Origin of the sequence: Paenibacillus sp. UMB7766-LJ446, assembly GCF_030226665.1 — a bacterium.
Taxonomy (GTDB): Bacteria; Bacillota; Bacilli; order Paenibacillales; family Paenibacillaceae; genus Paenibacillus; species Paenibacillus vandeheii.
Map to the genome: position 1 here is coordinate 345365 of NZ_JASOYM010000001.1, position 56569 is coordinate 401933.

Annotated in this window: 71 protein-coding genes (2 of these 71 cut by a window edge); 9 read left to right on the forward strand and 62 right to left on the reverse strand. The window is 42.5% G+C overall.

The genetic code is table 11. The features are described 5' to 3' along the window. The 15 genes from QP794_RS01585 to QP794_RS01655 all read right to left on the reverse strand — a co-directional run. Positions 1 to 141: the beginning of a phage tail domain-containing protein gene (locus QP794_RS01585; protein WP_285074619.1), read on the reverse strand. The gene continues 417 nt to the left of window position 1, outside the view; 141 of the gene's 558 nt are visible here — the first part of the coding sequence; its start codon is at positions 139 to 141; its stop codon lies beyond the left edge, outside the window. After that, positions 141 to 7055: an NlpC/P60 family protein gene (locus tag QP794_RS01590; protein ID WP_285074620.1), complete on the reverse strand. Its 6915-nt coding sequence runs from the start codon at positions 7053 to 7055 to the stop codon at positions 141 to 143. The genes QP794_RS01585 and QP794_RS01590 overlap by 1 nt, the downstream gene beginning before the upstream one ends. Before the next feature lie 12 nt (positions 7056 to 7067). Then, the gene (locus QP794_RS01595; RefSeq protein WP_285074621.1) at positions 7068 to 7376 is read right to left on the reverse strand and encodes a hypothetical protein; all 309 of its coding nucleotides are present in this window, start codon (positions 7374 to 7376) and stop codon (positions 7068 to 7070) included. After that, a complete protein-coding gene (locus QP794_RS01600) occupies positions 7348 to 7728 on the reverse strand; it encodes a hypothetical protein (protein ID WP_285074622.1) in 381 nt (126 codons plus the stop codon). The genes QP794_RS01595 and QP794_RS01600 overlap by 29 nt, the downstream gene beginning before the upstream one ends. An 81-nt stretch (positions 7729 to 7809) precedes the next feature. After that, a complete protein-coding gene (locus QP794_RS01605) occupies positions 7810 to 8595 on the reverse strand; it encodes a hypothetical protein (protein WP_285074623.1) in 786 nt (261 codons plus the stop codon). A gap of 29 nt (positions 8596 to 8624) precedes the next feature. Continuing rightward, positions 8625 to 8831, reverse strand: a complete 207-nt coding sequence (locus QP794_RS01610) for a hypothetical protein (RefSeq protein ID WP_285074624.1) — start codon at positions 8829 to 8831, stop codon at positions 8625 to 8627. 9 nt (positions 8832 to 8840) lie between these two features. Beyond that, complete coding sequence (locus tag QP794_RS01615; protein ID WP_285074625.1) at positions 8841 to 9275, reverse strand: hypothetical protein; 435 nt, start codon at positions 9273 to 9275, stop codon at positions 8841 to 8843. Continuing rightward, positions 9272 to 9850 carry a hypothetical protein gene (locus QP794_RS01620; RefSeq protein WP_285074626.1) on the reverse strand — a complete coding sequence of 193 codons (579 nt, stop codon included), beginning with the start codon at positions 9848 to 9850 and terminating at the stop codon, positions 9272 to 9274. Before QP794_RS01620 ends, QP794_RS01615 begins: the two co-directional genes overlap by 4 nt. Continuing rightward, complete coding sequence (locus QP794_RS01625; RefSeq protein ID WP_285074627.1) at positions 9847 to 10422, reverse strand: hypothetical protein; 576 nt, start codon at positions 10420 to 10422, stop codon at positions 9847 to 9849. The genes QP794_RS01620 and QP794_RS01625 overlap by 4 nt, the downstream gene beginning before the upstream one ends. Continuing rightward, positions 10422 to 10880, reverse strand: a complete 459-nt coding sequence (locus QP794_RS01630) for a hypothetical protein (protein WP_285074628.1) — start codon at positions 10878 to 10880, stop codon at positions 10422 to 10424. The genes QP794_RS01625 and QP794_RS01630 overlap by 1 nt, the downstream gene beginning before the upstream one ends. After that, positions 10846 to 11256: a hypothetical protein gene (locus QP794_RS01635; protein ID WP_285074629.1), complete on the reverse strand. Its 411-nt coding sequence runs from the start codon at positions 11254 to 11256 to the stop codon at positions 10846 to 10848. The genes QP794_RS01630 and QP794_RS01635 overlap by 35 nt, the downstream gene beginning before the upstream one ends. Positions 11257 to 11270: 14 nt before the next feature. Continuing rightward, complete coding sequence (locus tag QP794_RS01640) at positions 11271 to 12284, reverse strand: major capsid protein (protein ID WP_285074630.1); 1014 nt, start codon at positions 12282 to 12284, stop codon at positions 11271 to 11273. A gap of 15 nt (positions 12285 to 12299) precedes the next feature. Beyond that, a complete protein-coding gene (locus tag QP794_RS01645) occupies positions 12300 to 12668 on the reverse strand; it encodes a head decoration protein (protein WP_285074631.1) in 369 nt (122 codons plus the stop codon). A 1-nt stretch (position 12669) separates the two neighbouring features. Beyond that, on the reverse strand, positions 12670 to 13959 hold the full coding sequence (locus QP794_RS01650) for an HK97 family phage prohead protease (RefSeq protein WP_285074632.1): 1290 nt from the start codon (positions 13957 to 13959) through the stop codon (positions 12670 to 12672). Between the two features lie 38 nt (positions 13960 to 13997). Then, positions 13998 to 15455: a hypothetical protein gene (locus QP794_RS01655; RefSeq protein ID WP_285074633.1), complete on the reverse strand. Its 1458-nt coding sequence runs from the start codon at positions 15453 to 15455 to the stop codon at positions 13998 to 14000. 215 nt (positions 15456 to 15670) lie between these two features. Between QP794_RS01655 and QP794_RS01660 the strand changes: the two genes are divergently transcribed. Continuing rightward, positions 15671 to 16273 (forward strand): hypothetical protein, encoded by a 603-nt coding sequence (locus QP794_RS01660; protein WP_285074634.1) that lies wholly within the window; start codon positions 15671 to 15673, stop codon positions 16271 to 16273. Positions 16274 to 16543: 270 nt separating this feature from the next. Here the strand turns inward: QP794_RS01660 and QP794_RS01665 are convergent, their stop codons facing one another. From QP794_RS01665 to QP794_RS01710, 10 genes are all read right to left on the reverse strand, one after another. Beyond that, positions 16544 to 16933, reverse strand: coding sequence for a hypothetical protein (locus tag QP794_RS01665; protein WP_285074635.1), 390 nt, complete (start codon positions 16931 to 16933; stop codon positions 16544 to 16546). 78 nt (positions 16934 to 17011) lie between these two features. After that, complete coding sequence (locus QP794_RS01670; protein ID WP_285074636.1) at positions 17012 to 17341, reverse strand: hypothetical protein; 330 nt, start codon at positions 17339 to 17341, stop codon at positions 17012 to 17014. Between the two features lie 444 nt (positions 17342 to 17785). Then, on the reverse strand, positions 17786 to 18220 hold the full coding sequence (locus QP794_RS01675; RefSeq protein WP_285074637.1) for a hypothetical protein: 435 nt from the start codon (positions 18218 to 18220) through the stop codon (positions 17786 to 17788). Between the two features lie 595 nt (positions 18221 to 18815). After that, positions 18816 to 19475 carry a hypothetical protein gene (locus tag QP794_RS01680; RefSeq protein ID WP_285074638.1) on the reverse strand — a complete coding sequence of 220 codons (660 nt, stop codon included), beginning with the start codon at positions 19473 to 19475 and terminating at the stop codon, positions 18816 to 18818. Between the two features lie 529 nt (positions 19476 to 20004). Then, positions 20005 to 20265 (reverse strand): hypothetical protein, encoded by a 261-nt coding sequence (locus QP794_RS01685; protein ID WP_285074639.1) that lies wholly within the window; start codon positions 20263 to 20265, stop codon positions 20005 to 20007. Between the two features lie 189 nt (positions 20266 to 20454). Further along, positions 20455 to 21348 carry a putative phage abortive infection protein gene (locus QP794_RS01690; RefSeq protein WP_285074640.1) on the reverse strand — a complete coding sequence of 298 codons (894 nt, stop codon included), beginning with the start codon at positions 21346 to 21348 and terminating at the stop codon, positions 20455 to 20457. Positions 21349 to 21414: 66 nt separating this feature from the next. Next, positions 21415 to 21609: a hypothetical protein gene (locus tag QP794_RS01695; protein ID WP_285074641.1), complete on the reverse strand. Its 195-nt coding sequence runs from the start codon at positions 21607 to 21609 to the stop codon at positions 21415 to 21417. Positions 21610 to 21802: 193 nt separating this feature from the next. Continuing rightward, a complete protein-coding gene (locus tag QP794_RS01700; RefSeq protein WP_285075189.1) occupies positions 21803 to 23260 on the reverse strand; it encodes a DEAD/DEAH box helicase family protein in 1458 nt (485 codons plus the stop codon). Next, complete coding sequence (gene terS, locus QP794_RS01705) at positions 23250 to 23978, reverse strand: phage terminase small subunit (protein WP_285074642.1); 729 nt, start codon at positions 23976 to 23978, stop codon at positions 23250 to 23252. Before terS ends, QP794_RS01700 begins: the two co-directional genes overlap by 11 nt. 258 nt (positions 23979 to 24236) lie before the next feature. Continuing rightward, positions 24237 to 24791, reverse strand: a complete 555-nt coding sequence (locus tag QP794_RS01710) for a tyrosine-type recombinase/integrase (protein ID WP_285074643.1) — start codon at positions 24789 to 24791, stop codon at positions 24237 to 24239. Between the two features lie 445 nt (positions 24792 to 25236). On the opposite strand from QP794_RS01710, the gene QP794_RS01715 reads away from it, so the two are divergent. Continuing rightward, positions 25237 to 26010: a hypothetical protein gene (locus QP794_RS01715; RefSeq protein WP_285074644.1), complete on the forward strand. Its 774-nt coding sequence runs from the start codon at positions 25237 to 25239 to the stop codon at positions 26008 to 26010. 81 nt (positions 26011 to 26091) lie between these two features. Further along, positions 26092 to 26433: a hypothetical protein gene (locus QP794_RS01720; protein ID WP_285074645.1), complete on the forward strand. Its 342-nt coding sequence runs from the start codon at positions 26092 to 26094 to the stop codon at positions 26431 to 26433. Positions 26434 to 26484: 51 nt separating this feature from the next. Here QP794_RS01720 and QP794_RS01725 read toward each other — a convergent pair whose 3' ends face one another. From QP794_RS01725 to QP794_RS01810, 18 genes are all read right to left on the reverse strand, one after another. Next, complete coding sequence (locus QP794_RS01725; protein ID WP_285074646.1) at positions 26485 to 27132, reverse strand: hypothetical protein; 648 nt, start codon at positions 27130 to 27132, stop codon at positions 26485 to 26487. Next, the gene (locus QP794_RS01730; protein ID WP_285074647.1) at positions 27129 to 27437 is read right to left on the reverse strand and encodes a hypothetical protein; all 309 of its coding nucleotides are present in this window, start codon (positions 27435 to 27437) and stop codon (positions 27129 to 27131) included. The genes QP794_RS01725 and QP794_RS01730 overlap by 4 nt, the downstream gene beginning before the upstream one ends. Next, entirely contained in the window at positions 27430 to 27813 is a 384-nt protein-coding gene (locus QP794_RS01735; protein ID WP_285074648.1) for a YopX family protein, read from the reverse strand. Before QP794_RS01735 ends, QP794_RS01730 begins: the two co-directional genes overlap by 8 nt. Beyond that, positions 27800 to 28012, reverse strand: coding sequence for a hypothetical protein (locus tag QP794_RS01740; protein ID WP_285074649.1), 213 nt, complete (start codon positions 28010 to 28012; stop codon positions 27800 to 27802). Before QP794_RS01740 ends, QP794_RS01735 begins: the two co-directional genes overlap by 14 nt. Beyond that, positions 28009 to 28323: a hypothetical protein gene (locus QP794_RS01745; protein ID WP_285074650.1), complete on the reverse strand. Its 315-nt coding sequence runs from the start codon at positions 28321 to 28323 to the stop codon at positions 28009 to 28011. Before QP794_RS01745 ends, QP794_RS01740 begins: the two co-directional genes overlap by 4 nt. An 18-nt stretch (positions 28324 to 28341) precedes the next feature. After that, entirely contained in the window at positions 28342 to 28725 is a 384-nt protein-coding gene (locus QP794_RS01750; protein WP_285074651.1) for a hypothetical protein, read from the reverse strand. A gap of 106 nt (positions 28726 to 28831) precedes the next feature. Beyond that, a complete protein-coding gene (locus QP794_RS01755) occupies positions 28832 to 29380 on the reverse strand; it encodes a hypothetical protein (protein WP_285074652.1) in 549 nt (182 codons plus the stop codon). A 5-nt stretch (positions 29381 to 29385) separates the two neighbouring features. Then, a complete protein-coding gene (locus QP794_RS01760; RefSeq protein WP_285074653.1) occupies positions 29386 to 29664 on the reverse strand; it encodes a hypothetical protein in 279 nt (92 codons plus the stop codon). A gap of 44 nt (positions 29665 to 29708) precedes the next feature. After that, positions 29709 to 30074: a hypothetical protein gene (locus QP794_RS01765; protein WP_285074654.1), complete on the reverse strand. Its 366-nt coding sequence runs from the start codon at positions 30072 to 30074 to the stop codon at positions 29709 to 29711. Next, positions 30075 to 30287 carry a hypothetical protein gene (locus tag QP794_RS01770; RefSeq protein ID WP_285074655.1) on the reverse strand — a complete coding sequence of 71 codons (213 nt, stop codon included), beginning with the start codon at positions 30285 to 30287 and terminating at the stop codon, positions 30075 to 30077. Positions 30288 to 30343: 56 nt separating this feature from the next. Further along, positions 30344 to 30682 (reverse strand): hypothetical protein, encoded by a 339-nt coding sequence (locus tag QP794_RS01775; RefSeq protein WP_285074656.1) that lies wholly within the window; start codon positions 30680 to 30682, stop codon positions 30344 to 30346. Then, positions 30651 to 31040 (reverse strand): hypothetical protein, encoded by a 390-nt coding sequence (locus QP794_RS01780; protein ID WP_285074657.1) that lies wholly within the window; start codon positions 31038 to 31040, stop codon positions 30651 to 30653. The genes QP794_RS01775 and QP794_RS01780 overlap by 32 nt, the downstream gene beginning before the upstream one ends. A gap of 221 nt (positions 31041 to 31261) precedes the next feature. Beyond that, on the reverse strand, positions 31262 to 31552 hold the full coding sequence (locus tag QP794_RS01785) for a hypothetical protein (RefSeq protein WP_285074658.1): 291 nt from the start codon (positions 31550 to 31552) through the stop codon (positions 31262 to 31264). A 23-nt stretch (positions 31553 to 31575) separates the two neighbouring features. Continuing rightward, complete coding sequence (locus QP794_RS01790; RefSeq protein ID WP_285074659.1) at positions 31576 to 32178, reverse strand: hypothetical protein; 603 nt, start codon at positions 32176 to 32178, stop codon at positions 31576 to 31578. 35 nt (positions 32179 to 32213) lie between these two features. Continuing rightward, the gene (locus tag QP794_RS01795) at positions 32214 to 32384 is read right to left on the reverse strand and encodes a hypothetical protein (RefSeq protein WP_285074660.1); all 171 of its coding nucleotides are present in this window, start codon (positions 32382 to 32384) and stop codon (positions 32214 to 32216) included. 111 nt (positions 32385 to 32495) lie between these two features. Continuing rightward, positions 32496 to 33161 carry an HNH endonuclease gene (locus QP794_RS01800; protein ID WP_285074661.1) on the reverse strand — a complete coding sequence of 222 codons (666 nt, stop codon included), beginning with the start codon at positions 33159 to 33161 and terminating at the stop codon, positions 32496 to 32498. Between the two features lie 61 nt (positions 33162 to 33222). Then, positions 33223 to 33405 carry a hypothetical protein gene (locus QP794_RS01805; RefSeq protein WP_285074662.1) on the reverse strand — a complete coding sequence of 61 codons (183 nt, stop codon included), beginning with the start codon at positions 33403 to 33405 and terminating at the stop codon, positions 33223 to 33225. 13 nt (positions 33406 to 33418) lie between these two features. Further along, entirely contained in the window at positions 33419 to 33598 is a 180-nt protein-coding gene (locus QP794_RS01810; RefSeq protein ID WP_285074663.1) for a hypothetical protein, read from the reverse strand. 226 nt (positions 33599 to 33824) lie between these two features. Between QP794_RS01810 and QP794_RS01815 the strand changes: the two genes are divergently transcribed. Beyond that, entirely contained in the window at positions 33825 to 34037 is a 213-nt protein-coding gene (locus tag QP794_RS01815) for a helix-turn-helix domain-containing protein (protein ID WP_285074664.1), read from the forward strand. A gap of 31 nt (positions 34038 to 34068) precedes the next feature. Here QP794_RS01815 and QP794_RS01820 read toward each other — a convergent pair whose 3' ends face one another. The 9 genes from QP794_RS01820 to QP794_RS01860 all read right to left on the reverse strand — a co-directional run bounded on the left by QP794_RS01820 (position 34069) and on the right by QP794_RS01860 (position 40460). Continuing rightward, on the reverse strand, positions 34069 to 34362 hold the full coding sequence (locus QP794_RS01820; RefSeq protein ID WP_285074665.1) for a hypothetical protein: 294 nt from the start codon (positions 34360 to 34362) through the stop codon (positions 34069 to 34071). Then, on the reverse strand, positions 34322 to 34834 hold the full coding sequence (locus QP794_RS01825) for a DUF1064 domain-containing protein (RefSeq protein ID WP_285074666.1): 513 nt from the start codon (positions 34832 to 34834) through the stop codon (positions 34322 to 34324). The genes QP794_RS01820 and QP794_RS01825 overlap by 41 nt, the downstream gene beginning before the upstream one ends. After that, positions 34834 to 35964 carry a DNA polymerase III subunit beta gene (dnaN, locus tag QP794_RS01830; RefSeq protein WP_285074667.1) on the reverse strand — a complete coding sequence of 377 codons (1131 nt, stop codon included), beginning with the start codon at positions 35962 to 35964 and terminating at the stop codon, positions 34834 to 34836. The genes QP794_RS01825 and dnaN overlap by 1 nt, the downstream gene beginning before the upstream one ends. 128 nt (positions 35965 to 36092) lie before the next feature. After that, positions 36093 to 36761, reverse strand: a complete 669-nt coding sequence (locus tag QP794_RS01835) for an ATP-binding protein (protein WP_285074668.1) — start codon at positions 36759 to 36761, stop codon at positions 36093 to 36095. 292 nt (positions 36762 to 37053) lie between these two features. Beyond that, complete coding sequence (locus tag QP794_RS01840) at positions 37054 to 38079, reverse strand: replication protein (RefSeq protein ID WP_285074669.1); 1026 nt, start codon at positions 38077 to 38079, stop codon at positions 37054 to 37056. Positions 38080 to 38420: 341 nt separating this feature from the next. Beyond that, positions 38421 to 38849, reverse strand: coding sequence for an ORF6C domain-containing protein (locus QP794_RS01845; RefSeq protein WP_285074670.1), 429 nt, complete (start codon positions 38847 to 38849; stop codon positions 38421 to 38423). Next, positions 38830 to 39969, reverse strand: coding sequence for a ParB N-terminal domain-containing protein (locus QP794_RS01850; protein ID WP_285074671.1), 1140 nt, complete (start codon positions 39967 to 39969; stop codon positions 38830 to 38832). Before QP794_RS01850 ends, QP794_RS01845 begins: the two co-directional genes overlap by 20 nt. Continuing rightward, positions 39970 to 40248: a group-specific protein gene (locus QP794_RS01855; RefSeq protein ID WP_285075190.1), complete on the reverse strand. Its 279-nt coding sequence runs from the start codon at positions 40246 to 40248 to the stop codon at positions 39970 to 39972. 14 nt (positions 40249 to 40262) lie between these two features. Further along, complete coding sequence (locus tag QP794_RS01860; protein WP_285074672.1) at positions 40263 to 40460, reverse strand: helix-turn-helix domain-containing protein; 198 nt, start codon at positions 40458 to 40460, stop codon at positions 40263 to 40265. 230 nt (positions 40461 to 40690) lie between these two features. Here QP794_RS01860 and QP794_RS01865 point away from each other — a divergent pair, with 230 nt between their 5' ends. From QP794_RS01865 to QP794_RS01875, 3 genes are all read left to right on the forward strand, one after another. Next, positions 40691 to 41131 (forward strand): helix-turn-helix domain-containing protein, encoded by a 441-nt coding sequence (locus tag QP794_RS01865; RefSeq protein ID WP_285074673.1) that lies wholly within the window; start codon positions 40691 to 40693, stop codon positions 41129 to 41131. A 10-nt stretch (positions 41132 to 41141) separates the two neighbouring features. Next, entirely contained in the window at positions 41142 to 41555 is a 414-nt protein-coding gene (locus tag QP794_RS01870; protein ID WP_285074674.1) for an ImmA/IrrE family metallo-endopeptidase, read from the forward strand. A gap of 79 nt (positions 41556 to 41634) precedes the next feature. Further along, the gene (locus tag QP794_RS01875) at positions 41635 to 42792 is read left to right on the forward strand and encodes a tyrosine-type recombinase/integrase (protein ID WP_285074675.1); all 1158 of its coding nucleotides are present in this window, start codon (positions 41635 to 41637) and stop codon (positions 42790 to 42792) included. 88 nt (positions 42793 to 42880) lie between these two features. On the opposite strand, the gene sufB is transcribed toward QP794_RS01875, so the two are convergent. The 7 genes from sufB to QP794_RS01910 form a co-directional block, all read right to left on the reverse strand. After that, a complete protein-coding gene (gene sufB, locus QP794_RS01880; protein ID WP_285074676.1) occupies positions 42881 to 44278 on the reverse strand; it encodes a Fe-S cluster assembly protein SufB in 1398 nt (465 codons plus the stop codon). A gap of 20 nt (positions 44279 to 44298) precedes the next feature. Then, a complete protein-coding gene (sufU, locus tag QP794_RS01885; protein WP_024629096.1) occupies positions 44299 to 44730 on the reverse strand; it encodes a Fe-S cluster assembly sulfur transfer protein SufU in 432 nt (143 codons plus the stop codon). Beyond that, positions 44720 to 45940 (reverse strand): cysteine desulfurase, encoded by a 1221-nt coding sequence (locus QP794_RS01890; protein WP_024629095.1) that lies wholly within the window; start codon positions 45938 to 45940, stop codon positions 44720 to 44722. Before QP794_RS01890 ends, sufU begins: the two co-directional genes overlap by 11 nt. Further along, the gene (sufD, locus tag QP794_RS01895) at positions 45937 to 47241 is read right to left on the reverse strand and encodes a Fe-S cluster assembly protein SufD (protein ID WP_285074677.1); all 1305 of its coding nucleotides are present in this window, start codon (positions 47239 to 47241) and stop codon (positions 45937 to 45939) included. Before sufD ends, QP794_RS01890 begins: the two co-directional genes overlap by 4 nt. Before the next feature lie 24 nt (positions 47242 to 47265). Beyond that, positions 47266 to 48048 (reverse strand): Fe-S cluster assembly ATPase SufC, encoded by a 783-nt coding sequence (gene sufC, locus QP794_RS01900; protein ID WP_024629093.1) that lies wholly within the window; start codon positions 48046 to 48048, stop codon positions 47266 to 47268. A 371-nt stretch (positions 48049 to 48419) separates the two neighbouring features. Continuing rightward, positions 48420 to 48995, reverse strand: a complete 576-nt coding sequence (locus QP794_RS01905; protein WP_285074678.1) for a DUF1802 family protein — start codon at positions 48993 to 48995, stop codon at positions 48420 to 48422. Between the two features lie 127 nt (positions 48996 to 49122). Beyond that, positions 49123 to 49584, reverse strand: coding sequence for a Dps family protein (locus QP794_RS01910; RefSeq protein ID WP_017689542.1), 462 nt, complete (start codon positions 49582 to 49584; stop codon positions 49123 to 49125). A gap of 301 nt (positions 49585 to 49885) precedes the next feature. Between QP794_RS01910 and mtnK the strand changes: the two genes are divergently transcribed. Further along, positions 49886 to 51103: an S-methyl-5-thioribose kinase gene (mtnK, locus tag QP794_RS01915; RefSeq protein WP_285074679.1), complete on the forward strand. Its 1218-nt coding sequence runs from the start codon at positions 49886 to 49888 to the stop codon at positions 51101 to 51103. A gap of 46 nt (positions 51104 to 51149) precedes the next feature. Beyond that, complete coding sequence (gene mtnA, locus QP794_RS01920) at positions 51150 to 52223, forward strand: S-methyl-5-thioribose-1-phosphate isomerase (protein WP_285074681.1); 1074 nt, start codon at positions 51150 to 51152, stop codon at positions 52221 to 52223. 110 nt (positions 52224 to 52333) lie between these two features. On the opposite strand, the gene QP794_RS01925 is transcribed toward mtnA, so the two are convergent. The 3 genes from QP794_RS01925 to QP794_RS01935 form a co-directional block, all read right to left on the reverse strand. Further along, a complete protein-coding gene (locus tag QP794_RS01925) occupies positions 52334 to 52636 on the reverse strand; it encodes a YunC family protein (protein ID WP_285075191.1) in 303 nt (100 codons plus the stop codon). 198 nt (positions 52637 to 52834) lie between these two features. Then, positions 52835 to 54670: a DNRLRE domain-containing protein gene (locus QP794_RS01930; protein WP_285074682.1), complete on the reverse strand. Its 1836-nt coding sequence runs from the start codon at positions 54668 to 54670 to the stop codon at positions 52835 to 52837. Positions 54671 to 54681: 11 nt separating this feature from the next. Next, on the reverse strand, positions 54682 to 56569 hold the 3' portion of the coding sequence (locus QP794_RS01935; RefSeq protein ID WP_285074683.1) for a hypothetical protein. The gene runs 203 nt beyond the window's last position; the window shows 1888 of its 2091 coding nt (coding positions 204–2091); its start codon lies beyond the right edge, outside the window — the gene reads right to left on this strand; it ends in the stop codon at positions 54682 to 54684.

Consider the following 56569-nt stretch of genomic DNA (forward strand, 5'->3'; position numbering starts at 1 on the left):
GCTGCCAAAATCGATCTCTCCATCCCGTCCTGCAATTTCGAGACTGTAGTCCCTCGTCGGTGGCAACACCGGGATGTTGTGCTTCTTCAGGCCAAGCCCAAGCTCTCTAAAGGGCTTTCCGTCAGCAGTAGCATTGATCATTATCCCTTACCTCCCCTTGCCTGCATCCTGCGCATCAAATTATCGCGTTCACTCCAGAAGACCTTCGCAGCCGATTCGTCCGCGATATAAGTATCTCCTGATTTAATTACGAATTGATTACTGGTTCTCTCCGGATTTACTCCGTTTGAACCTTGAGGGACTGAAAACTCAGGCATTGTAAAGTCTAGTCTGTGCATTCGTAGGTTTAGGAGATTAAACAACGAATCCTGTTGTCGGTCATTAAGGATAGCTTCTCCAGCGTGCGCAATAACTGGAACAGCAGCACCGCGAGGACCTTTGACTACTCCCCCTTCACTAAAATGCTGGAGTTTTCCTGTATCTTTATCGATTCCATATTTCTTACGAATCGCATCGTTTTGTTCTTGAAGGAGTCGCATCGTCTCTGCATCACCACGAGCTTTAGCTGCATCCCAGGCATCCTTGTTGGCGTTATATGTGTACAGATCAATTTCCTTCTGATATGAAGAGTCCTTCGATGCAGTTCCAGGAGCCAAAGCCCCACCAACGACATCAGTCCCTCCAATTGCAGCACTTGTCGCAGCAATCTGATCAAGGCGACTCTGATACTCCAAAACAAAAGCATCAAGCATTCCAAGGATCGTTTGATTTTTCTCATTTTCCTTTAGTATCTGAATGTTTTTCAGGTTTTCAGCAGACAATTCAGTGTTTGAAGAGAATTCATCAAATGCTACTGAAAGATCATCATAATGCGATTTAGCATCTTGGATCTTATCGTCAAAATCTTTTTCGCGAGTTGTTTTCTCCTCTTGTAACGCCGTTTTCTGATCCTCAAGCGCTTGTTTGGCTAGCTTGCGACCATGTTCACGATCCAGGTCCTCAATGTCTTTTTGGACTTGTTTGCGCTCAGCAACACCTTCAGGACCAACAGCAGACTGGAGCTTTTCAAGACGAGCAACTTTCTCTGCACGCTGTCTCTCATAGTCATCCTGATCATTAGTTCGCTCCATAGATTGGATCAGATCATCAATTGCTTTGATTTTGGCTTCTTGAGCTGAGGTGAAAGCGTCCTTTTCTGACTGGATACGTTTGATCTCCTCATCCCGAGCGCTGTCCAGCAACTTCTTCTGCTTAGTTACCGATTCAGATACTGCCTTGGTCATTTCGTCCATAAGTTTTTTCTTTAGATCGTAGACCTTTTCATCCGCATCCATTCGTTGATCGCTTCCTACCAGATAAGCAGCCTGAAGCTTCATATACTCAGTAAGTTCTTGCTCAGTAGTCATTTCACCGATGGCCTTCAAGTGATTAATTCGTTTCTCAGCAGAGGAATAGTATTCTTTGTCCAAATCATTTCGCTGCTTATATATTTTCTGTTCGAGATCCCATTGTTGTTCAGCTGATAAGGTTTTATCAGCCTGCATTTTTAGGTACTCTTGCAGTTCCCATTTCATGATGTCTACTTTTTGACTGCCGGCCATTTCCATCTTTAAAGCTTCTTTGGTCATCCACTTCTCTGAAAATTCATAACGAGACTGAATTAATTTCTTCGAAGTATCCTGGTACATTTTTTCTGCTTCTGCTCTTTGTTCTGCCTTTAATGTCGTATCATTTCGCATACGATTGTATGCTTCAGCCTGCATCTGATATATTTCAACCTCAGACTTCCCTTGTCGCTCCATCTGATCCGTCTGTTTCTCAATCCAACTGGTTGAATTTTTGAATTTCAAATCCGTTACTTTGTTTGTCAGGTCATATACTTGTTTAGCCGATTCAACACGTTGTTCCTCAGTGAGGGCCGTATTCTTGAGTTGCCCCTGATAAAACTGAAGTTGTGTCTTGGTCATTTCCATTTCAGAACGACCTTGCTGACGCATACGCTCAACACGGGCTTCCATATTCGCCTGTGCTGTATCAAATTGGTCACTGGCATACTGATCCTTCATGTCTTCTTTTTCGGACTGCACATCCCCGATTTTCTCAGTCAGGCTCCGGCGCTTGTTAGTCAATTCATCCGATTTCAACCCGGATTGTTCGATCATCTGACGCTGCTCCTGCATCAGTTTCTGAATTTCTGTTTTGAGTTTCAACTGAAGCTCATATTCGGATTTGTACTCTTGGGAGTCTTTCTTCATGTTTTTCTGCCGCGCTTCAGATTGTTTTAAAGACAACTCTTTGTCGGAAATTTTCATATCTTTAATGCCGAGTTTACTTTCCAGTTCCGAGACATCAATGTTGTAAAGCTCATCACTAATCCGTAGCAATTCACTATCCGCTGTGTTTTTAGCATCCGTTAATTGTTTCTGTGTAGGTGTAGTGGTTTTTTGTGGTGAATAATCAGCCAGGATTTTATCTACATACCCAACATCGCCGTATACCTTGCTGTTATAGACTTTTTTGTACTTGTCAGAATAAGCTTGCATATCAGCTTTGTTGTACCCGCCTGATTTTTGGAACCAATCAATGATACCAGCACCCATGTTGTAGCCACCAAGAGCCATGGCGACATCTCCACCGGATTTTTTAAGCAACTCGGAGAGCATCTTAGTGCCTGCATCAATACTCTGTTTTACTGTCGCATTGTTCATGCCATTAACTTGCATGACGTTTGTTACCCCATTGGCTCCAAAAGTTGATTCGCGTTGGATCACAGCAGCGACAAGATACGGGTCAACGTTAAATTGACTTGCAGCAGCGTTAATTTCAGAAGCGTATTTCCCGGCATACTTAACATTGCTGTTGCTCGCTTGAGTAACGTTTAATGATGTAGAAGATGCATTGTCATTGGATAACCCAGGAATACGAGTTGCACCATTATACATGGGCCCCCAATAGCTATTGTTTAAATCCGAAACTTTTAGTCCAGACTCCCCCATTTGTATAAACTTGCTGTCACCCATATAAATACCAACATGTGAGTTATCCTTGCCATTGGTATTGAAAAAAACAAGGTCTCCAACTTGTAGGTTTTTCTTTGAAACCGCAGTTCCTGCTTTGGCTTGTTGAGCTGCGGTACGCGGTACCTGTACGCCAATTGTTTTAAACATCTCCTGCACAAACTGTGAACAATCCGAATAGGCCCGTTCTTTAAACTCACTGAACGAACCATTAAGCTCACCTGGTATTTGTTTATACTTCATCACGCCTGAGTTTGCCAAGTCAACAGCAGTGGATAACATTTTGGCGATATCTGTCGATGGTGCTCCGCCTGTTGTTATCTCCACCTGAGAGGAAACGAGCTGCGACGGATCATTGTATCCTTGTTCATAAAGCTTTTGTTCTTCCAGTAAGGCTGTACGCTTCTGTGCGAGAATATCAAGGTACTCTTTGGACGATTTCGCTACACGCTTCTGCTGGGAGTCCAATTTTTCAAGTGATTTGTTATACCCCTCGATTGCTTTCTGCAAATCAGTCATGATGTCTACAGTCTCTTTACGGGCTTTGTTTGAATCTTTTGTAGAGTCTGTATTGTCGTCAATTCCAAAAGTATTGTCATTCAGAAGTTTAGTCATCGCCTCAATCTGATCATTGCTTAGTTGCAACTGCCCAGCGTATTGCTTTATAACATCATTTAATTCTTGAACACGCTGTTTTTTTACAGAAAGCTGATCATCTGACATCTTATTAAGCATATCGCTCTGGCTTTTTAAAGCATCAGCAAGGCCGCTCGGGAGCGAGGAGGGCAAATTAGCGAAAGGAGGATTTGCAGCATTCTTTTTCTGCTGCTCTGAGATTTCTGATTCAATGTCGGCAATCTTTTGTTTGGCTTCTGCAAAGGTTGTGATAGCCTCAAATTCTTTCCCGTAGAACTGGATTCGTTTTAAGCTTTCCAATGCTACCGTTCGAGTTGAATCTCTTTCTGCTTTCAAATCATCTATCGCTTTCTTGATTTTCGCCTGTCTAAGTTTTTCGAGCACTTGTCCCTCAAACATCCAACCGTCAGTGGTTTTTCTGATCTGTGAAGCCAGTTCTGGATATTTGAGAATTAAATCTGCTACTGCTTGAGCGCTGAGAGATTGCCCGTCAGCCAGTGTTTCAGCTACTTGATTGAGTTCAGAAACAGATGCAATATTTGCCTGAACCGATTCCCTTAATGCTTTTGTTTGTTCCACTAAATTTTCAGTCAGTTCTTCAATGGTCTCGGAGACTTTTCCGTTTATACCTGCTAAAGAATCCATCTCTTTTTGTGCGTCCAAGGCTTCTAATGTCATTTGACCCATCTGAACATCAGCATCGCTTAATGCGGCTTGCAATTCACGGTTCTTCGCTTCAAGAGATGCCAGTTCATTCTCCAGGGTCTTAAGCTGCTCTGTCCTGTTTATATTTGATCCGAAAGACGCAATGCTTTTATTTACAGCATCAATTTTAGACTTCGCTTCTTCAATGGCAGAAACGTTTGCAGTTAACTGATTTCCCAGTGAGTTCTTTTGATCTTCCAGAACGTTTTTTCTAGCCTCTCTCTGCTTCTCGATCAACTGATTAAGATTATCTATCTGTTGCTTAGTCGCTGTGTCTGTGAAGCCTGCCGCTTCGAGCTGAGCCAACCCCTCTTGACCAATTGTCATCGCAAGAGCTTTAGAAACTTCCTCAAGTTGTCTCTTAGCCTGCTCTTGTTTACTTGAGGAGAGAGTTCCACTGTCGATCATTTTTTTCAGTGAGTTGTGCGCATTAACCATTTTTGGCAATAAATCAATCTGCCGTTGATATTGACTGATCATCTGCTGACTCGCAGAATCGTTATCTTTCAGACTTTGTAATCTATCGCGCTCGGCTTTGTCTGCTTCTCCGCTTTTAAAAGCGAAAATGGCAATAGCACCTACCAGCAGTGATAACCCTGCGGTTGCTGCTGCCATAGTAACGGTTGAGACTGCTTGCGCTTTGCTCAGTGAACTAGTCGCCACTGTAGCCGCACCTGTCGCTACTGTTTGGGCTTCTCTAGCAGCAGTCTGTTGCACTGTAGAGACAATCACACCTTCACTGGAAACGATATTTACTGTGTTTGCAGCACTGTTTGCTGCGGTTGCTGCTGTCCCCGCAACAGTTGTAGCCGCTTCTTTAGCTTTAGCTGCATTTAATACTTCAATCGCTGCGACTACAGCCATTACAGGCCCTCGTAATGCTTTGTATGCTAAAAGCAAACCGGTTAACCCGGCAGTTGCTGCATAGACACCCGTAGGAATTTTCGTTAATCCGATCAGGAGTTGATCTATACCGTCCAGCACGTCTTTGATCATCTGGCGAAGGCCGTCTTCTCCAGCCGTGTTAAAAATCTCAAGGAGAGAGGTTTTGGTCTGTGCAGCCTTCCGCTGAATTGTATCCATCTGAACGGTTAGGTACTGCATTGTTGATCCGGTGGAACCCACTGAAGCAGCAGTACCGAGAAGTATATCCCCAACGTTTAGAGACGCTGCCAATTTGGCATATTGATAAACCCCGCGTGAAATATCCGCATAGGATTGTGTGAGGTCATAGTTCTTGTCTGTCACCTGGATGGACAAATCCAATAGAATATCTTCAGCTTTACGCCATTGTTCGACACCATCGACTACCTCTTTAGTTTTAACGCCAAGACGCTCGATTTCGTCCACCGCTTTATCCGTTCGAATCGTACCGAGGACCGTTTTCCACATGTTACCCAAGTTCTCCCCGGATAAGGCAGTGTTCCGCACACCAGAGGAGATCAGACCGTTCATCACGTCGAACGATACGCCTGTCTCCGCAGCAATTTTACCGGTTCTCTGAAAAGCAGCTCCCAAGTCACGAGCAGGAGCCATCGTATCATGCGCAACTTTAGACCAGGAGTCCAAAACCCGGTTACCAATTACCATGGCATCATTCGCATTACTGATGTGTACACCATACTGAGACATTACGGATTCCATGGATTTGGTTGCGTCTTCGAGCTCTACCATATCGACCGTGGACAACTTTGTAGACTGACGGACAAGCTCCTGGACTACGTTTACATCTTTGTACATACGGCCCCAGAGACGAGCTGACTCCGTTACATCCAGAATGTTCGAACCAAGCTCATGAGCAGTATGGATGAATTGTTGAGTTTCCTTATTCAACCTTTGGGTGTCCATAATCATTTTGTTGGTGCCATCTTCGAAATGTACAAAATAATGCTCATTGGTCTGCACGTAACCGGCCATGTTTGATTCGATGTCAACCAAGCCTTCTTTCATGGCCTGGGTGACTTCGTGCATCGCTTTGTACACGCTGTGGAATATAACGGCATGTGTAGCCATGTCTCCTAATCTGCCAATCCAACTTTTAGAGACAGCATCCATTGTGGACCCCATCCGTTTGGTTTGCTGTTCAGTTTGAGACAAAGCATGTCGAATCCTTTGTTCCTCTTGCAACACTTTTTCTCGGAGAGCTTCTTCTTTCCTCTGTCGCTCGGTAAGAGCAACACGTATCTTCTGTTCTTCTTGCAAAACACGCTCTCTGGTGCGCTCATCTGTACCCGCACCCGTTGCCCTTGCAGCCTCCTGCCCGGATTTAACAGAACGATTTTGAAGAATCTGCATCTTTTGTTGATGCTCACGTTCAGATTGCTCAATCTGTTGATTTCGTCTATTGATCAGTGCTTGTTGTGCCTGCATTTTTGCATCGATTAAACGGTTGGTTTGCTCCATCTGTTGAGCCTTGGCACCAAGCAAAGCAGTTTGAGCAATCTTTTGCTTTTGTTGAGCTTCGTATTCAGCTACAATCTTTTGACGCCGTTGCTCTGAAGTTAAAGCCATCTTATCCATAGCTGAAGATATATTCTTGTATGACTTCTCCGCTGTTGATAACTCAGCATTCAGTGCCTTGAAAGCGTCTGCGTTCCCTCGCGCTCCAGTGTCAATGTTTTTGAAAGACTGGAGGACTTTACCTGTATCTAAATTAATCCGCGCAGCAACGACATCTCTATTTGTACCGTCTGCCATAGTAACTCCTCTCTATCTTGGCTGGATGAAACCTAGATCGGATAAGTATTTTGCCTTCTTCGGCTTTTTGTTTTCAACTTTACCCCCATGCAACACAATCTCGAACTCACGAGAACGTTGTTTCTCATTCATCAAAGCCCGGATTTTAGGGATGGTCATATTAGGCCACTCTGTATCTGATATCCCGTTGCTGATACAAAGTGCCCATAGACCAAGCCAATCGGTTCCCGGATGATCTGATTCTTCCTCGTCGTCTGAATCGTTGTCATCCGGGTCTTGTGGGAATGATTCCTTATAGAAATCGATCCAGGACATCATCAAGTGACTTAATGCCCTCCATGTCTACCTGTTCATACTCTTCATCCGTTAAACCCTCGACAAAAATCATATCAAACGCTTTTTTATATGCCTGCTCAATAGCTGGGCAGTCAATAGCAGGAATGTCCTGTTCTCCCACTTGCGTTGCTTCTATCGCATCACGACCAATGACATAACTAAAACGAATACCTTTAAGGTTCTTTGCTTGTTGTCGCACTTCACGGATTAATTTGATCGTACCTACTTTAATTGTCTTCTTGATTCCTTCAGCCAGCCTCACTGTGCTGCCAATATTTAAAGTCTGATCCAACGTTTTTTCTTCTTGCCCTTCGACTACTTGTTCAACTTCACTCATGTTCATTCTCCTTTGAATTGAAATATGGTTTTTACCAAAAAAAGAACCCCACCGATTACCGGCAGGGTTGTATTTGATAGATTAAATTCCGAACTTGATTGTCATAGCGTGTCCTTCTGGATTATCTGCCGACCGTCCAGGTTCCATTACTTGAAGGTCAATTGTTGTCGTGTTAGCCTTTTTACGCTCCTGCGACACATCCAATGTACCGCCACCTAGAGCTTTGAAGATCGTTACTTGCACCGGAACAGGCTTTCCATCCTTATCATCAATTAACTCAAAACGGTGCGTAAGTTTGAAGGGTGCTGGACGGCGTGTTCCATTGAACGCAGTTTCTGTACCCTCTCTTGTCCATTTGTAAATGACCAGTATCTCCTTGCCTTTATTCGTATCCGAAGATGCGATTTTGCCCGTTGTATCGATTACATATTGTTCGTCCGTTGGTGTAGAGGCCACTCTGGTGAGAAGAGTACGTTCATCGGTATCAGCATCAACAAGATATACCGCATCGCTCGCTTCAATAAATGTACCTGCGTACTTCGATGGAGCCTTGATTATATATCCGTCAACTCCCAGGATGCCTTGTTCAGTCTCGTCAAACTCCATGGTAGTACTGCGCTTTGTTGTAGCGCCTTGAGACATATCTGCGATAACTGGAGAATAACGAGGTACTTCAATGCTCACCTTATCCTGCAAGTCTCCCGCAGTGTAATGGAAAGCATAACCGCTGTCACCACCCATGACCCCTTGCCAGTCGAATTGAAGTTGCAAGGTAAGTTTGGATACCTTGTCCTCCACATACTTCACTTTCCCATCCAAATCTGTTGCTACAACTGTACCAACGCCGTCAAAAACTAATGGTCTCATAGTTATATTTCCTCCTTTTATTATGACGCTTATACAAGCTCCCAGAGCCGCGCATCAATATCTTCAATTCGTTTGTAATCTTTAGTCTCTTTGTATCCTGCGATAGGTTGCTGACCATCCATTAATCCGAGTTTTTGAGCAAGACGAATCTTTTCTCGGATCAGCTTCTCCAGCTCAGGAAATTCTTCCTTATGTTCCTGTTTGGTATCTGTTGCTTCCATCTGTTTTTCAGACATATCCTCACCTCAATTCATTCGGAGATAGTCCACGTCAAAAATGGCCTTGTATCCTTTGACTCCTTGTATTCCAGTTGCAAAATCAGCATCGTATGTCAGTCCACAAAGGTATGTCGCCCAACCTGGCATCGTAATCCTTTTATCGTGCAGCACGCTGAACGCTCTTTCAAATAGCTGCTTCGCCGCATAACCTGTACCGGCATAAAAATCTAAGCAAAACTTCCCCTCGAACACTAATTGATTTGGAGAAAATCGTCCTGGCATCACATATTGGCAGATATGAGGAACAGTCTCATGACTTACAGTGATTTCCGGCTCCATTCCCTTAGTCAATCTCTTTACTACCTCTTCGGATGGTGAAGATGCATCAAGTTCAAGCAGTTCCATTAGCTCCGAATCACTTTTAAGCACATGTTGAACTGCATCCAACAATTGCAAACTCAACCCTTCACCTCCCTGAAGTAGCGATGATATGGGAAATCAGTAATAACGCGACTGATTCCGTTCAAAATCCGTTCCCGGTTCGATTCGATAGCAATACGCATGAAATAAGTAGGAGGAGTGGCTTTGAACGAAGGATCAAGATCTCCCCGTTCTGCCAACTCCTCCAAATCAACGCCTGCATATCCGCCTTTGGACTCCTTAATCGTTCCGTCAATAGCTCGGTACTTTCCTCTACCCCGGCCTACAACAACTCGGCTCCCCTTTGGCCTCAGCCGGTTCCATGCTTCACTGTTCATATAACTCACCAGACCCGGGTTTTGACTCGGGCCAGCCATAAGTGAACCCTTACCAAACTGCTCCAGCCACGCTTGCCAGTAATCAGCAGTGATGTCTCCTGATATCATCTGGTTCGCCAGAACAGTCATTTGCATTTCCAAGCTTTCTCGGACAGCCGGGTAGTATCTGATGCCAGTCTTGGCAGTAAGCATAACAATTTTCGTTAGACCTGTGATTTCAACCGCCAACTTGTTCTCCAAGTCCCTCGCTGCACGTTCTGCATCGTACCCCGTAATCATCGCCGGTCCTCACACAATTGGATGTATAGTAGATTAGGATATTTGATCCGATCTACTACGTCCACTTGATATTTCTTTCCGGATATCAAAATGCGATCTGGACTCATAAGCGCCGGATCACTCGGTTCTCTGACATCGACATCGGTTTGCAAAAGAAGTATCAGCGATGTGGTTGGTAGAAGACCAGGTTCTTCTTGTTTAAGTTGAGCAGAGACACGTTGAGCAAATCCGACAATTTCAGCAGCAACAGGTGTAAACTCAGGCTTCCCTTTGGGATTGTCATTCGCATCATACTCCTGCATGTACCGTTGTACTTCGACAGTAACATTGGTTTTGATTAAGGAACAGTATTTGTCTTTGGTTGCAGTAAAGCGAAGGGTTTGGACCAAGAATGTCATATCTTTCTGCACAACATTCCCAGGTAATACAGGTGACTTAGTAGCAAAAAGACCATTGTACATGTACTCCTTACCAAGGACAGTAGTCGCCTTTGTTTCTCTCGACAGAATGACTTTATCGGGTTCCCCATTCACGTTGCAGGGAGACTGTCTGTGAATGAAATCTTTGAACATTAGAAGCGCCGCCTTTCCTTCTCCCTAGTGGGACCAGACAATCCTAACAATGGCACTCCCAAACTTTCTTGAACGGTGGAAATCAATTCAATGAACTCATTGGCCTCATCAACTAATTGTGATGCGCGTTTCTCCCAATTGACTGCCTGATTTTCAAAAGAAAAATCGAAGTCTTTCATTGTTTTTTTGATTCTCGCAGCCATTGATGGAGCCAGTATAGCAGCAACCATACAAATGGCTGCTGCATATACATAGGCTTGATCATCTCCAGTCAAATAAGCGTAGTCAGGAACTGCCTTTACAACCCTTGCTTCACCGATTGGCAAAACAGAAAGAGCGTCTATATCGGAGTCAGATATTACATCCTCACCAACGCCTAGACGCCCTCTTATTTCTTCGTGATATGTTTCTTTCGTAAGTATCTTATTCGCCACCAGCGTCACCGCCAGTTGCGGCAATGGCCTCTTTCAACTCTTCGATGCCCATTTTTGTGTAACCATGAATTTTCATCTCTTTCGCAACAAATTTCAATTCCTTCAGTTCATCGTCCAAATCACCACTTTTAATATCAGATTGCAGTTCAGCAATTTGAGCCAAAAGTTCTGCTTCGCGCTTCTTCGATTCGTCCAACTCTCCCTGAAGCATTTGTTCACGTTCTGATGGAGTGTCCGTAGAAGCTAAATCGCCCTCAATGATCTCAGCTAACAACTCTCCGGTTGCTGCATTACGTACTTGCTTTTTAGCAATCTCAACAAGTCCATCAGGGGCATCTTTTACGATGTCCCCTGCGTTGTATTCCCCAACAGCATCAACCAAAACTCTCACGATCGTCATAGGTCGTTCCTCCCTCACGCCACTGTAGCAAAGATATGCCAATTGACGTATTTCATACGCGGCAGCACAGTTGCCCCGTTGATTACTTGCCATTGGTCAGGGTCGCCTTTAATCAGTTTAGCCAGCGCGAATTTTCCAGTGTGACCAGTGAAGATGTCTTCGTAGTTGTTCGGGCTGGTCACCAGATCCATGATAGAACCTGTCATGCCTTGACCAATGATGATTACAGCGTTGTCAGGAATGAATGGGTAGAATGTTCCTGTATCGTCAATGTATCCGCCATCATACACTTCGTATTGAAGACCATTCAGGTTTTGGCTGACGATTTCTGAAAGCGAACCATCCGTTACAATATCTTTGCCGTAGGTGAATTTGATCAAATCGCGGATTTTTTCGTTTTGCTTCAAGTAACTGTCCACTTTTTTATTAGCTACAACTTTAACACCTCTTGCGCCACTCCCCCTGAATCTCAGAAGCCATTCATCCAGGTTTTTTAACGGATCGGCAGTTGCGGTATTATTCCAAAGGACATCAGCCGTAGGCTTGTTATTTGCCGGAACGCCGTAGTCGATTGTCCGAGAAGGTTTATTCTCTGTTGCTGGAACAACCAGGCTACCTGTAAGTGCCTGCCAACGCATCCACTCGAATCGTGTTTCAAGGCGTTGGTTGAGATTCACCATTTTATCAATCATATATTCTTCGCCCCAAGTTTGCTCAAGGCTTGTGCCCGGCTTACGAAGAGTGGCAATCTTTTCTCTGTCTATGATTGCCTTCTCACGCCATTCTTGGTTGGTGAATTCCATTTGTTTCACAACAGGAGCGGCATGGATCGGAGAAGGATCATTGAGTCCAGTAGGTGGAGTCATTCCGGTATCGTCGTAGGTAACGTCATATTTAATCGTCAGCCCGAGTTCTGGTTTAAAATCCACACCATTTGTCAGGATTTGAGCACCTCGAAAACTGTTAATATCTGTCCGAATGTTCTGAACGACTTCCGTCAGGAAGTACGGGTCAAGTACGTTTGCCATTTATTTTGTTCCCCCTTATACAAAGTAGCAAAGCTTAAGCGCCGTTTTAGCCGCTGCATCAATGCCTGTAATTTTAGATTCAGTGAAAATTCCAGCAATCCACGCTGAAGCGCCGATATCGGTAAGTGTAGTATCGTGATCATTGTCCAAAATGCAAACAGCGACTTGCGAACCGTCAGAAGCTGAGGAGAGATAAGGAACAAATTTTTTGGAAGCAGTAACCCTTCCGAGAATAGTCCCCTTCTTAATCACTCCGTTTCCTTGTGCAAGCAATACGCCCCCAGGAATCCTCGCTTGCAAGTCCGTGGAAGCAAGAACTTCAACAAATTCCTGCGTGTTAATCTGACCAGGTCCCGGTGCGCCGTTGTATTGAGATCCAATCATATTACTTATCCTCCTTCAGCAGATTGCTTCTGCCGGTATTTTTGAGCGCAGAGATGGCATCAGCTCTAGCCGCTTCCTTTGCCTCTGTTTGGAGTTGTTCTGGTGTCTTTTGACCAGCCCCTTGAGCATTAGTCGGTGCTGTTCCGTTTGCCGCTCCTGCAGGAAGGTCTGGTTTATCCCCCTCGGTATGACGACCACCGCCACCCAACACAGCTTGAGCCTGGGCTTCGTAAGTCGCGCCAATTTTCTCAATCTCAGATACCGGCAAGTGGGATAGCATAACTTTTATAGTTTCGGTGTTAAACGCTTCCCCTAATGCACGGACACCAGCTCCACAGGCTTGCTCCGTAACTTTCGTCTTGTAGACTAGGCCATCCGCAGCTTGAGCGCTCAGTGTAGCCAACTTAGCGGCAATGTCCGCATCATTTTCAACTCCCAGTGCAGCCCGGACTTGTCCGAGTACACCATTTGCTGACGCCAATGCATTAGCTTGAGTTTGTGCTGCTGCCAAAGCAGCTTTTTGTTCTTCGTTCACAGTGTCATCTCCTTTGGCCTGTGTTTCGGCCTCATTGTTTTTTTCTTGCTTGATCACAAATCCATCTAGACCTGATTTGCCGCTAAAAGAATAAAAGACGCGCCCGCCACTTGGTAGTGACTTCGCATCTTCAGATAAAGCCTCCCATTTTACAGTTGATTGTGTTTCAGCAGCACTACTCATACCCACTACTCCAGCACCCGGATAAGCTCCGTCAAAAACGAGTGAGTTTTCCATAAGATCACCGTCATTAATATCAACCGTGCAGAGTTTTGTATCATACTCTCTGCCGCGTATGTGAGGGCAATTCCCACCGAAATATTCCTGCCCACAAATGGAACACGTTTGGCTGCTTACCGTGAAGCCGATGGAAGTGTCAAAGATCGTTCCGGCATCAATACCTTCCGCTATTTGATCTATCTTGATGTCTCCGACCTCTTGACCCAACTTCATATAATGATCTGCATACAATGCCAGTTCATCGCCATCCATCTGCAACCGACTGTCAAAAGTTCTTCCAAGTGGAATTGTCATAATGCCTAAGTTTGACCATGAGTGATCTAACAGCAGCGATACACCTTCTCTGGCTTGGACAGCCATCTTTCGAAGGAAGTTAGGTGTTAGTCGGTAAAAACGGCGTGGAATGATTTGATCACCCACAAGTTTGGCAGGAAATACATAAGTTTCATCCTCGGTGAGAGGAACGCGAGCAAGTTGATTTATTCTCGCCAGTTGTTCTGGACTTGGCTTTGCCACTTACTTTTTCACCTCCTTGATATAGTAAAATTGCAAACTCACTCATTCTGCGAAGTGACAGAAGGCTGCGTTTGTGTCGGAGAGTGTTTATTCTCCAGTTCTGAAATTAATTCAAGCGGAATATTAGGATCAAGTCCCATTATCCACCGTGCTTCAACAGCCGCCTCTTTAGGCGTGATGTAACGTTCTTTTTCAGCAAGTACATAATTGTTCAGCTTCGCCCTTAAATCTCGTTCTCGTTCCATTTCAGAACGCAAATCAATCGGAGCGTAATCTGCTTCTACATGCGTTTGAACACCACGTACTCTTGCAGCCATAGAAAAAGCCCGCTTCCAAAAACGCTTGGTTACGTTTCGAGCGGACTCTACTGACTTGATATATATTTGTGTATCCACGGAGCTGTATGTCTCAGTGGAACCTTGATGCCTAGATAGTAATGTAAGCAAAGTCTTCAATCCGGTTGCCATCTGAGTATCGATAATATCAATCAATTTCTTGATATCGATCATCGGCCCTGAATTGCCACCCTTGAGATATTCAACTTTCACACTATCCCAATGAATCATAGCGTCATCTGGATTAAGCGAATTAAAATGTCCCATAATTTCACTCATACGTTCAGTCAACCACTTTTGCTGACCAGCAGGATTATTCTTATATTGATTAGGCGTGTTTTTTAATAAAACTTCCTCAACCACGGAAATATCCAGTCTTGGGTATCCCTGATTGTGAACAACTGCCTTCAAGTCCTGCAAAACCTGTAAATGAAAAAACACCGCTTGAAGAACAGGTAATATCGGTGTTCGACCATACGGATCATCTATCATCGGATCGAACTCTTCATAAATGAATGTCGGCGTATCGATCTTCTTATACTGACCAAACCATTCTTCGCCAGCACGAGGACGTGGGTTCTTGATATATTGCCAAGGAATAAGTCGATTTGTCCCTTCTTCTCTCCTGAACCAAATTGTCGCAGGGTCAACAGGTATGATATCAATCACATCATTACAGCGCTCGTTTAGAACTACTTCACCAGCACAAGCCCCACGTACCATAATCATCATCCGCTGAATTGTATCAAGCTTATCTAACGACCTTCCATGCTGATAACCAGGTGAAGGAAGTGGAGAATCCAGTAAGTTCTTGATTGCATCCAAAGCCCTCTGCCCATTCTTATCGTCACTACCATTCTGCTTCTTTGCTGTAAATGTAAGTGGTGTGTCACCCATGCGCAGAAAGTTGTAGAGCGCATGCGAAATATCAGGATGAACAGATACAAGAATCTCAAGTAGTTCCTCTGCTGTGTGATTCTGTAGTTTGGTCAGATCAATATTATGAGCACTCTGGTACTTTTTCGGGAGCCAATTGAATATATCCCATCCGTTTGACGATCTTGGTGAGGTCATCCTGCCAAAACCCATCATCTGACGCTTTACCGCAGCCGGAAGCACCGAATTCGCAAATGAATAAACTGCTTTATGATACCATTTCAATGTTTCACCTCCAGACATAAAAATAGAAGGCAGGAAAAGTTTCCTTGCCTTCTAAAGTTCTTCATACTTCTATGGATTTATAATATCATTCGTTTTGTACGAAGTTACTACGGATTTAATCTTTGTTTCCATACATTCATCTCCATCACCATATAAAAAAATTCCACTTACATTCCGATAGTATTAATATCAGCAAAAACGGAAGGTTGATTAGGATGAATTCGTATATTGTAATTGCTCTGTTCGCTATCTTTACAGTTTCTTATGTAATAATAAGCTACCATCTATTTATCAAAAAAATAAACTCCCCCTTTTCTAATATTAAACTAAAAGAAAGCTTTAACTTCTTAAACAAAGAACTTATCTCTCCTTTAATGAGTATAGAGAAATTGTATGAAAAGTATAGAAGCCTCCCACCCAGAAAATTTATTTTCTCCAAGATGGAGATTGATAATGGAAAACTTAAACATGATGATTCATTTATAAATAGTGTTATAGAGTTAGCAAGTAAACTAATAATCACGGTTGGTATTGCTGTAATTACTCTTACTGCTTCTATCCAAGTTGCAGTGCTTAGCTTCGCTCAAAATAATACTTCTTTAAAAGAAATAGATCAATTAGGATGGTTAACAAACATAACGAATAGCCACAAAGGATTGATCTATACATTAAATTCATCAAACTCTTTTATTACTGTATGTGGAATATTATTTATTTTTTCCATGCTAATTCTACTTTTAACTAATTTAAAAAAGGATGAATTTAATAGACACTCCTTAGTAATTCAAGAGATAGAAAAAGAAAAGAATAAAAATTAATTATTGTCTCTTTTTTACAACACAATACTATCCCTTTATTAATCAGTCAATAACTATGAAGAAGTTCCAATCCTATATACAGGGTTGGAGCATCTTTATAGTTTTTCTGCTGATTAGATGTTTTATGTTACTTCTAACGGGTGTAATTGGTCTCCACCTTTACATATCCATCATATGCATGCGAAGGTTATCAATAAAATAGTCAAGATACAGCTTTCTTTCTGTTACATGAGACTAAAAGAAAAAGCACCACGATGGGTGTTAGTGATACTAAATCGTATTATTGATCCACTGTTGAATGAACGCATCAGTTGACTTCCATGCTTCAATTAAACTGTCATGCGTGCTGCTTAACCAAGATGTGTTTGTATCCTTGTCAGTAATGACTTGTTTTAACTCAAAGATATAACTTTCATAAGCTTTAAAATAACTTTCTATTTCTCCACGATCCAGTTCATTTTCCCGATAGATTCGTAATAACTCTATATGATTTTGTTGAGACATGGACAAGTAACCTTGAGCAATGATATAAATTGTCGTTTCATCATGCTTCTCCAGTGTACTATAAGCCTCACAAGCATCAGAATAAGAAAAATGCAATATCCGCTTGAAATGATATAGAGTGTTAATCAATTGGTTTTTCTCTTGAGTTGGATTCATATAATCACTCTCCTTCGACATCATATTTCGACGTCAGGAAGGTTTTTCCTTCAAAAGAAAAATCACCCCAATAGGTGACTACTCTTTTTTATTGATCTTGTATATTTCATCAAGTTGTTCCTTTAGCTCGTTAAGTTGTCCAACAGTCGTGTATTTCTCCTCTGTGCCAAATAAATTATCAATCCAATCATACTGTGTTATATCTTCACTTACTTCTCCCTTGCCGTCAACAAGCGTTTTCTCAAATTTCACTTTTTGACCTTTGATAATCGCAGCTTTCATTTCATTGAATATCTGCTGAATTGTCTGGCAATGTTCTCTATCATTCATCTTATACGCATCACCTAAATCACCTATGTTAACCACAAGATTGTTACCGTCATTGCGCTTGCGGATGATAACACTCATAGCAGTACCTCCCTTAAAAAGGTTAATTAATTTAATACTTCTTTAGTACAGACTAGCCTACCATCTTTCCTATCCCCAACTTTGACTGCGGAATGACCTCGGCTGGAGCTTAAATACTCACATGCAAACTTTGGCGCTTTATTTTTTTCCCAAATTCACTTGTAAACTGGGCATATTCGAATTCTTCTCCACAACATGGGTAACCAGTTTGGAACTCCACACACCATGATCTCCCTGATCCTCAGTATACACGCATCAAAGTTGGAATATCTCAATATCGCCGACAGTTACATCAGGTTCACCTCATCATAGGAAAAGGGATGTGTCCACGCCTTGTTGCCGCATTAATCTGATCGATTGGCACGATTTTGATGTTCATATTGGAAACCCTTTTAGTGAAATAAAAAACGACTGTAGCAGATAAGCCACAGTCGTTTATAGAATTCATTTACTGATTCTCATGATTACATGTTTCATAAGAGAAAATGCTGAAACCAGCGATGATACAAAACAAATATTTGACACAACAAACATATTCCTTATATCTATTGATTCCAGAGAATTATTAGAGTAGCTCAACATTAACTGAATTGAATTTAGTAAAATGAACAGAAAATACGCTGTAATACCAACCGTTAAAGATCTTTTCACCTTCTCATTAGAGAGTTCTTTATTATTTAATGCTACAACAGCGACCAGTATAGCAGCTAAGCCTAATGCCAATGTAATGTTAGTACTAGACATCATTCTATACAAATCTCTTTTTTCTTCTAGCGACTGCTCCCCTGTAGAGTAAATTGTTTCAAAGGTAACATAAAGATAGACTGCTATCGCCAGACTAAGCAATGCCCAATCTGAATGTCTCATTAATTTGTTCAAGTTACACATCCTCTCAATTCTTTCTGACACAATAAATTCCAGTATTATACAAAAGGCGAAGGCGGTCAAGAGCAAACTTCGGATTAGTCAGTGTATTAATAACCACAAAAAAAGCCACCTCGTTAGCGAGATGACCTATTGTTTTTGGATGCTGTCCCTAGGTTTAAAGCTATAACCAAGCAACCATTCTCTCCCGCAAGCCACCAGGGACAGCGTTAATACGGTATATCTCATCTGCAACATTCCTTTCACTTTCAGGGAATTGAACCAGTCACACATTGCAGCACCTATTAAACCTGAAATCAAGCTTGCAAGGTACCAGTTTGATGTGAGATGAGTTAGAAGTAGGGAGAGGCAAGGAATCGAACCTACGCTGGTGGCATACGCCTTTAGAAATTTATAATAACACATATCCGCTTAAATTTTCCAATAGCATTTGTGTTGAGTTGTTTTCAACGTTTGGGTGACCATCATATGCTTGCGTAGGCACACTCAGCGCCTGTTTTCCGCTCTTCATTGGACTGATCCCTGCAAAACGGACGTTCTCATATCAGAACGGCTCAGGGCAAAAGAAAAAGCACCATAATGGGTGCCTCTAAGAACCGATATAAACATAGTTATCCTTGTATTTAGAAACAAGGTTCTTATCCATTAGCGAATCAAGTGACAATGTTACATAAGATGGATTTAAACCAGTGTCTTGTATTATATGTTTTCTAGCTAGTCCATTATCAGATCTTCTAATTACGGAAAGTACGATCTTTTCTACTTGTTCAGAGACCAATGCATAAGACATACTTCTTCGAATTGTTGAAGGTCTTCCATGACTATCCGATTCATTGTTCATTTTTGCAATTTCAATCTTCTCTAAAGCTTCATCCAATTTATCTTTTAATTCTTTAATTTTTTCATCAGTAGAGTTCTCTGTGGTTGTTTTTGTTAGTTCTTTCATTTGTTCTAATAAAGTAGTAGTTTCATTAAGTTCTGTATCTATATCTTTACGTTTTTTCCATAAACCGATGAAGTGATTTTCGTCTGTGAAATCACTCGGAGCATAGAGAACTTCATGCTTTAACACCAATACTAAAAAAAATGTAAAAACAAGTCCAACTGGAAAACCCATTACAAACCAAACAAAGACTCTTTGTATTTCTATCGGTAGTCCAAGCAAAACTGTTGTACCAGCTAATTCCGCAATACCCGCAAATATCGCTATTATCGTAAGTGGATTCTGAACCTTGCTTTTACTGTTCATAATTCTCAACTCCCCTGAACAATAATAACCGGATTCTCAAAATGATACAATATGTGACAATAAACTACGTTTTAGTACAAACGGGTCTACTACAAAACTGTTTAACTCCATCCTATATACCCCCTACACAACCTTTGCACTTCTCTGGCTACTTGTTGGGGCGAATGCGTATCTTCTTCCGTCTTCTCCTGATCACTTCAATTCCTCCAATAAAAAAAGCCGATCCAGTGAAGGAACGACTTTGGCTGTTATATGTACAATAATGGCTAATCAACATACGTTTATGGTGTATAAAATGACGCTTTTGTCAAATCGTGTGACGCTTTTAAAAGATTGGCGTCCGTACCGTCCGCAGCAAATGCGCTGCGCTCTTTCCTTTAAATGCATACGTACTATGTAACTATAGAGTAAGAACAAGATCATTTTACTGATGATTCCAAAGCAAGGTCAAATTTTGAAATCCTAACTCACCATGCTAATTCTTCTCGTTCTCTTCTCTATTCTCTGTTCTCTGTTTAACTCACTAATTTCAGTTAAAAGGAAAAACAAATAACTGAGCAATTGCCAGTAATCCAAAGCCGATGCTCAAAAGCTTAAATCCAAGCCGAGAGAACTTCTGACGATTACTGAAATCTTTAATAATTTCTCCTGATTCTTCTCTGGTATATGGGAAAGAATAGTTACCTTCAAATCCAATTGTATCTCTCGGTGCTCCCTTGTATGCATACCAGGAACCTATCCCAGATATCACTATTCCCACCATATTAATTATCCAACTCACCAGCATCATGTGACCATCTCCTTTCTATTAAAAATAGCTTAAACCGGAAGAAGGTTAAATAGAAAAGGCGAGAAGAGGAACGCCCCAGTCATATGCCGCTATTGCAGCTGTGCGTTTCATTCTCGCTCCATTTCCACAATACAAATATATCACGTCTAAAGTCCAACGAGCGACAAGAAAGTGGTCATTTTCCAGTCATTAAGCGGTCAAGTTATTCTGACTAATCTCCTTATACATTTCTAGATGGTTTTTCTCAACTAACTGCTCATATATTAAATTATCAAACAAATTATACTTTTCAGTATAAACCGTAAAATTCTCACCTTTTCCTTGAAAACAATTGTAGAACAGCAACAACAATTCATAAGCTGACAATTGAGAACGAATAATTCTTGAATACTTTCTTTTCTCGTATACATCATCAATCCATTCATTCTCATCTATCATCCTAAAAATGTTATACAAATTTCTCATATAATGTCCAACGGTTTTTTCATTTCTCCCAAAAAAATCATTGCATATTTTTTTAGTTAAGTTAAAGTCCTCATGATAAGTAAGAGCAGTGTAACTTCTCACTTTCGTTTCAAACTTTTTATATTTTTCGTCTGCTCTATTACTCAACAAAAAGTTATACATCATTTCAAACGCAAGTCTACCTTCGTGATCATTAAATGCGACACCTTTAACTATTTCATTATGTAGGTTAATCATGTTAAAAAAAGTACTCTCAAACCTTTGTATATTAGCTGCCTTTATTTGCTCAGTCATAGCTTGATTTGTCTTAGCCACCTCTTCTCTTTGAAGGCGAAGTTCCTCACGTTGTAACCTAAATTCAGCTCTTTGTTGGTATATTGTATAAATGATACCTCCAAAAGCAAACCCAGAAAAAATTGTATTGATTGAACCGAACATATCTCCAAATTCACCACGATCTTTATAAAAGAAGAGGGCAGCACCGTATACAAACCATGCTATAAATACTGCAATAAAAACATTAAGGAGCTTTATCTCCTCTGTCTCTGTTACCTTTGCATTTCCTTCTACGTCAACTGGTACTCGTTTTATAAACAAATTATAAAGTTTCTCTCTCATTTTACGCCCTACACTCCTTTTTATTTCCAATATTATCAAAACAAAAGTCAAAAAATAGGCCGACATTTAGCCGACCTCAAATTCTTTAAACTCTTCAAGCCTTAAAGCAGCACCCAAGATACTGATCGCTTCACCCTTCTCTCTTCGATAAGTACTTTCACTTCCCCTTATTTCCCCACAACCAATGTAATCGAACTCTCCCTCATCATCCGAATAACTTCTTAGAATAACCTCACGTTGATTAGAAAAAGGCTTTCCCATAGAAGAGTAAGCAGGCGGTCCATCTCTTTTAGTTCACCTTCCTTATCTACATTATAAAAATTTTCAGCTTGCTTGCTGATTGCATTGGTAAACGGATGTTCTCCATAGACATATACCTGTGCGCTATAGCGGCGAATTGATTTCTCCTGATTGGTTGATTTAATCTTAATCGTTTTATTTGTGAGGTTTCAGTTTATCTTTTTACTGACACACTATTTATTGTCGGAATCATTATAGACTGAGGTGCCCCCAGCAAATATTCACCAAAGGTGAGAACAAATGCGTCAGCTCTATCCGGTGACTTGAGCCCTCGTTTTTTCATGTCCTTCTTACTTTCAAGTAGTATCTTACCCTTGCTGGTCATTGACCATTTCCTTGCGGTCAATTGGGAAGTAAGTACGTCATCATCGGGTAATTGTAAGACCGCAGAATCGTTGTTCATATAATTGCTCATGTTTTGTTCCAATCGCCCCTTTATATACGCCCACATTTCAGCGCCCAGGTTTCCATAATGTTCATCCAAAGATGATGATCCGTTGTTAATTGGAATGACTTCATACGGGAGTCCTTCTTCTGCTATAACCTCATTCAAACGATCCGTGACACCACCACCTACACCGGTATCATCTATTCTGATTCTCGTTTGAACGACTTCTGGGTACTGTGGCAACAATTCTCTTATCAAGTTCAACACCCAGCCAGCAGTAACCATTGTATCCTTTTTGAAATGATGATGTTCCCCAACCGTCACCGGCCCAATCCCTGCATATATAGATGTTTCATCATCACCAAAACGTGCAACATCACATCCGATGGTTAATATATCTCCAGCAGGGGCAAGTTTAACTTCTTTTGCGGCGAATTCAGCTACTTCCAGTGCAATAAACGTTTCCGACTCTCCTCGCGGAAACTCACCTTCTACCCGGACACGCCATACATCAGAACCTTTTCCATACTTCCGCTCGAGCATAGCTATATTCTCTTTACTTGTCCGAGGGCTGTTCAGACAGGAAACTTTGTGCGTGTTGTAATCTGCCCGATCCCTGTTGTGAGAATCATAAAACACACCGCTGGTCCGAGTCGGGTTTCCACACATGAGCAACTTATTGAATTCTCCTGAGAGTGTACCCAGGATCGCTTCCATGATTCGATCCTCAACCCCTGAAGCTTCGTCCACAATGAAAAGCATGTAGTCTTCGTGGAAACCCTGCATGTTCTCGGGCTTAGTAGCTGTCCGGGCTGTAGCAAACCATCTTTCCTCGTAATTTCGCATGTAAATCTTAGTCTTTGTCCACTTCAGTATCTTTTTGAGCACCGGGCTTTTCTCTTGCCACTTACTAATCTCTGCCCAAAGGACATCATGAAGCTGCTGACGTGTCGGAGCTGTACATATAACTTTCGGAAATGGGAAGCAAGAGAGAAACCATAATGCTGTCGCTGCCTCCAAACCTGTTTTTCCAACACCCTGGCCTGATCGCACTGAAACACGAGGATTACCGGCAATGTCCATCAGAACTTCAGATTGCCATTCGTCCGGGGTGAATTTTAACATTTCAACACAAAAAAGCACCGGATTTTTCCGGTACTCAGGGATTCTCTTTTTGAATGCAGCAAAGCGGCGTTTCGTTTGCGGGGACTCTTTACTCACCAGACTCCACCGCCTTTACCCAATCTTCGATCAGATCATCCTCTGTATCTCCATCACCGTTCTTCAGTTTCTCGATCTCAAGGCGGGTTTTATCAACTTTTGACTGCATCTGATCCAGTTTTAATCGGCGTTCATCTTCCTGTGGTGCAATATCAAGGAATTGTTTGATGGCTCCCCTAATCTCACGCATGACTGTAGCTTCTGCTTTGATGAAACTAGCGTATTTATCCCAAGCGAATTGAATTTCCCATTCGTATTCATCGCCAAACTCACCCGGCTTCTCACGCTTCAATTCTTTTGTCATGTCCTCTTTGTCTTTGATGAAGAAGATACGCTGCGCCCAAATGATCTTACGGAATCCCTGGGTGATGTTATGCCAGATCATGTCTATAGGTTCCATTTGCTGAACAATATCTATGAGTTCTAGGTACTCAGGATCTTGTGGTTCGAACTTGCGGAACAAACCATGTGTTACAGCTTTCTGATTCCCTTGAGGCCCGCCCTTGCCTCCCCTATTTCCCTTAGCATTCTGATTTCCACGCGGAGCGCCAGGTTTACTGTTAGCCATCTTCCCTTCCCATTGATCAAGTGATTTCCACTTTCGGACTGATTCAGGTGTAATGCCCAACTTTTCCGCAATCTCTTTCGGCTTCATCGCCCCGCCGCTATCTTTCCATATTTTGAACGCTTTCTTCCGATTCGGATTCTGTTTCCTGCTCACAAAATTATCACCACTTTCATGCAATTGAGTTGGAATTCCTATTTAAGGTCAGTAATAGTCAAACGTTACGAATGAGTTTGAGCAGTTGAACGCCACATACCTTGGCACAACCAGCCTTAACCAGCTATAAAATGTAAATCAAGTTCTCCTTAATACGTATTGTGTGTAATTCCTTAATTGCTTAGATTCCTTTTCACTACCAGTTTTCTACCGTTTTCCTCATTTTGAATTCATCGTTACCTGTTTGAAGTGAATTCGTTACAGCTCAAAGTCCTCTAATGCATCGTCCAAGGTGTCCTGAAGGATGCCAATGTATCTCAAAGTCACCTTTTCTTCTGTGTGATTGAACAGATCCATTAGTAACGCTATGTCCTTCTTTTCGTTGTAAAATTTGTGCCCAAACGTTTTTCTCATTGAATGTGTTCCTATTTCAGTTAATCCAACTTCAACAGCCGCATCTCTAATGATTTTATATGCCATACTCCTGGTGATCGGTTTCTGATCAGAAGTTGATTTTCTATTGCGACTAGGGAATAAGTACTCCCAGTCCATTTTTCCAGCAATGTATGCATCCAGATCCCTGCGCAGTGATTTACGTATCAAAACCTTCTTCTCTTTCCTTGTTTTACTTTCATAGATCAGAATATGACTACCCTTAACGTCTCTGACTCTTAATGGCAGTATGTCCGATATTCGGAACCCGGTATTAGTCCCGACTTGAAAAAGGATGTAGTTTCTCTCATTCTTTTCTTTCAAATTAGTTTTTATCGTCTTCAACTTCACTGGGTCACGGATGGGTTGTACGAATTTCATTACATTTCACCCCTTTCAGCTTAGATTTTTTAGGAGAAGGCAGCATGCACAATTGATTGACACCTGTCCACGTTCCCCATCCACATCCACGACATTGTTCCGGCTGCTTTTCCGACACTCTTGGAATAGCCGGTTCGTTCCTACTGTAATAGTTCCCCTCCACTTTCTTACCTCCAATACAAAAAGGCCGCTCCTAAGAGCGACCTTCTCATTTACGTTATTATATGGATTAAAGATAACATTATTTCATTTCTCATTTACTACTATTTACGAGTTCATAATATATAGCTTGAAATTAATGTGATAATTATAATTTTAAATGCTACCTTTAAACATTTTTTTCATATGGCTACACAGGTACCATCTAAAAAAATGAAAAATCATGTATTTTTTTTTATTTTAATTCAATACTAACATAGAAATTAAAATACAAGGAGGAACAAACATGTCAACAACTGAGAAAAACAAATTATTTATTAATAATTTAGAATTAGCTGAAGTCCATCCACTACTTAGAAATCTGGACTTCACTAATACTGAAGGAACAATTTTTTTAGAAGAAGAAACCGCTAAGCCAGGAGCAAGTATAGTAGGAGATACGATTATTGCTTTTACCGCAAATGTGAGTGGACAAAGCAGAAATGACCTCAAAAATGCTGTGTGTTTAGCACAAGCAGCCGCTATGAAAAAATACGACCGCTTCACCGATACTGAAAACTTTTTTAGATTCTACACAGATGTTTTATCAAAAATTGGTTTTGTAATTCAGGGATTCGATTTCACAAAACAAGAAATTTCTGGTTCTTCGTTCACTGTAGATAAGGTGGTTATAGATATCTTGAGAGCATACGCAACAAATGATGAAATAGCTCTCGTAGAAGCTACTCTAAAAGCACTTGAGAATTTATCGGATGATAACGATATATTTAAATTATTCTCTACACATAGCCATAGTGCTACAAACTCTAATTTTTTATTAGGGGTTGCTTCTCAAGCGGATAATGGAGACGTAGCCTTTAAAATAGGTGCATTCATGCTTAATTCTGAACAAAATAACAAGAGATTTCTTTGGTTCTCATTTTCGACCTCAGAAACAAATTTATTCCGGTCAACACAATCTGTAATGCTTAACGAGGATATTTACTCCACAGTTAGAAGTGATATCATTGGTAAGTTGGGAGACTTAGCTAAATCAACAGTAGCTGATCTTGAAATCTGATTTATTACATTAAAAAAAACATACCTACTCAAGGCTTAATAAACCTTCGGGTAGGTATCAAATAGACTAAAGAGGTTAACTATGGACAATTTTAAAATTATATCAGAAGTAGTAACTAAACCCACTGGAACAGATGGAGTAAGGAATTCAAAATGGTCAGATTGGTCTAGTATTACATCACCAGGGGATTACATCATAGATACCTCCTCTTTAAAAGTTAAATGGATCAGCGATGCGGGGTCAGAAAACAAATATGAAGTAAGATATAAAGATTATATAAGAATACCGAATTCCCTCACTTCACATCCCAAAACTGTTTTATTTAGATGCTTTGCCAGAGGACCAAGAGGATTTAGTTCAGGCCGAGGATGGTCCAAAATTGAATTAACCGGTAAATTCAAGAAACTAATAAGTATTAATTGAAAAATTAACTTCCAGAAAGAACGAATAAACCTGACCATAAAGTAAATAAGCTTAAAAGGTCTGGTTTACTTCCATTAATCTTAATCCAATTTCTCCATTTGGATTTCTCCCGCGACCATAATCTATACTTACAAAATCCAAGGTTCGATTGAATTTTAGGCTATTAGCAATGTTAGCTATTGCTTTACGCCGTTTATCAGCGAATGTTGTTGCAGCAATGCCAGGAACATCCTTGCGATAGCCTTTTTCCATGTATCCTTGTGCTTTTAGATATTTTTTCCCTTCTAAAAATAGCAGTCTAGCCGTTACACTCTCATGAGGATCTTTAATGTTGTTTATGGCGAATCGAATGTTATTGGTTATGAATACGTAAAGCTTGTAGTTATCATGACGCTTGTCCTTCATAATTACCGAATTAGCTGTAACGTCTGCTGTAAGCTCGTGACCTGATTCTCGTTTGGCAACAGAACCTTCAGCAGACAGCAACTCGTAGGCTGACATTCCATTTTCGATCTGTTTAAGTGCGTACTCATAGTTTTGAATGATATCAATCATGTCCACATATTTAACAAGGAGCCATTTTGTTTTACGGATATCCACTTCATCTACATCCGAAAAGAAGTTTAACTGTATAATCATATTTGTATCATCAATGTCTTCCTGCTTAGGTGTGATAATTACCACTTCTTCCATGCTCATTCAGTATCCGCTCCTTCCCCACCAAAATTAGGTTGTACGCGATTTCTTGGTACACTCAACACCGCAAATGCTCCGAAGTCCTCCAGAACGCCTTCGCCTGCAATGGCGTTTTCGGGAATCCAAATCTCGCACTTGATGCGATGATATCCCTTGTGTTTCCCTTGTTTAACCGGCGCATGAATCGTTGCCTTTCCTGCAAATGGAGCAACCACAAACATCCGATCTTCATGTGGGTTGTTCTCCATTGACTCCTTGAGTTTTTCCGGCCTTACGTCGAAGATTACATCCATGTCATTCTTATTCATGCTTATCCGCTCCTTCCCCACCCAAAAGTTCAGGGTTCTCGTAGATATTTCCAATTATTTCTCCGTCCGCTATATATCCCAAATGGAGGCCCATTAAAGGCTCCTTGCCTCTGAACAACTGGAACATGCCGCCGTATAACCTCACTACCAGATTTTCAGGCAATGGGCCGCTGCTCTCAAAACTCAACTTGCTTACTTTAACAATATCTCCATCGTAGTAATCCTTGCCCTTGCTGTCTTTAACGCCAGATTTAAGCATCAACACCATGTAGGGTGACCATATGCATACCTTTAACCAGTTCCGTTCCAAGAACTCGTATGACATCTCTTTGGTTTCAGTGTCCCACGCTCTCGCACCAAACTCATACAGGCTCATGCTTATCCGCTCCTTCCTCAACCGATTTTTGTTTTGCGAACCACAACATTTCCTGCAATGCTTTTATCGAAATCGGTAGCATATAGCTGCCCTCTCCAACATGGAAAACTATCATCATTTCTCCTTTTTCATTAGGAGTAATATCGTATTCGTAGAAGTCAATTTGTTTTAATTCTGAGTAGTTAATTTCATTGCTCATTGTTCCGCTCCTTCCTTGGGAGCCAACAAACTTTCCCACGTCTCTTCTTCCATCATTCGTTTGGTTTCTTGCAGCGCCCGGATAACCACGTCGATCGACTCTACCTTGTCAAAAGTCATTCTTACTGGCGTTTCTGCTGGTAGTGCAACAATTGTCGTATTCTTTTTGCGTTCTCCGATCGGACCCGGGTCTTTTGGCTGGAATACAACCACGCCGCAAGGGTAATCCAGTTGAAGTAATCCCGGCGAAACGTTGATATCACCTGTTCCGAATTCGATTTGTGTTTGACCTTCATGTTTAATAATTGGCATCTTGTATATCCTCCTATCCTAATATCCGAAATGATCTTTAATTTTGTCTTGTGCACTTGCATTGTGCTGTTTCCACTCTTTTATATCTGATCTATCTTTTTCAGTTATTTTTTTAGACTCAATCGCTCGTTCAATGTTTGCAACATTCTTGAATAGGGCTCTCGATATTTCTTGAAGCTCTTCGTCCGTAAAACTCACTTCTACTGCCTTTGACTTGATGATCGCTGCCAATTCATGCACAGGAATACTTTGCAGCAGACGGGCCACATCAAGCCAAGCGATGTCTGCACGTTCAGGCTCCCGGAACTGGTCTTTAAATTCGATGTCCTCCAGTTTATCTTTAACAGACTGACTTGCTGCTGGAGAAATGCTATTGATATAATTCGCTAATTTTTCACTCATGGTTACTACCTCCGATTTATGGTTTGTAGAATGTATATGACGTAGAAGTTGTATATCCTCCTATTTGGGGAGACCAGACCTGATCCGGCCCCCGTATTCACTGGGTTTATTCGGCCGTTCCGATGGCGGCTGTGCCGCAAATACCTTCAAAATCAAATTCGCCCAAGATTTTCAGCAATCGTTCTACTTTCGGAGCTCTCCATGCTGTCATGGCGTAGGTGTGTGCCCTATTTGAATAGTGATGGCTATTTTGCTTGATATGAAGTTTGGCTTCTTCTTTCGTAAGGAACATCGTATTCTCTCGAACAAAATGCTCCTCTCGTTCTGGATGAAGACTTGCTTCCGAATCGTAATTATCTTGTATCCACTCAAATTTACTGTCTGTACAATCCGCATCATTCAAAGATTCGATTTCTTCCTCGGACAAATCTTCTTTATCCAAAACTTTGTTAAGGAAATAGTCAATCTCATGTGCTTCAACGCTATCTGGGAAAAACACTGTATATCGTTCGGCATTTCCTTCAGAACACGCAACCCATCTATAATCACCCACTGACCAAAACCGCGGATTTGCTTGACTGTCATTCTCTTGGCTGTTTAGTTCCTTTTGTAGATCGATTAGAAATTGAATGTCCTTTATTTGGTCATTTGTCATTCCGTCTATCCCTCCCAATCAGCGTAGTAAATTTCGCCTGTTTCAATATTTTGCAAGTTTCGATGCTTCTCGTGGTCGATAACTCTTATTCCGTACTTTTTAAGCATTTCTGAATTCCATTCATTGTCTTCTTGACCACTGAAAATCAATTCGTTATCCTGTCCGGTAACTTCATAAACATCAAATTCATAGTTCCATGCTGTATGAATAGCTTCCACAACGTTATCTGTCTTTAGTGGAATGAACTCACCACCATCCCAATCCCATGCCACAAATTTATTCATCCGTCTATCCCTCCTATATGTCCAGTACAGCCAATAGAGCTGCCTTACAAGCTATCGATAATCACTTCTGGCCCTTCAAACATCCAATACTGGTGTTCGCCAAGCATCTCATCCAAGACCGCCTGTATCTTAGCCAGACCTTCTTTCATGACATTCCTTGCAATATCTATGCTCAAATCTTCCGGTAACTCATTTGATGATTCATGGTCAATGTAATTTTCGATCATGTACTCGGCATCAGGATTCCACGTTTTAGGTGTGCATACTTTCCATTCTTGGAGCGCCCAATCCCCGTCCCCACCAATCATTTCTCTTACATGACGAACGCTATATGTGCATGCCGCACCCTCGTAGCTTAATTGAGTATCCTCCGGCAATTGAGACAATTTAACTTCCGCTGCTTGTGTCATCTATATATCCTCCCCGACCTCTTCTTGGTATTCGTCGTCGAACGCTTCCACATGGTCGATGCTGTCTGAATCACCTACAAATTCGCCATCAACGAAATAACTGTAGGAAGCAGGATAAGCTTCAACGCAATCTGTGCAATATGTTTCCGAATCTATTACAAAGTGCTCTGTAACTTCTGGCAGCTCTGTTTGGCAGTTGAAACACTTCCGCATGTTATATCCTCCTTAGTAGGGAGAGGCCCAAAGCCTCAACTCGCAATTATTCAAGATTAGTTTTGAATTAATCCATTCTCACTTAACAGAACAAACAATTTTGAAAAAGCCCGTTCGCGAATTCTGGTGTACGTATCTTTTGAGATTGGTGGATTGAAATGATAGTTGTACACCTTGTAGTCGAATCTATAGAAGTCGATCATATATCGTTGTGTAACAAGGTTCTTCTCGTTTCCTCCAAGTTCGTTTACAGCAGCTTCAACCTTTCGGACGTATTCTTCACGTTCTGAATCTCCAGGTGTTCTTTTGCAGAAGTCGTACTGCTCAAAAACCTTGTGCATAGCTTCAGCAACTTCTTTTTTGTTAAGTTTTGGGACAACCGTCTTGACTTTCATCTTGGTTCCCCTCTCCTTCCTGACCCACCGCAATCTCCAGGGTGAGCAACACCAGTTCGATGTCCTCCGTGTCTATCGTGTGGTCGGACTCTCTCAACATCGTTACTCCAAGCCGTTCCAAAAATTTATAATCTATGACCCATCCACCTTCACCGTCAGACTGTCGTGGGAATTTAATCTTCCGTGCCTCTTCAAGCTCCTTGCGGAGCCGATCGTTCTCTTCAGCAAATTCAGCGCCAATTGATGCATAATGGCTTACGTCCTTCTTTGCCTCATCCCGTTCAGCCTCCAGGCTGCATATATAACAAGTGTCGTTTTTCATCAGCGGCACCATGTGTTTGCAATAATCTGTTCTCATGACTGTTCTTCCTCCCTCATACAATCTGGGCAAACCCACCCGTTTTTAGTTTCCTTCCAGCCGTTCCGCCGAAACTCTTTGACCGCTAATGCCTTCGTGTTTGATGTCGCATCCTGCGTCCACTTTGGGCACCTTCCGCACCATACTGTGTACTCACGAGTTATATTGCCAGACATCTGTATATCCCTCCCTGGGAAAGAGGCCCGGAGACCTCTCATTCATTAAGCGTTGTAAGGAATCTCAATTACTTCCGCTTCACAATCTTCATCCGACATCATGTCTAGTTGCCGCGAACTGTATCCCAATTCACGCAATAGCTTACGGTTATCCGTTTCAGTGACTGTTACCTGTACAAAATCTTCTTCAAATTCTTCCACGGTCACTTGGCGTGTAGCTGGTTCGGTTCTGTGTTGAAGACTTACCTTCCCTGGAATTTCACCAACTAACGTCCACAATGCTGGAGCAAAGCTCTCTCTGTTTTGATAGATTTGACCGAGTTTACGTTGATTCATGCGTTATCTCTCCTTTGGTGGGCCTAAACCCGTGGTTTTAAATATCCGATCGATTTCGCATAAGCACGAATGAGGTCCATGTCCTCTTCGGGATAACCCCAATGAGGGCAGTATAGTCCGCCATACCCGTTGTTGTGGTTCGCGTCATCATCACCCAAGATGTAATCCCTAAAGTCGCATACAAGGCCCCACAGCGTCCCTCCGTGGCTGAAATGTCGGTGCTGTCCTTGGACTTCCTTGTCCATAAGCAGCGGTCTATCGGTGTAATCGTCCACCAACCACAATTTTCCGTCTGCCCAGTGGAATGTGGCGAATCTGTTATGCTGCTTGCTGTACAAAAATTTCCGGCCCGACCTTCCGATTACTCGGATCAATTCATTTATCAGATCAATTCTGTCCTGTCCCGGATAAGGTGCTTCGTTCCGTTTAGGTGTGGACTGACCAATCTTCCGCATCTTCACCACTTTGAGAAAATCCATATATTTGACGTCTGGATCATAGTCGCTGAATACTCTGAACTCTGCACTCTTGGCCTTTCCTGGTGTCGGCGCTATCTGCAAACTCGTAAATGCTTCGTCAAATTGATCCGCTGAATACGAGAACTGGTATACGTTCATTGCTTCCATGCTCATTCGCTCCTTTGGGCCTATGGCCTCTGATATCAAAATAGTGTCAGTTGCTCGCATTCCTTCATTTTTTCTTTCACATCCTCTAAAGCTTGGAGATAACCGGAGTTATAACGACTGCCACTGCTTCCATGCCGATCCAAAAATGCCCACAAACTATATTTTTTCATTTCTTCTTTTATCCACTGTTCAAGAGAGAGGTTCATGTCCCGTCTCCTTCCTCTGTGATATGTGGTGCTATCTATCGGAGGGTTGCCTATCCCCTCCCTATCCCCTAAAAATATTTAATATTCGTTGTTATATGAACTAAGTGTATTTCAATCATCGAAGTGACCATATCCAAACGGTACTTGGTGATTCTCTTCAACTCTCACGATATCGTTAATTAAAGTCTCGAATATTGCGATTTGTTTATCATCCATCATTTCAATAAGACGAACTTCTTTTGCTTTCAAAGAACGCCCTGCCGCAGAAGAGATAAATTCTTTGACAGGGTTTAAAAATTGTTCGCGATTCTGTTTCTTCTGATCTGCTTCCCGCTGCGCCTCTTGCTTCCGGTTGTACTCGTCCCAATCCTGTTCATCAAACCAAAATCGATCCCCGTACTTATCCCGGAAAGCTGAAATCCAAAACTGGAGCAATTCTTCGTTCGTTTGTATCCGATCATGACAGGGCCAGCAAAGGCGGAGGCCGTTTGTCTTAACTCCACGGCCTTTTCGCCCCCGTGGATAAACATGGTGAGTAGTTGTTGCTTCAGCAATCTTGCAGCATTCACAAATCCCGTTTGATTCTTCGATAAGCTCGGCTATGACATCTTTAGGAAAATCACCGCGTTCCTTGGAGCCTGGTCGGGATTGGTGATGAGCTAAAATGTCTTTCTTCCATTCCGGTACAGGCTTTTTATCTTTCTTGCTCCGTCCGAAGCTGCTCACTTTCTTTTCTTTTGCTTTTTTCTCCGGTTTCCAGAATGTCTGATGGGCCATTTCCTCAACCACCTTTCCTTCGTTTCTTCTGTGCTTATGCTTATATTTTGAACCTAATTCACTACGCTTCCACTACGGATTTTATAGGTTCTAACAGTCCAACTTGCTCTAAAACAGCATAGTGCGCTTGTCTCTCCTCAGCAGTAGCTTGAACTCCGTTCACCGAGTATCCAACATAAAAAGCAATGGCTTGCTGCACTTCAGTAGGTTGTTGATCGAAGTTGTTCAAATCTACAGTACTCATAACCAAACCTCCTTTACAAAGCCGACAATCGACCATGCTTTTCTTTGAATTTTGATTTAATATCTGGAGGCAAATCACTGATTACTTCATCCCAGGTATTTATTAGTTCTTTGTTATGCGAATTGAATTGTCGAATCTGGAGATACCTTTCAGATAACGCCGTGGAGAATTCTTCTTTTTCAGCTTCAGTCAAGATTCATCGCCTCCCGTTTTCATATGTAGTTCGGATATATTGTTAATTGTTCCAGTACAATGTTTCATTAATGAGGCAAGGAAATGTTTCCTTAACTCCACTTTATTCGTTATCGCATTTCGTATATTTAATCTTGTAATTATCATATACGATATCGAATATTCAGTCAATCCATCTTGCTAATAAATATTCGTTATCGTATAATCCCTTTGAAAGGGTGACTACTATGATTAACGTGAAACCTAATTTAATGCCTCTTTTAAGAGAGAAGGGGATTACACAACAACAATTATCAGAAATGACTGGCATCCCTCAGGGAACGTTAAGTCGATTTGATAGAAATACCCGTCATGAGTCTACTCATTTGTTTACTATTGCAAGTGCATTGGGTATAGGTGTAGAGGATTTGTTTGTAGTGCAGGAGCAAGAGGATGAGTAAACCTCTGTGCTCCTTTCTTTTTAGTTTCCAATTAGATGGGATTCTTAACTTCTGGAAGCTCCATCGTATCTCCCTCAAGCAGAAACTCAGCTTGATTTGGATCGTGTGTTGGTTCCCAATGACCGTTTTCTTGTAAGATGCGTACAATGTCATCGGCGTAAGTTTCGTCTGTATTCACAACCAGGTACATATTAAATCCAACTTTCCCCTCCGAAACTCGACCATACTGAATTTTATGAAACAAGCGAAGCAAGTCTTCTTTCTCCTGTTGGTTAAGGTGCTTATTAACGTCCTCGTTTTTGATTACGGTATGTTTGATTTTCATTTTGATTTCTCCCCTCATCTGCTCGTTTTCTAAGTGCATTTGCTGCTCGTTTACGTGCTGCTTTTTCTTTCTTGTATTGCGCAAGCGGAATGAATTCTCCACGCTTTTTAACTAGTATATCTATTGGTAAAGTCGGATATTTAGCTTGGAACAATTTCAGTTTGACCCGGAATGTGGAGGTCTCCACTCCTTTTATATCTACCACTCGCTGACTGTCGTCTAATTCCGTTACCAGGAAGTCAGCAATGTAAGTCACCTTCGGTTTCTCTTGCAATATAAATTTAGGATGGCATTCAAAATCTTTGATCTCCCCGAACATCTTCTGTTGGAGAAGGAGCTGATAATACTCACCCTCTGCCATGCTATCGAATCGTATACCGGTTATATCAAGGTTTTGCTTTTTAACGATCCATTCGGAGAACAGAGTTCCGTCTTCAGTGACGATCACTTTGGTTGCGTTATATTTATTCATTATACTTCTTCCGTCCTATAAGGAAGTACAACGTGAACTGATTTCTCGTCACTTTCATCCAGGATGTAAATAGGTTTCACTTTTCCAGAGAACACCAGTGTTACTTTATCTCCGTCCAACGCTTTGATGGCCTCCATAAAGTACTTTGAATTTAAAGCCACGGCGAAATCTTCACCTTTGAACGACAGCGGAACTATACTTTCATTAGCCTTGCCTGTCTCTTTTCCTTGTCCGCGTATGCTCACTTCGTCTTCCGTAATGCTTAGAATGATTTTGTTGTGCTTGTCTTCTTTGGCAAGTGTGTATATCAGGTCAAGACAACTCATTAATTCATCTTTTTCTACTGTTATTTCGGTAACGCCATCAGGCACGATAGACATCCGGCTTACATCCGGGAACGATCCTTCTAACACTCGGGAGTAGAAAGTGAAACGATCTGTTCTCGCAAATACGTGAACCACGTCTCCGGTGGAAGACTTCGAAAATCCGAATTCAAGGTTATCTTTATCCAAGATAATTTTTTGAAGTTCACCTAATGCCTTAGCTTCAATGACAGCTCCGCCAAGGTTACCTACATCCGTGTTCTGCTCAGTTTTTGCAAGCCTGTGACGGTCAGTCGCTTCAATACCAATTACTCCTTCATTGATGTATACATGTGCTCCTGCGAGGATTGCGACATTCTTCCCTGTTGGATCAGCAGCATAGGTTGTTTTCTTGAATAACCTTTTAATTTCTTTGCCTGTTGTCTCAAACATTTCGCTATTATCAATGTCGGGCACTCTCGGGAATTCCTCTGGATCAAACACGCCCATGTCGATTTCTTTCTTTCGAGACCTAATGATCACAGTTGTTCCCTTTGTTTCAATGCTGACATCACCACGAAGCTTCTTCATCATTTCTAATGCCAGCTTAGGGAGAGCTATCCGACCGTCTATTTCCACTTGAACGTCTTTGCTAAAGACATAAGATTGAATTGTTGTCCGTGTATCCGTTCCGGTAACTTTCAGCCCTTCGCTGTCAGCCTCAATCAAAAAACAATCAAGTATGGGCATGATATTTTTACTCGCAATAGCCTTACTTGCATCTTCGAGAGCTTCAACCAGCAACTCACTATCTACGACTATTTTCATAAGGACGATTTACCTCCTGTGGTTTTTTCTTCGCGTTAGGATTGCACTCCGGGCAAGGGCCGAGCATCATCATTGCACCAACAAATTGATATTTTACCGTTGCACCACCGCAAGTTTTGCACATACTACTATCCCCTCCGTCTATTTCTTCCGCCCACTGGCAGTATTTTTACAAAAGGCTCAATCCGTTCAATAATCCGCTCCGCTTTCTTCTCATGCTGCTTTCTGTCCATCTCCCTGGCATCCTTCACATTAGCCAAGTGATGTCTCAATTCATTAACAGTCAAATTGGAAGTATATATTGTCGGCAGACGCTCCATACGCCGCTGGAGTATAGGACCTATCACTTCATCCCTTGTCCAAATGGTTAAGGTCTCTGCTCCAATATCATCGAGTATCAGTACAGATGCTGTCCGTAGAGAGTCGAGTTTGTTCTCAACTGTTTCTGTCTTGGAACCAATAGCATCTTTGACTTCCAGCAGAAAATCCGGTACATAGACCATGAGAACATCTATATCACATTTGGCAAGTTCTTGAGCAATCGCTCCTGCGATCCGGCTCTTACCTACTCCCATCGGACCATAAAGATACAATCCTTCTCTCGTTTCCCCTGGAACGAATGTGCTACAGAACTTCACTGCCGCCGTAATCGCAGCCAACCGCTGCGGATCAGGTTCAATATCGTCAAAGGTGGCATCCAGAATGTGCGATGGTATATAGTGGCTCTTGATCCTCTGACCTATGCCCTGTTGTCGCTCGTGAGACTTTAGTAAATCGCATTTCCGGAGCCGAAACACTAACTCGTCCGATTTATTGGGGTTAGGCTCTTCGACGCTCCTATGCCCCTTCTGGACGTTCTGACAGCCTATTAAACCGGGGCACGTGGCGCATGCATCACATTGAGCTAAATGTTCAGATACATCCCTGTATCGTTTAGGGCTTATCAGGTCTCCTGAACGATCAGGATATTTTTGTCTAAGCCTCTGTATCTCCGGGTGTTTATCAATCCGTTCAATGGCAGAGGCTCGGCGTTCCAAAAATCGATCCGGCACCAAAGCTTTTAGTTCTTCTCGGAAGCTCCCCACGCACTCACACTCCTTGTTTTGACCTTAGATTAGCCAACAGTTGTTTTAAATCGTCTTCGGTAACGTTAGATGCCGTTTCATTCGGTTCATCCGGTACGGAAGACGTTATTTGGATTGCAGCAGTATCGGAGCTCTGACGCTTAGCATGAAGCGAATATACAACCGTTGCGCAGTAACTCAGGTTTCGTATCTGATCCCATTTGTTCTTGGGTTTAAAATTGTCAAATGATTGGTCAATACCATCGATAACTGTTTGGAGCGGAATCCTCTCAGCTATGAATTCGTTGACAGCCTCTTCATCGTTAAAAGATATTTCAAGTCCCTTACCTTTTCTCTGGAGATATCGAGCTGCGACTTGATTGCGATACTCCATTGGGGAAACCTCCCGATCAGAGTCAGTATCTGCTTCGGTTTTAGGAACAGAATCCGGGTTTCCTGTGTATGGTTCAAAGACCGAATCGGGATCTTCTAAACAACAACTAACTTTAATACTGTCTTTAAACATGTCTTTAGAGGTGCCTTCAGCCTTACTCCCGCAAGGGATTGGGCTCTCTTCAACTTCCACTTTTCGTAACTCATCAGTTACACTTTTCGTAACTTCGGAGTTACACTTTTCGTAACTTTCGTCATGCTCTCCACTTTTTGGAGTTACACTTTTCGTAACTTTTTTATTGCCTATATTTAAAGAGATAAGTTCTGAAAACTTTTCACGATCCCACTCTTTCACAAGACTGACACGCCATTCATCATAGTTTTTGTTGAGAGAATAGACATGTTTGCCGTCCCAATAAATCACATTACATTGTCCCAAGTAAGTGATCTCTTTTTTAGCGTCCTGTATGCGCACTCCACATAGTTCGAAATGCTTCAAGAGGGGGATAACCGCCTCTTTTTTCTGGCATCCATACGACAGCCTTAGAATCAGCTTGAGAATCTTTTGTTGCCTTTCTGTGAACTTCCGGCTGATTATCTCATCCCAGATTTCATTAGCGATTCCTATATATCCGTTTTTAAGCTGGGGACTAGCCACTCACCTCACCCCGGAAACTTCGAATGACACGCTGTTATATTTGCAAAACCAAAACAACGTGATATAATTTTTTCAATCGTTTAAATAATTGATCGTGTTGGTAGCACGATTAACTCATTGGACTTTTCTGTATTATCTACTCTGGAATGCTCTCCGGCAGTAGAAATTACAGGAGAGTCCTTCTTCATTTGGATCAGGAATTTTCTGTGCAATGGAATCATAATTTCTTCTTCCGATCAATGTTTCGAGTGAGTATTTCATGCTGCAATGGCTTGTGTGACCACAGTCTCGCCAAATCGTCGAGCGTGATGTATTTTTGAGCCATAGGTTTTCAACTCCTCTCAGATATAATCCTCTGGACGAAATTCCTTAATGAAATCAACTGCATCATCAAAGTCGATACGCCGCACATGGCTGTATTTCGCCACTTCAAATCGATCTTTCAACTTGCTCCAAATCATGCGACGATAGCGACCAACCATGTCTTTAAACTTCTCATCAGACTCTTTGTACCGATCCTTCGTTAACGCATTCGATTTAATTCGGACAAGTGATTGAAGTTGATAGCATTCGGCATCAGTAAGCGTTACGCTGTCTCGAACCTCCTGAACCAGCATTTGAACTTCTCCAACCTTTTCAGCAACATCCTCTTGCATCTGTCTGATGCCATCCACCAAACCGCGAATAGCCATACCTTGCGCTTCAGTTAACTGCATCTGTCTTTCAACAACCGACAAGAAGTCAGGCTGATTAGGATTCATCAATGTCATTTCGATCTACCACCTTTCTGGAATTGATTGCTGGTCGAAGTTGGTCAATGAAGGACTGTAGCATATCAAGACCTTCTGACAACCGCTTCTTCTCACTTGCGCTTGCACCAGATACTGCTCCAAGCATGAATGATGTAATACCAACCTTCTGAAGGAACTGTTTAACATGAATGCTGATTTGAATAGTGTTACTGTCAGCTTCAAAGCGAAGTTTTTTCATTTGAGCTGCCGCTTGTTGTTCATCAAAGTCATCAGGCTGCTGGAGCTTCATTGTCTCCAACTCTTCTTTCGTCCGCTGATAACCGGCTTTCAGTTCTTCTACCTTCAGACGCTCAGCTTCCACATCGTCCTGAAGCTTGTCCTTCCAGTATTGGTCACGCTCTTTAATCTTCTTAGCAGCTTCCTGAGCTTTCTGTTCGAGAAGAACTTCTGTCTCTTCATCTCGGCGTTCTACTGCCGCCGCTACTGCATCGTCCACCTGATCGGCTGGAATCGCACCCTTGTACCGCTGCTGGAGTTCTTTCTTCTCCTGCTCGGCTTGGTTAGCGCGAGTCTCAGCTTCTCTTACAGCAGCTTCAAGCCGTTCCTTCGTCTCCACATATGCTTTGTGTGTAGATATGATCCCTTCATCAAGTTGCTGGATGATTTCTGGTGTCGCGTTTTCTATGATGTACTTGGCTTTGTCGTAGGTTCTGCCTGATCCAAAGCCTGCTTGACCTGCAACGATATCGCGAACCTGTCCGGCTGGCTGCTCAGGAACATTTTCCTTGCCTGCGGCCATCCGTTCCTTTGCTTTGATCCGTTCGACTTCCTCCAACCGTTTAGCCCACTCGACTCGCTCTGAGAAGGTGAATTCTTTCCGATGCTCGTTCTCGGATATTTCAAGCCGAAGCTGATGTTCGAAGTCGCTGATTTCCATTACTCGGACAACAACCTCTTTGCGTCCCAGGTATTGATGAGCACGCAAGCGACGCTCTCCTGCAATTAACTGATAATCTGGTGTTACTACTATAGGATTGATAAGTCCGTTTTGATCAATGTCTTGTGCCAACTCTTCAATGCCCCCAAAGTCTTTGCGAATTCTATCTGCAACTTTGATTTCGTTTACCTTAATTAGCAATTACATTTCTCCTTTCTTCAATTGTTCAAAAAGCCATTGTCTCAGAAACTCTCTGGTTTCTTGAACAGGAAAATACCACTTGCCACCGAGTTTCACTTTTATAAATCGTGGATCAAAGAAAAAACTATCTTGGATAGTGTTCCAACTCATACATGTTCTTTTTTTTAACTCATTTGAATCCCAATAAATGTATTCGGATTCAACTTCATTAACTAAATCTGCAATATGTTCCCGGGCTAATCGCATTACCTCTGCTTCATCAATGTTTATTGATATCATATTGCTCATTTAGCTCACCTCACTTTTGGAAGCAGTTTAATTTCAAGGTCAAGTGCCCCACATACTTTGGACAAAGTTTCTTCATTCCATCTGCGATTACCGTTAAGCAAGTTGTGTATGTACTGCGGGGAACAACCTACTATATGGGCAAGTTCGGAAGGATTTAATCCTCTTTCATTAATGACTGGTTTCATTTGTGTAGAAATATTCACCTCTCATCACCTCCTTGATAAAATATTAATCTATTTGTTTAATATTATCAAACGTAAAATTAATCAAATAGATTCATTTTGGAGCATTTAATAGAATTAACCATATAGATTAACCAATTTGCTCTATTTTTCGCTTATTTGCTCCATTTTAAGCTATTTGTTGTTTGTTTTTTAATCTATTTGTTGATATCATTGATTCATCAATTAGTTTAAAAGGAGCGGTAACGGCTATGTCCAATTATCCGAATAGGATAAGAGAACTGAGAAAGATGCAAAACAAGTCCGGAGTTAAGGTAGCTGAATTTCTGGGTATCACTCCTCAATTTCTTTATAATATTGAAAAAGGAGATCGTACTTTAACCTCAGATGTAGCGGCTAAATTAGCAGAGTACTTTGGAGTAACAGTGGATTACATTTTAGGAATCGACACGAACGAAAACAATAATCATCCTAGAGAATTTCCAGAATGGGCAACTAAAAATGATATTGCAGACTTCAAAAAAATGCTCGAAAATGATCAACCCGTTTTGTTTGATGGAGTTCCTATTGAAGGGGAGAAGCGTCAAAGGGTGATGGACATCCTATCTGGACTATTCTGGGAAGCGAAGGAACTAAACAAAGAGACCTACGGTCGTAAAGAAGACAAAAAAAATTCTGACCACAAAGAGTAGGTGAAATGGATTGGATGATATCATTCACAAGCTTGTTCGTAAATATAAAACAACTGACCCTTTCGCAATTGCGCAAGCACGGAATATATTGGTCCGGTATGTTAGTTTCGATGAGGGAACGCGGGGGCTATACTACCGAAAACTCAGGCGTAGATTTATTGTGATAGATAATAGCTTGACCGAGGAATGGCAGAGGGTCGTATGTGCACATGAACTAGCCCACGACTGCATGCATCCAGGTATAAGTCAGTTTTGGATGGATAAACATACCTTCTTTAACATTGGCAAATTTGAACGTCAAGCAAATACTTTTGCATTGAAGCTTCTTACCTATGGCAAACCATCGGAACAATGTGAATCCATGGAACATTATCTAATTAATTGTGGTATCCCTCAGGAATTACACCATCTATATGAAGTATAAACGAAACCTGCGCTTACGCCGCTGCATGGCGGCTTCACATACACAAAAACAGAACATACGTTCTTGATGGAGGTGTCATATGGCTACATTTAGGAAACTGCCCAGCGGGAAATGGCAAGCAAGGGTTTCCAAAGACGGAGAAGAGTCTAGCATCGGTACATTCCGAACAAAGAAAGAGGCTGAAATTGAAGCCAATAAAGTCGAAGAACGGATTTATTACGGTCAGACGCTTAATGATCGAAATATGCTTTTTGGGGAAGTAGTTGATGAGTGGCTGGAGAATAAGAAACGTGAACTGAAAGATTCTACCTATAGACAAACCGAAGTGATAATACGATTGCATATTAAGCCTGGTTTTGAGAAGAAGCGAATAATGAAGATCCGTCGAGTCGACATAAAAAAATGGATTCAATCTTATGTGGATGAAGTGGATAAGAACGGAAAGCTTAAGTATTCTTTTGGATCTTGTCTTAAGTACTTATCAGTTATGAAGAGTATCCTGCACTTTGCTGTACACGAATTAGAAGTGTTAGAGAAGAATCCTGCAGATCGCCTGAAAGTTCCTGTTAAAGACTCTACTGCTCCAAAAAAGAAAATTAAATACTTTGTGCTTGATGAACTCAACAAACTACTCGACTTCATGAAAGAATATAAACACCAACGTTTTGAGGATTACCCTATTTACTATACACTTATGTACTTTTTGAGCCAGTCAGGATTACGCATCAGCGAGGCGTTGGCGCTACGCTGGACAGACATCGAAGGAAATATGCTTAAAGTCGAGCGGCAAACCAGCAGGGATGACAATAATAATCTTCAACTCACTACGTTGAAAAACACATCTTCGTACCGCACAATAAAATTGGATGAGGATCTCATCAAAGAGTTAAAACAATTCAAAGTTATACAGAATCAATATATCTTGAGTGCAGAACCATTTGCCCGAAATCAAGACTATATTATTTTTCAGAACTATCTTGGTAATTATCTAACCCCATCAACTGTTAGGGAATCCATTAAAGATTACTGCTATAAAGCTGGAGTGGAATACAAGGGGACGCATGGTTTCAGACACACACATGCGGTACTACTACTCGAATCTGGAGCAAGTTTGTTCTTTGTCTCTAAGCGGCTCGGTCATAAATCAATCAAAACAACAGCAGACACTTACCTCGACATTACGAAAAAAATTGAAGAAGACGAACTTCAAAAGTTCGCCTCCTACACTAAAAGATGAATTTGGGTCGGCATGAAATCGGCACAAACGATTTCATCCCATTTTTCAAACTGGGTCCGACCCTTGATACATCAGTATTTTTCAAACCTTATCCAATGGAGCCTTCCATTTCGAACTTGATCAATCTGTTCATCTCTACCGCATATTCCATCGGCAATTCCTTCGTGAACGGTTCAATGAAGCCCATGATAATCATCTGTGTTGCTTCGGCATCAGTCAAACCACGGCTCATCAGGTAGAAGAGTTGATCCTCGGACACCTTCGATACCGTAGCTTCATGCTCCAGCATGATGTTATCATTCATGATTTCATTGTAAGGAATCGTATCGGATGTGGACTCATTATCCAAAATGAGCGTATCACATTTAATATTGGATTTCGCACCTTCCGCTTGGCGACCAAAGGAAGCCAGACCACGGTAGGTTACTTTACCACCATGTTTACTGATCGACTTGGATACAATGGTTGATGTTGTATCTGGAGCCAAGTGAATCATTTTCGCACCTGCATCCTGATGCTGATTTTTACCAGCTACAGCGATGGACAGAACCGAACCTTTAGCTCCGCGACCTTTCAATATAACTGCTGGATATTTCATCGTCAGTTTGGAACCGATGTTACCATCGACCCATTCCATCGTTGCATTTTCTTCAGCAACTGCACGTTTGGTAACCAGGTTGTAGATGTTTGGTGCCCAGTTCTGGATCGTTGTGTAACGAACACGAGCATTTTTCTTACAGATAATCTCAACGACCGCACTGTGCAGTGAGTTCGTGCTGTAGATTGGAGCTGTACAGCCCTCTACATAGTGAACGAAGCTGTCTTCGTCTGCGATGATGAGTGTACGTTCGAACTGTCCCATATTTTCGGAGTTAATCCGGAAATAAGCTTGCAGAGGCACTTCACATTTCACGCCTTTAGGCACGTAGATGAAGCTTCCTCCGGACCATACGGCACTATTCAGTGCAGCAAATTTGTTATCTGCTGGTGGAATAACCGTTGCGAAATATTCGCGCAGGATTTCCGGATGCTCTCTAAGAGCAGTATCCGTATCCATGAAGATTACGCCCTGATCTTCCAATTCTTTTTGCATGTTGTGATATACAACCTCGGACTCATACTGAGCCGATACACCTGCGAGGAACTTTTGTTCCGCTTCAGGGATACCCAACTTATCAAAAGTTTCCTTGATTTCGGAAGGTACCTCTTCCCATGTTTTCCCTTGTTTTTCAGAAGGACGAACATAGTACTGGATATCGTTGAAGTCCAATCCGTCGAGATCTCCGCCCCATTTCGGCATAGGCATCTTCTCGAATTGTTTCAGGGATTTCAAACGGAATTCCAACATCCACTCCGGTTCGTTCTTAATCTTGGAAATCTCGGTAACGACTTCTGCAGTCAGACCTTTACCGGTTTGAAAGATGGATTTGTGCTCGTCACGAAAACCATATTTATACTCTTCCATTTCTGGTGCTTTTTTAGCCATCTTGCTCTACCTCCCTATCGTTATTGTACATTGTCCTCTTCGTCAATTCCTTTGCGTAATGCATTCCAGGCCAACGTGGCACATTTAATGCGAGCAGGGAACTTGTTCACACCGGATAGGGCTTCGAGATCTTCATAATCGTCGAAATCGACTTCTTCCCCTTTCATCAGTGAGGAAAAACGGTTAGCCATGTCGAGTGCCTGATCCATCGTTTTGCCTTTGACTGCCTCGGTCATCATTGATGCCGAGGACATGCTGATGGAACAACCTTCCCCCGTATACTTGGCTTCCTGAACGATTCCGTCCTTCAGCAAAAGTTGCAGTGAAATCCGGTCGCCGCACGTTGGATTATTCAAATTCACAGTGACAGCGTCATTATCAAACGTTCCGCGGTTGCGCGGGTTTTTGTAGTGGTCCATTATGACACGCCGGTACAGATCATCAAGTTGCATCGCCAAAATACTCCTTTGTCTGGATTAAGGCGCTGACAAGTCGGTCCACATCTTGTTCGTTGTTATATAGATAGAAGCTGGCACGAGCTGTTGAACTGACTTCCAGCCAGCGCATCAGCGGTTGGCAGCAGTGGTGTCCGGCACGAATGGCTACGCCACTCGCATCCAGTACGGTTGCCACATCATGCGGGTGCACGTCACCTAGGTTAAAAGTAACGACCCCTACATGACGCTTGGCTGGTCCATAAATGGTCAGTCCGTCAATCTCTGCCATACGTTCCGTTGCATAAGCTGCCAGCACACTTTCATGATGAGCAATCTCATCCATACCAATCTGCTCCAGGAAATCGATAGCTGCACCCAATCCAACCGCTCCTGCGATAATCGGGGTTCCACCTTCGAACTTCCAAGGAAGCTCTTTCCAATTGGAATCGTAGAGACCAACTTCATCAATCATTTCACCGCCGAACTCAACCGGTTCCATGGACTCCAGCAGCGCCTTTTTGCCGTAAAGTGCACCGATTCCGGTTGGTCCGCACATTTTATGGCCGGATAATGCGTAGAAATCACAATCCAGATCTTGAACATCCACCTTCATGTGCGGTGTGCTCTGTGCGCCATCTACAACGATGACAGCACCATTACGGTGTGCAATTTCAGCGATTTGTTTTACTGGATGAACAACACCCATAACATTGGAAACATAGGCGATTGCAACAATTTTGGTTTTGTTTGTAATCGTCTTTTCCACATCAGCCAAATCAATGTTGCCATCCGGCTGAAGCGGAATGTATTTCAATGTCGCTCCCGTTTCCTTGGCTACCTGCTGCCATGGAATCAGATTGCTATGGTGTTCCATCTGCGTAATAACAATTTCGTCGCCTTCTTTGCAAACTGCGCGTCCGTAAGACGAAGCAACCAAATTCAAAGCGGTCGTTGTCCCACGGGTGAAAATGATCTCCTGTGTGCGTCGTGCGTTGATAAACTTGGCAACCTTCTCCCGTGCGCCTTCATAAGCATCCGTTGCACGGCTTCCAAGCGTATGAACACCACGATGCACATTGGAGTTCTCATATTCATAATAATGTTTAATTGCTTCGATTACAGCCAGCGGTTTTTGGGAAGTCGCTGCATTATCTAGATATACGAGCGGGTGTCCATTGATTTCCTGGTGGAGGATCGGGAACTGCTCGCGGATAGCCGGGTTCATTGTCCCAGTTTCCGTTCGATGAGAGACTGCAATTGGGTACGCAGTGCTTCCAGAGGAATATCCGCCACCACCGGAGCTAGGAAGCCGTAAATGATCAGGCGTTCCGCATCCGTACGGTTAATCCCGCGCGACATCAAGTAATGAATTTGCTCCACATTGACTTGACCTACAGAGGCTGCGTGACCTGCTGTTACATCATCCTCATCAATGAGAAGGATTGGGTTGGCGTCTCCACGTGCTTTCGGGCTCAGCATCAGTACTTTCTCTGTTTGCTGTCCGTCCGCTTTGGTAGCACCTTTCTCAATCTTCGTGATTCCGTTAATAATTGCAGAAGCTTCTTCACGCATAACTGCACGTGTAATCATCTGGCTTGGCGTGTTTTTGCCGAAGTGACGAGCTTCAGTTGTATAGTTCAGTTTCTGGGAACCGGAACCTACTGCAATCACTTTGGAATCGGAGCTTGAGCCATTTCCTTTAAGAACTGTCATCGTGTTGCTTGCAGTATCACCGTTGTTCATCTCGCCAACGATCCACTCAATCGAACCGTCGTTCTCCACCACTGCACGGCGGAAAGATACGTCGGTAACACTTGTGCTCAGTTGGTGAACAGATGCGAAACGGACTTTGGCACCAGCTTTCACGAACACTTCCACAACACCGTTATGGAATACAGGTGAAGACAGTTCGCCGGATACATAGTTATCCACATAAGTAACGGAGCTGTTGGACTCAGCAACGACAAGCACGTGAGGTGCAAACGTTGCAGAAGCATCATCTGTGAGCAGTACCGCTTGAAGTGGAACTTCAATTTCAACGTTTTTCGGAACATAAAGGAATACCCCGCCGTTCCAAAGTGCTGCATGCAGTGCTGCAAGTGAATGCTCATCTGCTTTTACAGCCGTATTCAGATATGGTTTTACCAGATCGCTATGATCGCGAACCGCTGTAGCCAGATCTGTGAAGATAACTCCTTTTGCTGCAAGATCAGCAGACAACTTGGAGTACACTGTACCGGAATTGCGCTGGATAACCAGGCTGCCTTCCGCTTGGTCCTTAACCAGATCTTTAATGGAAGCTGGTACTTCTTCAAGTGAAGCAATCGCTTCACTTGCTTTGTATGTGCCGTACTCGCTGACATTCCAGCGTTCAATTTTTTGTTTTTCCAGTTTGGGAAGCGCAAGCCCACTTGCAAGCTTAAGGGCTTCGAGCCGCTGCTCGGTCAACCAGCCGGGTTCATTGTTGCTTTCCGACAAGGCGCGAAGCGCTTCAGATTCAACCGGAAGAATTGTTTGTGTAGTCATTGATTATCCTCCTCCGTTTTGTCTTTACGCTTCTTGACCTACAGTTTCGTCTGTAATTCCCAGCTCTTCCTTAACCCAGTCATATCCTTCAGCTTCCAGACGGTGAGCCAGTTCAGGTCCGCCGGACTTCACGATACGACCTTGCATCATTACGTGTACATAGTCAGGAGTAATGTAGTTCAACAGGCGTTGGTAGTGAGTGATGATCAAGAATCCGCGATCTTCGCTCTTCATTGCGTTTACACCGTTTGCCACGATTTTCAGAGCATCGATATCCAGACCGGAGTCGATTTCATCGAGTACTACAATTTTCGGATCAAGCAGCATCATTTGCAGAATCTCGTTCCGTTTTTTCTCACCACCAGAGAAACCTTCATTCAGGTAACGGTGAGCAAATTCAGGATTCATGTCGAGTTCTTTCATTTTACCTTCCATTTGACGAATGAACTTGATCAGGGAGATTTCGTTACCTTCTTCGCGACGTGCATTGATAGCACTGCGCAGGAAGTCAGAGTTCGTTACACCCGCGATTTCACTCGGATATTGCATAGCCAGGAATAGACCTGCACGCGCCCGCTCATCTACTGCCATATCCAATACATCTTCACCGTCAAGAGTTACTGTACCTTCTGTTACTTCATATTTAGGGTGCCCCATAAGTGCAGAAGCCAGCGTTGATTTACCTGTTCCGTTCGGACCCATGATTGCGTGGATTTCTCCACCTTTCATTTCCAGGTTGATGCCTTTCAGGATTTCCTTACCTTCGATCGTCGCTTTCAGACCTTCAATGACGAAATTCGTAGCCATGTGTATTGTTTCCCTCCATTGATTAAATTGATGTGTACTGTCGAAAACGAAAAAGCGCCTATTATATCTGAACAGGGCTTCCCCTGAATTTCTCCTGTGCTCCAATCTTCAAAGCAAGAATCACTTTAGAATAATTCTAAACTGATTCTCAATGATAATCAAGTCATTTCCTACGATCTCTTGTCCCGTGCAGGAAACATTATTCTACCTGATTCTATCTTAAAAGCCCGTTTGAATCAAATAACAAAACTTCTTCGTCATAAATAGACAGTGAGAAAAATCACAGGAATTTAACCTTTTAACGAATCTTCTCCTCTCAACCCAAAAAAGGACCCATCCACGTCATGGACAAGTCCTTTCGATAAATAACATTACATTTTGAGCGTCTCGTTAATCTTCTGTACCTGTTCGTCAAAATCCGCAACATCCAACACCGGCGTCATTTCGCTCGGCACCGGACCATTCGGAATGGAAATCCATGAACGGCATCCGTTGTATTCTGGTAATACGGGAATCTCCATCGGTTCCTTCAAACGGTACACTCGGAGTATCAATACGTGGAGCGGATCTTTTCGTTTCCACTTTAAGCGGTCTTCTGCAAAATCCGCTGTCCACATATGAAAGTCAAGAAGTCGATCCAGCATCTCCTGATCTCTGATCTCCAAATCCTGTGTCACTTCAGCATATGCTGTGAGACGGATCGTCGAAGCTTCAGGCACCCATTCGGCCAGTGATTCATCAACATAGAAATGATCAGAGGACTTAATCAGTTCTTTACGCTGATGTTCATAAGTCGGATACAGATAGAACGCTGGACTTTTCAACTCAAAACGTCTGGTTTCCTCCACAATCCCGCCTTTACGCATCACCATAACCTGACGACCCGTTTCCAGTGCTTTGATTGCAGAGGCCCATTCTTTTAATGCCGGTATCGTTGTGCCTATCATAACGTTCCCCTCCCGAAATCAGTCTTGTCAGCAGTATAGACGCTTGGCCTCGTCCTGACAACGAGTAAGGGCAGATAAGCAAACTGTATTTGTGAGCGACCTACTAACTCGGCAGGTAAAGCTGGGATTAGCCCAAGAAAGAGCGAAGCATCCACATGTGTTTCTCCAGATCAGCCTTGAAGCCAGTCAGCATGTCGGATGTTGGTTGGTCTTCAGCAGCATCTGCCACTTCAATACCTTCCTGATACTCGTTCGACAATGTAGCAAAATCTTCAATAAGGTTCTGTACCATAGTCTTGGCGTCTTCCCCACCAGCAGCCTCTTGAATAGAGGAAAGCTCCAAATATTCTTTCATTGTAGCCGCAGGGCTGCCCTTGAGGGTAAGAATACGTTCAGCGATTTCATCCATTTGTACAGTCACTTCGTTGTAGAATTCTTCAAATTTTACATGCAGTGTGAAAAAGTTAGGTCCTTTTACATACCAGTGATAGTTATGAATTTTGACATACAGGACGTTCAGGTTTGCCACCTGACGATTAAGTACTTGTTCCACTGATTTCGCTTGATCTGTTTTGTTTTTTGTAGCCATCTTAATCCCATCCTTTTATTATAAAATTAGTCTGACATTCACTTTAAGCAGGTCAACCTGCCGTCAATGACAGAGATTTAACAATTCGGCTCCACCCTGTGGCAGAGAGCCTTGTCGGCGGTATTCCTGTCAACCGTCCGGCCTATTTGTTTTTACCCGTGCACAGGAAGTTCGAAACAAGTCCGGTATCACCTGTCTCAAAAAAAGGGTACAAAATCACTGTTATTTCCGATATACTGACATATACCAAGCAAAGAAGTGGGTTTTCTCCTGTTTCTTCATATATATGGAGGTGGCATTCTTGTCCCAATATCACCCTTTAACGCCCCAGGATGCAATCGAACTTGCCAAAACATTACCGGGTCCGTTTGCGGCAGATGCGAATTTGGAATGTCGTGAGATTGGTGACGGCAATCTGAATTTGGTCTTCCATATCACGGATCGGAACTCCGATAAAAGTATCATTATCAAACAGGCTCTTCCTTATGCGAAAGTGGTCGGAGAATCATGGCCATTGTCTCTGGTACGTGCCAGAATTGAACGGGAAATCCTGCAGGAAGAGTATCGTTTATGTCCAGGAATGGTACCCGAAGTGTACCATTATGATGATGATCTGGCCTTAACCGTGATGGAAGATTTAAGCGATCATGTGATTATGCGCAAGGGCCTCATCGATGGCGAAACGTATCCTCTTTTTGCAAAACACATTGGGGAGTTTATGGCAAGGACTTTATTCTTCACGTCAGACCTTGGCATGAACCAGCAGTTGAAGAAAGAGAAACAGGGCAGATTCGTCAATCCGGACCAATGTAAAATAACCGAAGATCTGATCTTTGATGAGCCATATCGCATTGCGGAGAAAAATAATTATGAGGCTTCAATTGAGGACGAAGCGGAAGCACTTCGCACAGATGGGGAACTTCATCTTGAAGTCGCCTTGCTGCGTGAGAAATTCCTGACCCACGGTCAAGCCCTGCTTCATGGTGATCTGCACACAGGCAGCATTTTCGTCACGCCTGAATCGACCAAAGTCATTGATCCCGAATTTGCTTATTTTGGGCCAATGGGATTCGATGTAGGTGCCGTGCTTGCCAATTTGCTTCTCCATTACGCCTCACTGCCAGGTCGAATTCAAGATCAGACGGCTCTTCATAAGCGTGAAACGATTTTGTTGGATATGGTTCGTGACGTATGGACTGAATTCGAATCCCGCTTCCGTGGTCTGTGGACTTCCGACCTGGTTGATCCTATGGCTAAGGCACCCGGATACGAAGATCTTTATGTACAACAATTATTCAGAGACGCTGCTGGCTTCGCTGGCGCGAAAATGGTCCGCCGTATTGTCGGACTCGCGCATGTGGCAGATATCGATACGATTGGGGATGTCACAGAACGTGAACGTGCTCAGCGCAAAGCGCTGGCGATTGGTAAAGCACTTATCAAGCGTAATCGTAATCTGAACACAATCGGTGAACTTCTGGATACAGTAGCTACAGCAGTTACTGCCATTAAAATTTAACTTAAAGAACTCATAAGGCTTAACTCAAGGAAACGGAGGAACATCCATGACAACCCCTGAACATCAGCCTTTGTCCTCCCTTATATGGAAACAGGACAAGCTTGAAATGCTTGATCAGCGTTTGCTGCCTGAAACAATTCTGATGCTGAAACTGTACACGCCTGAGGAAGTATGGGAATCCATCCACTCGATGAAAGTTCGCGGTGCTCCGGCGATAGGGATTGCTGCTGCATTCGGCGTAGTACTAGGTGCCAAGGCATATGACGGACTTGCCATCCAAGGCTGGCTGGATCATGTAAAATCCATCTGTGCTCATCTTGCCACTTCCCGTCCAACGGCTGTTAATCTGTTCTGGGCGCTGGATCGCATGATGCAAAAAGCCAGTGAGCTTGCTGAATCCGGTGCAAATATCGAAGATAGCAATATTGCTCTTGAAGCCGAAGCTCTCTTGATTCAAAAAGAAGACGAAGAAGTTTGCCGCTTAATCGGAGAAAATGCTCTTCCTTTGTTCGCAGACGGTATGGGAGTACTCACACACTGTAATGCAGGCGGACTTGCAACCGCGAAATACGGAACGGCGACAGCACCGATGTACCTCGCTCACGAGCGCGGCATCAACCTGAAAGTATTCGCAGACGAAACTCGTCCTGTCCTTCAGGGTGCACGCCTTACAGCGTTCGAACTTCAGCAAGCTGGCATTGACGTTACTCTGATCTGCGACAACATGGCAGGTATGGTGATGTCCAAAGGCTGGATTCAGGCAGTTATCGTCGGTACAGACCGCGTCGCTGCCAATGGGGATGTAGCAAACAAAATCGGAACATACAGCGTAGCGGTCCTTGCCAAAGCACACAATATTCCATTCTATGTAGCCAGCCCACTGTCCACCATTGATCTGTCTACGCCATCCGGAGATCTTATTCCGATTGAGGAACGTGCTGCGGAGGAAGTAACCGAAGGATTTGGCAAACGCACTGCACCGCAAGGTGTAAAAGTATTCAACCCGGCGTTTGACGTAACACCTAACGAATATGTAACGGCCATTATTACGGAAAAAGGCGTTGTTCGCGCTCCTTTCCAAGAGAATTTGGCTGCCCTGTTCGCCAAGGATGAAGCTTAAGAAGTGGAAGTAAGTTTGAGTGGATCGTTTGATATAGGATTGTTACATGTAAATCAAAGAGAGGGCTTCCCGGAAGGGGAGCCCCATTTTCATCGCTGATTATTCAGGAATTAGATCATCTTGAGCAATGCTTCTACACCCGTCATGCCAGCCGTAATGCCCATAGCCTCAGCTTCCGTTGTCACCGACTCCATAGGTGCATGCAGCAGCTGTTCCAATGTGCGCACGCCTACCGCCCGAGCTGCAATAATCTTGCGATCCCCAAGCTTCTCATTAAGTAACCCCACATCGAGTGCTCCGCACATGATATATCCTTTGGATGTATTAATCGTCAGTAATGTCGTTTTGGGCAGCTTAACCTCTACCCCGACCAACACATGCTCTCCAACCACAATCGGCTCCATCGTCACCATAATTTCCCGATACACCTCCTCTTCCACAGGTCACGATAATTGTATGCCTCTTTTTGGATAGCTGTGTGGACACCTGCCGTGTTTTGAGAAAATGTAAGTTATTTTACGGATTAAATGAATGCATTACTTCTAAATGAGTGTTAAACGAAAATCGCAAAAAAAGAGGGCACTAGGCCCTCTTTTTTGACTTTATTTGATTTATAAAATGTAGTAATATGCTTGATTCCCCGGTCCTTTCACAACCAATGTGGACGTTAAATCACTCGCATCTCGTTTACGAATACTTATAATTGAACCTAACTCCTCATTCGCAATTACTCTTGGATGGATATAACCAGCCAGATCCGGTATGGAAACCGTAATTCCATTGTCCATATCAAGTATCTGTCTCACATCAATAGTCGATTGTATGTCCTTCCACTCATACACATGAATGGTACACTCCAGATATTCTCTTTCTTTAACGACAATGAATCCATCCAGAACTTCCAGATACTTGACCTCAATACTCGAAACCACATCAGGTTTGGAAACAGACAGTTTCCCGGGTTGTTCTTCAAAACTAGGAATTTCAATAATGCTGGATATGTCTGTATTCGCTGAAGCTCTTACGTTAAATTCGCTATTTATATCAGGTCGAGACACAGCCAAATTCGAAATCCAGACTTCTTCATATAACTGTGAAATGGTTAGTTCACTAGCCAGAGTCATCTGTCTATCGACAGTAATCACTGAAGATATTTCAGGATGAGATACGGTAATTCCCATCTCTTTTTCTTCGTTGCGACTTACTCTAACAGCTACCAAGCTTTCTTTATCTGCGACTGTGCGTATGGCGGTAATAATTTCGGAATTGATCTCTGGATTCGAAAAGGCAACCCATGAATGTTTCTCCTCCACCATGTTTTCTGCTACCGTGATCGTCCCCATCAGTTCTACATTCAACCGCTTGGCTACAATCAGGTCTACATCCAGGTTAGGATGACTAACAGATATAACCTCAGGTAAATCATGATGTACATGGTCTTGATATCTGTGAACATACACCTCTGACGTTAGCCACTCAAGGCCAATATCACTGTTTACAGTTAACGTTGAAGCGACTTCTGTCCGACCTGCGCCATAAATAAAAACGTCACTTTCTATTTCGGTTCGACCGATGGAATAGATTTGAGAAGTGATATATTTAATTTGTAAAATCGGTGGTTTGGATGACTCACGAGTGTTGAAATAAATAGGTGTGGCATCACTTGATTGAATGATCAATCCCCTATTCGGAACGCTTTGCTCTCTCCACATCTTCAGCAATTCCATCATATCAAACTCAATACAACGTTCAGTTGTATTAAGAATATAACTAGATGATAAAAGTTGAGTTGAATGAGGTCTGTTCGCATACGTTATGCCGTATTCACGCCATATTGTATTGGGCTGATGCAGTTCAATACGTGCATCAGGTGCCAGACTCCCCGTGTAATACAATTTCAACTTGGCTTCTTCAAGGAATAATAGGTCAGGTATTCTGGCATCCAGATCACCAAAACTTACGAAGGATTCAAACTGCTCCAATTCATCCCTACCAATCATCATTCGCTGCGTGTCACCAAAGTTGAGTGTCTGTAAGTGAGGCTGACTTCGCGTTGTCGCATCTGCAATAGGTTCCAATTTCACTACGACACGTGGTGCTTCCAACAACTCATATTTACCATGTGCACGGTTATGTGGACGAACAGAGAGCGTGCCATCAAGATCTATTTTAGATGCTGCTTGGATGGATGAATCCAAATCTCCTTGCCCTCTGTACATGATAGAAAGATAATTGGTCATCTCATGTGTACGTCTGACGCGGACAGATACGCTTGAGGACACTTCAGAAGCTAATCTTGTCGCAGCTGTTAACGATGCAGATAATTCTTCGTCTATCTGATTGTATAGAATGTACTTTGCAGCAAAACGATTTTCTGGACTTTTAATATGTATATAACTATCTAATAGAGTCTCCCCGTTTAGAATTTTACTCACTTCCTGTCTCATTGTATTGAGAGCTACACCCGGTCTGCGGTGACCTTCATCTCAAAATGTCCATTAGGATTAGGCTTCGCATGGATATCAGTTGCAATTCGAATATAAAAATCAATGCTCTCATCAGGCTGAGTTAGACCATATGTCAGATAGTCGATCGGAAGAAAAGGATTAGCCTGTCTGGATAATTGGACTTCTACACCGTCGGTTTCCAATTTCTTATCCATCTCCAGATAAACATGATCCACGGCATATCCAAGCAGATTTTTAATTCTAACTTTCTTCGTTAATGTCGTCTGTCCAGCGATGATTACACCATAATCAAGTTGCTTCAAAATACCGCCAAATGTATCGGACAGAAAGTCTCCCGACTCATCAATAAACATTAATCCAGAAAACGTTCCTACAAATTTGGTTTCCCAATAGTCGATGACGCCCCAGTAATCCTGGAACTCCACCTTCAAAGTGTTTTCGGCACCAAAATTAACTTTCCTTTCGTCAATGCCAATATCGATATTAAACGGCGAGGACATTAATCGAGTGAAATCCCCTTCCTCCGGATAATATGGTTTACCGTTCAATAACACGCGATACTTGACTTTACCCTGATCTGCATCGTCCAGCAGACCCTTTAGCTTGTTACCAGAGAAGGTTACGTTGATCGTAGCCGTAGTATTCAGGAGTTGCAGAGACATATGTTTGAACTCGACTGCATTACGAGGCGAGTCCACCACCATCATCACTTCATCCAACGCATAGGAATTTTCATAGTGCATACTACTGTCAAAGTAATAGGCAATTCGGGTTAAACCTGTTAGTTCCTTTTCAGGGATAGCGTTGAGTGTATCCAGACTCATTCCCTTTCTCTTAAACAAAGTTGAATTCGTAATATCCACATCGAACCACTTATTGAAACGATACGCCTTCCAGGTTAGCCCGGAGTCGAACGATGCAGCCATTTTCAATATGCCCTCAGCAGAGGTTGGAACTACTTTCGTAGCAATAATTTTTTTTATCTCTCCATACAAAGCAATATCAGATGGTTGCACAATCAATTGTTCGAAAGGCAACGCATTGTACGTTAATATCATGTCGCTATTGCCTGCAATAACGTATTCGTCATTCGTCCATGTAACCACGTCAAAATCTCCCTCAAGTTCATCCAAGGGGGAGTAGTTGGCAGTGATATTTAATTCGGCTGATGTTTTGGATGGGTCATCTGTGTAATACAAGACATCGACACTATCACCTAGTTCGTCATATAGGGTAAAAGGTTCGGTTTCGATTGTGATCGTTGATTCTGTTTGATTGGGATCGTCGGTGTATTCAATGATTTTGATTTCTTTATCTTCCCACTCTTCTGCTAACGTAAATGGATCGGTTTCAATTGTGACCATCGATTCTGTTGCTGTTGGATCATCTGTGTAATAAAGCACTTCTATGTCTTTATCTTTCCATTCTTCTTCGAGAGTGAAGGGTTCGGTTTCGATGTTGAAAGATGCTTCTGTTTTGGTTGGATCGTCAGTGTAGTAGCATAATTCTACTTCACCTTGAAGTTGCGCCCATGCGGATTTAGGGATGATGGAGATGTCGTTCATCCCATAGTCAATGTAATCTTGCTCCGTTGGCGTATTGCTAGATAGCTTGTTCCATGAATTTGAATAATAGCAATAAGAACCATTGGCATACAAAAGTGTATTATAGTATTTTTGATCATAAACATCTATTGCATCAAAAAGAACATAATTGGCATCATTTGTAATTATTTTTACTGTATGAACACCTTTACTTAAAGTTGTTTTTTCGTATACCATTGCCTGTTGAATGATAAGATCTTTGTTATATTCGCTGAAAACTTCAGTAATTCCGTCAATTGTAATGGAGATATTAGATGACCCCAGATTATGACTA

Bases quoted from the DNA above. Each gene is read 5' to 3' on its own strand.
- QP794_RS01790 (WP_285074659.1), bottom strand. From the start codon at position 32,178: ATGGAAGCAATGAACGTATACCAGTTCTCGTATTCAGCGGATCAATTT.
- QP794_RS01640 (WP_285074630.1), bottom strand. From the start codon at position 12,284: ATGGCAAACGTACTTGACCCGTACTTCCTGACGGAAGTCGTTCAGAAC.
- QP794_RS01930 (WP_285074682.1), bottom strand. From the start codon at position 54,670: ATGAGACAGGAAGTGAGTAAAATTCTAAACGGGGAGACTCTATTAGAT.
- QP794_RS01620 (WP_285074626.1), bottom strand. From the start codon at position 9,850: ATGATTACGGGGTACGATGCAGAACGTGCAGCGAGGGACTTGGAGAAC.
- QP794_RS01800 (WP_285074661.1), bottom strand. From the start codon at position 33,161: ATGGCCCATCAGACATTCTGGAAACCGGAGAAAAAAGCAAAAGAAAAG.
- QP794_RS01625 (WP_285074627.1), bottom strand. From the start codon at position 10,422: ATGTTCAAAGATTTCATTCACAGACAGTCTCCCTGCAACGTGAATGGG.
- QP794_RS01865 (WP_285074673.1), top strand. From the start codon at position 40,691: ATGTCCAATTATCCGAATAGGATAAGAGAACTGAGAAAGATGCAAAAC.
- QP794_RS01755 (WP_285074652.1), bottom strand. From the start codon at position 29,380: ATGACAAATGACCAAATAAAGGACATTCAATTTCTAATCGATCTACAA.
- QP794_RS01750 (WP_285074651.1), bottom strand. From the start codon at position 28,725: ATGAGTGAAAAATTAGCGAATTATATCAATAGCATTTCTCCAGCAGCA.
- mtnA (WP_285074681.1), top strand. From the start codon at position 51,150: ATGACAACCCCTGAACATCAGCCTTTGTCCTCCCTTATATGGAAACAG.
- QP794_RS01685 (WP_285074639.1), bottom strand. From the start codon at position 20,265: ATGATGCTGGTGAGTTGGATAATTAATATGGTGGGAATAGTGATATCT.
- QP794_RS01855 (WP_285075190.1), bottom strand. From the start codon at position 40,248: ATGATATCAATAAACATTGATGAAGCAGAGGTAATGCGATTAGCCCGG.
- QP794_RS01770 (WP_285074655.1), bottom strand. From the start codon at position 30,287: ATGCGGAAGTGTTTCAACTGCCAAACAGAGCTGCCAGAAGTTACAGAG.
- QP794_RS01735 (WP_285074648.1), bottom strand. From the start codon at position 27,813: ATGAGCCTGTATGAGTTTGGTGCGAGAGCGTGGGACACTGAAACCAAA.
- QP794_RS01875 (WP_285074675.1), top strand. From the start codon at position 41,635: ATGGCTACATTTAGGAAACTGCCCAGCGGGAAATGGCAAGCAAGGGTT.
- QP794_RS01590 (WP_285074620.1), bottom strand. From the start codon at position 7,055: ATGGCAGACGGTACAAATAGAGATGTCGTTGCTGCGCGGATTAATTTA.
- QP794_RS01805 (WP_285074662.1), bottom strand. From the start codon at position 33,405: ATGAGTACTGTAGATTTGAACAACTTCGATCAACAACCTACTGAAGTG.
- QP794_RS01645 (WP_285074631.1), bottom strand. From the start codon at position 12,668: ATGATTGGATCTCAATACAACGGCGCACCGGGACCTGGTCAGATTAAC.
- QP794_RS01795 (WP_285074660.1), bottom strand. From the start codon at position 32,384: ATGAACCTCTCTCTTGAACAGTGGATAAAAGAAGAAATGAAAAAATAT.
- QP794_RS01910 (WP_017689542.1), bottom strand. From the start codon at position 49,584: ATGGCTACAAAAAACAAAACAGATCAAGCGAAATCAGTGGAACAAGTA.
- QP794_RS01825 (WP_285074666.1), bottom strand. From the start codon at position 34,834: ATGAATAAATATAACGCAACCAAAGTGATCGTCACTGAAGACGGAACT.
- QP794_RS01925 (WP_285075191.1), bottom strand. From the start codon at position 52,636: ATGGTGACGATGGAGCCGATTGTGGTTGGAGAGCATGTGTTGGTCGGG.
- sufC (WP_024629093.1), bottom strand. From the start codon at position 48,048: ATGGCTACGAATTTCGTCATTGAAGGTCTGAAAGCGACGATCGAAGGT.
- QP794_RS01765 (WP_285074654.1), bottom strand. From the start codon at position 30,074: ATGACACAAGCAGCGGAAGTTAAATTGTCTCAATTGCCGGAGGATACT.
- QP794_RS01815 (WP_285074664.1), top strand. From the start codon at position 33,825: ATGATTAACGTGAAACCTAATTTAATGCCTCTTTTAAGAGAGAAGGGG.
- QP794_RS01785 (WP_285074658.1), bottom strand. From the start codon at position 31,552: ATGAATCAACGTAAACTCGGTCAAATCTATCAAAACAGAGAGAGCTTT.
- QP794_RS01605 (WP_285074623.1), bottom strand. From the start codon at position 8,595: ATGAGACCATTAGTTTTTGACGGCGTTGGTACAGTTGTAGCAACAGAT.
- QP794_RS01690 (WP_285074640.1), bottom strand. From the start codon at position 21,348: ATGAGAGAGAAACTTTATAATTTGTTTATAAAACGAGTACCAGTTGAC.
- QP794_RS01680 (WP_285074638.1), bottom strand. From the start codon at position 19,475: ATGAACAGTAAAAGCAAGGTTCAGAATCCACTTACGATAATAGCGATA.
- QP794_RS01695 (WP_285074641.1), bottom strand. From the start codon at position 21,609: ATGGGAAAGCCTTTTTCTAATCAACGTGAGGTTATTCTAAGAAGTTAT.
- QP794_RS01725 (WP_285074646.1), bottom strand. From the start codon at position 27,132: ATGAGCATGGAAGAAGTGGTAATTATCACACCTAAGCAGGAAGACATT.
- QP794_RS01905 (WP_285074678.1), bottom strand. From the start codon at position 48,995: ATGATAGGCACAACGATACCGGCATTAAAAGAATGGGCCTCTGCAATC.
- QP794_RS01740 (WP_285074649.1), bottom strand. From the start codon at position 28,012: ATGAGCAATGAAATTAACTACTCAGAATTAAAACAAATTGACTTCTAC.
- QP794_RS01890 (WP_024629095.1), bottom strand. From the start codon at position 45,940: ATGAACCCGGCTATCCGCGAGCAGTTCCCGATCCTCCACCAGGAAATC.
- QP794_RS01780 (WP_285074657.1), bottom strand. From the start codon at position 31,040: ATGAGAACAGATTATTGCAAACACATGGTGCCGCTGATGAAAAACGAC.
- QP794_RS01660 (WP_285074634.1), top strand. From the start codon at position 15,671: ATGAATTCGTATATTGTAATTGCTCTGTTCGCTATCTTTACAGTTTCT.
- sufB (WP_285074676.1), bottom strand. From the start codon at position 44,278: ATGGCTAAAAAAGCACCAGAAATGGAAGAGTATAAATATGGTTTTCGT.
- QP794_RS01845 (WP_285074670.1), bottom strand. From the start codon at position 38,849: ATGACATTGATGAATCCTAATCAGCCTGACTTCTTGTCGGTTGTTGAA.
- QP794_RS01710 (WP_285074643.1), bottom strand. From the start codon at position 24,791: ATGAAATTCGTACAACCCATCCGTGACCCAGTGAAGTTGAAGACGATA.
- sufU (WP_024629096.1), bottom strand. From the start codon at position 44,730: ATGCAACTTGATGATCTGTACCGGCGTGTCATAATGGACCACTACAAA.
- QP794_RS01635 (WP_285074629.1), bottom strand. From the start codon at position 11,256: ATGACGATCGTGAGAGTTTTGGTTGATGCTGTTGGGGAATACAACGCA.
- QP794_RS01600 (WP_285074622.1), bottom strand. From the start codon at position 7,728: ATGAGTGAAGTTGAACAAGTAGTCGAAGGGCAAGAAGAAAAAACGTTG.
- sufD (WP_285074677.1), bottom strand. From the start codon at position 47,241: ATGACTACACAAACAATTCTTCCGGTTGAATCTGAAGCGCTTCGCGCC.
- QP794_RS01720 (WP_285074645.1), top strand. From the start codon at position 26,092: ATGGACAATTTTAAAATTATATCAGAAGTAGTAACTAAACCCACTGGA.
- QP794_RS01610 (WP_285074624.1), bottom strand. From the start codon at position 8,831: ATGTCTGAAAAACAGATGGAAGCAACAGATACCAAACAGGAACATAAG.
- QP794_RS01730 (WP_285074647.1), bottom strand. From the start codon at position 27,437: ATGAATAAGAATGACATGGATGTAATCTTCGACGTAAGGCCGGAAAAA.
- QP794_RS01665 (WP_285074635.1), bottom strand. From the start codon at position 16,933: ATGAATCCAACTCAAGAGAAAAACCAATTGATTAACACTCTATATCAT.
- QP794_RS01745 (WP_285074650.1), bottom strand. From the start codon at position 28,323: ATGCCAATTATTAAACATGAAGGTCAAACACAAATCGAATTCGGAACA.
- QP794_RS01820 (WP_285074665.1), bottom strand. From the start codon at position 34,362: ATGAAAATCAAACATACCGTAATCAAAAACGAGGACGTTAATAAGCAC.
- QP794_RS01670 (WP_285074636.1), bottom strand. From the start codon at position 17,341: ATGAGTGTTATCATCCGCAAGCGCAATGACGGTAACAATCTTGTGGTT.
- QP794_RS01775 (WP_285074656.1), bottom strand. From the start codon at position 30,682: ATGAAAGTCAAGACGGTTGTCCCAAAACTTAACAAAAAAGAAGTTGCT.
- dnaN (WP_285074667.1), bottom strand. From the start codon at position 35,964: ATGAAAATAGTCGTAGATAGTGAGTTGCTGGTTGAAGCTCTCGAAGAT.
- QP794_RS01760 (WP_285074653.1), bottom strand. From the start codon at position 29,664: ATGAATAAATTTGTGGCATGGGATTGGGATGGTGGTGAGTTCATTCCA.
- QP794_RS01715 (WP_285074644.1), top strand. From the start codon at position 25,237: ATGTCAACAACTGAGAAAAACAAATTATTTATTAATAATTTAGAATTA.